A 55927-nucleotide genomic window follows, 5' to 3' on the forward strand; every position below is an offset into this window, starting at 1 on the left:
GGCCGCTCGCGGCCCGATAGATGAAGGGCGACGTGGGTGATCCAGCGCTGCGTCGGAACGCGCACGTCATGCAGGGCCACGGCCAGCATCAACAGACTGACCGCGACGGGAACGACCGATAGTTTGCCCGGCCGCGCATTCCACGCGTACCTGGCGAACAGCACGGCGACGAGGGCCCCTACGCCGCAGCCCGCCACGGCCTCGGACGGCGAGTGCGCGTCCAATACCACGCGTGACAGGCCGACCGCGACCCCAGCGGCGAGCCCGATCGCGATACCGGCTATACGCACCCGCGCGCGCGCCGGCAACAGGATGAGAAAGATGCCGACGGGATAGACAGCGGTCGAGAGCATGGCATGCCCGCTCACGCCGGTGAAGTCCCAGGCTCGGACACCGACACCCCATCCGAGAAAGGCGATTTTCGTGAGCGCGACGATACCGACGGCGCCCGCGAGCAGCCCGAGCCACGCAAGCGCCAGCCGCCATGTATAGCCGAGCGCGAGCCACAACGCGATGGTCAACGCGAGCGGCAACGTGAGACCCGCGCCGCCGAGGCGCGTGATCGAATACCAGAGGTGAAGCGGCAGGTCGTACATAACGGGGAATGCCGTTCGCGTGCTGCGTCCGGCTTGATCATACGTTCACAACGCGCGAGCCGGCCGCAAGGACGACAAAAACCGTGCGCGAACGAACAGAGTATAGCGGCAGCGTCGGCGGACGAGCGCGGCGCATCGACAGGGGGTAGTATTGTGCATTGCGTCATGAAAGATGGCTGCCAGCACGGTCATACCTTTGGGAGATCCCGTAGATGACGAAAGGGCTTAGTAAAATCTGGCTTCGCAGCATTAAACGGCTCGTATCCGCGCAGGCCCAATATTTGCGCGCCGCAACAAAAAAGCAACGTCGCTCGCGCACGGGCAGCGCCGCCAAGGCCGCAACTCCAACCAAGGCGGTTGCCGCGAAGCGGCGCGAAGCGCCGGAATCGCGTGTGCGACCGCGTGCCGCGGCATGGGCCAAAGGAAGCTGGACCCGCTCTTTTCATTCGGCGCCCCCGTTGCCCGGCCGGCTGGTCAATCATTTGTCGTACGGTCTGTACCGGCCGCCAGTCAAATCCACGCTAAAGATGCCGCTGGTCGTCATGCTCCACGGCTGCAAACAGACCATCGACGAATTCGCCGCCGGCACGCGCATGAATTTGCTCGCGGATGCGCAGGGCTTTGCCGTCGTCTACCCCGAGCAGTCTTCTCACGCGCATGCGCATCGATGTTGGCATTGGTACGACGATCGCGATACGGCAGGCCGCGGCGAAGCGCGCGCGGTCGTTTCGCTGGTCGACGCGCTGATCGATCGGTACGGCTTCGACGCCGAGCGGATCTACGCGGTCGGTCTTTCGGCTGGGGGCGGACTGGCCTCCTTGCTGGCACTGCACTGGCCGGATCGCTTTGCCGCTGTCGCCTTGCACTCGGCCCCGGCCTTGGGCGAGGCCCATTCGGGCATGACGGCAATGGACGTCATGCGTCGGGGCGCGCGGCACGATCCGTTGGCGCTCGCGGCGGCCGCTATCGATCCGGCCACTTATCCGGGCATGCCGGCCATCATCGTTCAGGGCGAAGGGGACGCGGTGGTGGCGCCTCGAAATGCCGAGCAGTTGACGGCGCAGTTTCTGTATCTGAACGGCCTCGTCGACGCGCAGGGCACACCAAAGATCGGGACTTCGCGCGAGACATCGAGCGCCGACGCTCTCATTCGCGATTTCACGGCGCGTGGGCGACGCGTCGTTCGCTCATGTCTTATTCCCGGTCTGGGGCACGCCTGGGCCGGTGGAGACGAGGCTATTCCGTTCCACTCCCGCAAGGGGCCCAATGCGAGCGCGCTGATCTGGGAATTCCTTCGATACCAGCAGCGCCAGCGCGACCGCACGCCGGTTCGCCGCCGCGAGGCTGCGGCCGGTCGCTGAACCCCACGGGCGCGCGTTGCCCGCTATCCGCAGGATCTGTGCATCTTCCCGAGTTGATGCGTAAACACCACACCGCGATTCCTGGGCCGAAAAAAGTCCTGGCGCTGAGATTGGGGTTTTCCCTATAATACGGGTAAATACCTAGGTGTCAGCACCTAACTCAACGAGGTCCACCATGTTTCTGCTCAGCCGCTTGTTCCTTTTCCTGACGAAGACCGCCGACGAGCGTAAGCAAGCCCGTGACGATGCCTATCTCTCGGAAGCCACGGATCTGTACGATCTGGAATACCGCATGCGCAAGCTCGATCGCGAAGCCGCGATTCCTACCACTGCATGGTTGAGCCATCGTTGAGCTAGGGCGTCGGCTCTCCGGGGTTCGTCTCCGGGTTTGGGACGAAACACCCCCTATAGGTTGCATAAAACGAGCAGTAAAGCATCGTTGTCAGCGTGATCGTGGCGGGAAAGAGCGCGACGATCACGAATGCGCCCGCGCCCAGCGCATCCATCAATAGCGAGACTGCGATCGACGTCAACGTCATCGTGGCGAACCAAAGCGCCGCGTAGACGATGAATGCGCCGCGATTGCGCCAGCAACTGACGACGCTGAAGAACATCGCCTTGACGGGCGGCACGTCGTGCCAGGCGGCCAATACCGGCGCGAACCAGAACAACATGGCCACCGGCACATAGCAGGCCAGCGCCACGAGCCCCCCGAGCGGCATGTCGGCGCCTGGAGCCGGCGGCGTTTTGTCGGCGGTGCCCAACATCAAGGTAAAGAGCGTCCCGCCATCCACGAGCGACGAAGCCGCGAAAACGAGCACGATCGCCACGACATATAGCGCGCCGAGCTTCAACAGCCGTTTTGCAGCCACCCCTCCGTATGAACGGAAGCCATCGATCAGAACGATCGGCAACACCGCTTTGCCCTCGACCGTATCGCGGCAGGCGGCCATGAAACCCACTGCGACGCCGGGAATGAAGGCGAGCGGCAGAACGCCGCCGACGAGCGGGACCTTCGAGACCAGCCACATGGCCAACAGATAGGTCGCGAAAATCGTCAGGAAAGCCAGCGGGTTTCTGCGAAAGAGCCAGATGCCTTGGCGATACCACGCGTAGCCGCTCTTCGCGGGAACTTCGATCAATTGCATAGGGAAGAAGCGTGGGGGGTGGACGCGGCCGTCAGGCGCGCGAGCAGGACGCGCTCGAAATGGGCCGGGTCATGGGGCTGCAACATCGCCGCCGCCCGCGGCAAGTAGAAGTCGTAGAGGCGAGACACCCAGAACCGATAGGCACCCGCGCGCAGCATGTCGTTCCAATGGAGGCATTCCTCGCGTGTGAACGGACGCACCGTCTGGTACGCGCGCAGCATCGCCTCCAGTCGCGCCGGGTCCAGTTCTCGGGTCGCCAACTCGATGCACCAGTTGTTGACCGTTACGGCGACATCGAAAAGCCACTTGTCGCAACCTGCGAAATAGAAGTCGAAAAACCCGCCCAGACGGACGCGGTGGCCGGTGCCGGGCTGCGCCGGAGCGAACAGTACGTTGTCGCGAAACAGGTCGCAGTGGCACGGTCCGCCCGGCAGCGCGGCATAGTCGTGCGACCCGAAAAACCGCGTTTGATGGGCGAGCTCGCTCACGAGCAGGTCGCGCTGCGCTCCGGAGACGAAAGGCACGATGGCGGGAACCGTTTCGGTCCACCACCCCAGGCTGCGCAGATTGGGTTGATGCGGGGCGAAATCGCGGCCGGCCAGGTGCATGCGCGCCAGCATCCGGCCGACCTCCTCGCAGTGCTCGACGCCCGGGCTGAGTTCGGCCGCGCCTTCGAGCTTCGTGACGATCGCGGCCGGTTTGCCGTGGAGCATGCCGAAAAGCATGCCGTCATCGCGCGGGACCGGATCCGGAACCGGCACGCTGTGGGACGCGAGGTGGCGCATCAAATCCAGATAGAACGGCAACTGTTCGGCGGTGAGCTTTTCGAAGACAGTCAGCACGTAATCGCCGCGCGTCGTCGTCAGAAAAAAGTTGCTGTTCTCGATGCCCGAACTGATGCCGCGGAAATCGACGACATCGCCCAGATCGTAGTGCCGCATCCATGCGGACAGGTCGGCTTCGGTGACGACGGTAAAGACAGCCATGCGGAAAGAGACTTCGGATTCGGTGTGAAGGGGCGGCCCGGGAAAGCGCGGGGTGGGGCGGCGGCGGTACGCCTCGGAGCGGTTGCGACCGACGCCGCGTCGCGGGCCGTTTCAGCCCGGGGCGAGCGTCATGGCCCGCCGGCGCGGCGGGCGCGATCAGTAGCGCAGGTTGATCGACGGCAAACGGGTACTGGGTTGGCCATTGTCGCGCACCCTGGGCGACGTGTCGGGCGATGCGCTCATCTGATAGTGCGTGCCCAAATTCGAGCGGACGTCGATTTCGACCGGTTTGCCCTTGTCGCGATATTCGGTGATGACGGTGCCGCTCGGACTCTTTTCGTAATAGCTCGGGGTGCGCGGTACGTTGATATCCACTTTCGACGAGACTTGCGCTGCCGGACGATTGATGGCTTCCAGATCGGGCAGGCCCGCGGCCTCATTGGCGGCATGACGCTGCGCGCGCGTCTGGGCATCGTTGGCGGATTGCGCCGCCGCGGCCGGATTCGCCGCGGCAAACCACGCGGCGATCGCTACGGCGACGGGAAGATACGGCTTCATGATTTTTCTCCGAGGGAATCCCCCAATTCTAGCAAATGCGCCCTCCTTTCCGGGCGCTTGGCTCGTATGTTTTTGCGCACGCCCAGGCCCGGGCGGCTCACCGCCGGGGCCGCGGAGACGGTGCGGTTCGTGGTAATGTCGTCGCATCGAGCGAGGCAAACGAAAATGAAAAACGACATGAACGTGAAACCGCATGCCGGGCCGTTGCGTCCGAGCGATTTTCCGACACAGTCTTTCACCGATGCGGCCGACGCCGTCACGCGGCTTTCCGCCGTGTACGAAGCGAACACCGCGTTTTTGCGCGACGCGTTCGCACGCTACCGGCGCAACGAGCCGTTCGCGGAGCGCGTGCGCGCTTGCTATCCCTTCGTGCGGTTGCAGACCGAGGTCAACACGCGCGTGGACTCGCGCCGCTCGTACGGGTTCGTCGCAGGCCCCGGCGTCTACGAGACAACCGTCACGCGGCCCGATCTCTTTGGCAACTACTATCGCGAGCAGCTGCGGCTGCTTGCCCGAAATCACAATGTGACGATCGAAGTGGGCGTTTCGCAGCAGCCCATTCCGATTCACTTCGCCTTTGCCGAAGGCATTCATCTCGAAGGCGACCTCGGGCGGGACCGGCTCATGGCGATGCGCGACGTGTTCGATACGCCCGATCTCGCGCAGCTCGACGACCGCATCGTCAACGGTACCTACGAGCCGGCTCCCGGCGAACCGTACCCGCTTGCGCTTTTCACCGCGCCGCGAGTCGATTTCTCGCTGCATCGGCTCAGACACTACACGGCGACTTCGCCCACGCATTTCCAGAACTACGTCCTCTATACGAACTATCAGTTCTATATCGACGAGTTCACGAAGCTCGGCCGTTCGTTGATGGCGCGCACCGACGATGAGGAGCTGCGTGCCTATCGCAGCGAGTACACGTCGTTCGTCGAGCCCGGCGATGTCGTGACCTACAATGCCAACCTCGGCGAGCAGCCCGACGAGGGCACCTTGCCGGCCCGGTTGCCGCAGATGCCGGCCTATCACCTCAAGCGCGCCGACGGCAGCGGCATCACGATGATCAACATCGGGGTGGGGCCGTCGAATGCGAAGACGATCACCGATCACATCGCGGTTTTGCGGCCGCACGCCTGGATCATGCTGGGCCACTGCGCGGGGCTGCGCAACACGCAGCGCCTTGGCGACTACGTGCTCGCCCACGGGTACGTGCGCGAGGATCACGTGCTCGATGCCGACTTGCCGCTATGGGTGCCGATTCCCGCACTGGCCGAAGTGCAGGTCGCGCTCGAGCGCGCGGTCGCGCATGTGACGCGGCTCGAGGGCGCGGAACTGAAGCGCGTGATGCGCACGGGTACCGTCGCAAGTGTCGACAATCGCAACTGGGAGCTGCGCGATCATCGCGAGCCGGTGCAGCGGCTATCGCAAAGCCGGGCTGTCGCGCTCGATATGGAGAGCGCGACGATCGCCGCCAACGGTTTTCGTTTCCGCGTTCCCTACGGGACTTTGCTGTGCGTATCGGATAAACCGTTGCATGGCGAGCTCAAGCTTCCCGGCATGGCCGATCAGTTCTATCGTGCCCAGGTGGATCAGCACCTGCAGATCGGCGTCAAGGCGATGGAGCTGTTGCGGATGAACGGGCTCGACCGGCTGCATAGTCGCAAGCTGCGCAGCTTTGCCGAGGTGGCGTTCCAATAGCGCTACCGGAGCTGGAGCCGGAGCGCCCCGAGCGGTACATCCCGCGTCAGAAATAGAACATCCGGTCCTCGTCGGCCTTGGCGGGCGCCTGGCGTTCCGCCTCTTCGCGATCCTCGTAGAACGCGAGCACGGCCTCGAGCACCTGGTCGGGTTCGTCGATGACCTGCATCAGATTCATGTCCTCGGGGTTGATGAGGCCCATCGGCACGAGGGCGCTCTCGAACCAGCCGAGCAAGCCTTTCCAGAACTCGCCGCCCACCAGAATGATCGGAACGTGGCGCGACTTCTTGGTCTGGATCAGCGTGAGCACTTCGGCGAGTTCGTCGAGCGTACCGAAGCCGCCGGGCATGACGATCACGGCATCCGAGTTCTTGACGAACGTGACTTTACGCGTAAAGAAGTGGCGAAAGCGCAGCGAGATATCCTGCCACTGGTTGCCGGATTGCTCGTGCGGCAACTCGATATTGAGGCCGACCGATGGCGCCTTGCCGGCATGCGCGCCCTTGTTCGCGGCGGCCATGATGCCCGGCCCGCCGCCCGAAATGACGGCGAAGCCCGCGTCCGAGAGCTTGCGCGCGATTTGCGTGGCGAGCTTGTAGTAGGGCGAGTTCGGCTTGAGCCGCGCCGAACCGTAGATGCTCACGGCCGGGCGGATCTCCGAGAGGTACTCGGTGGCCTCGATGAACTCTGCCATAATCGTGAACATCTGCCACGATGCGCGGGCCTTTTTGGCTGTCGCGCGCTCTTGGTCTGCGAGCGATCGCAGACTCGGAATCACTTTTCTTCTCTTGTTCATAATGCCTGTAGAACGGAACCTGGAAGGTAAGACTCTGGTATTGGTCGATGGATCGAGCTATCTCTACCGGGCTTACCATGCAATGCCTGACTTGCGGGGTCCTGACGGCGAACCGACCGGCGCGCTCTATGGAATAGTCAACATGTTGCGGCGCATGCGCAAGGACGTCACGGCAGAGTATAGCGCGTGCGTGTTCGACGCCAAGGGCAAGACGTTCCGCGACGATTGGTATCCCCAGTACAAGGCTCATCGTCCGCCCATGCCCGACGATCTCGCGAAACAGATCGAGCCGATTCACTTCGCCGTACGCGCGCTGGGCTGGCCGCTTCTGATGGTGGACGGCGTCGAGGCCGACGACGTCATCGGGACGTTGGCGGCCGAGGCCGAACGGCGCGGCATGAACGTGCTGATTTCCACCGGCGACAAGGATCTGGCGCAACTCGTGGGCGAGCGGGTGACGCTCGTCAATACGATGACGAACGAAACGCTCGATCGCGGCGGCGTCATTGCCAAGTTCGGTGTCCCGCCCGAGCGGATCGTCGATTACCTCGCGCTGATCGGCGATTCCGTGGATAACGTTCCCGGCGTCGAGAAATGCGGACCGAAGACGGCCGTCAAGTGGCTGACGCAGTACGAAACGCTCGATGGCGTCGTCGCTCACGCCGGCGAAATCAAGGGCGCGGTGGGCGATAACCTCCGGCGCGCGCTCGAGTTCCTGCCGCTCGGCAAGAAGCTCGTGACGGTCGAGCGGGCGTGCGATCTGAAAAATCATGTCGAGTCGATCGAAACATCGCTCGTAGCGCGCCCGGAGTCGCCGCTCGAATTGCGCGATCTGTTCATGCGGCACGGCTTGAAGACATGGCTGCGCGAAGTCGAGGCTTTGATCGAGCGGGCCGAGGAGGTGCAAAGCATAGAGCCCGGCCCGGCGGATGTGCTGTTGACCGAAGCGGCGCCGACCATCGATGCGCCACGGTGCTACGAGACCGTTCAGACGTGGGAGCACTTCGAAGCGTGGCTCGACAAGATCGAGACGGCGCCGCTCACCTCGTTCGACACGGAGACGACATCGCTCGATCCGATGGTGGCGCAGATCGTGGGGATCTCACTGTCGGTCGGCGCCGGCTGCGCCGCTTATATACCGTTGGCGCATCGCGGTCCGGACGCGCCCGAGCAACTGCCGCGCGACGAGGTACTCGCGAGGCTCAAGCCCTGGCTCGAGAATCCGGAACGGAAAAAACTCGGGCAGCACCTGAAGTACGACGAGCAAGTGCTCGCCAATTACGGTATCGCATTGGATGGCGTCGAGCACGACACGCTGCTTCAATCGTATGTGCTCGAATCGCATCGAACCCACGATATGGACAGTCTTGCGATGCGCCACCTCGGCGTGAAAACGATCAAGTACGAGGACGTGGCGGGCAAAGGCGCGCAGCAAATCGGCTTCGATGAAGTGCCGCTCAGCGCCGCGGCCGAATATGCCGCGGAAGACGCGGACATCACGTACCAGCTGCATACGGCGCTCTATCCGCAAGTCGAAGTGGAGCCGGGGCTGCTGCACATCTATCGCAACATCGAAATTCCCACTTCGCGCGTGCTGCGCAAGATCGAGCGCAATGGTGTGCTGATCGACAGCGAGCGACTGCGGCGACAGAGCAGCGAGATCGCAGGGCGGCTCATCGAGCTCGAAGGCGAAGCCTATGCGCTTGCTGGCGGCGAATTCAATCTCGGCTCGCCCAAGCAGATCGGCCAGATTTTTTTCGAACGCTTGCAATTGCCGGTGATCAAGAAGACGCCCAGCGGGGCGCCGTCGACTGACGAAGAGGTGTTGCAAAAGCTCGCTGAAGACTATCCGTTGCCGAAGCTGCTGCTTGAACACCGCGCACTATCGAAGCTGAAGTCCACTTACACCGACAAGCTGCCGCGTATGGTCAACGCCAAGACGGGCCGCGTTCATACGAATTACGCGCAGGCCGTGGCGGTCACCGGACGTCTCGCCTCGAACGAGCCGAATCTCCAGAACATCCCCGTGCGCACCGGCGAGGGGCGCCGCATTCGCGAGGCGTTTGTCGCGCCGCCCGGCAGCAAGCTCGTATCGGCCGACTACTCGCAGATCGAATTGCGAATCATGGCGCATATCTCGGGCGACGAATCGCTGCTGCGCGCGTTCGCCGAAGGCGAAGACATCCATCGCGCAACGGCCGCGGAGGTTTTCGGCGTCACGCCGCTCGAGGTGACGAACGACCAGCGCCGCATCGCGAAAGTCATCAACTTCGGTCTGATCTACGGGATGAGCTCATTCGGCCTCGCTTCGAATCTCGGCATCACGCGCGATGCCGCGAAGCTCTACATCGACCGCTACTTCGCCCGTTACCCAGGCGTTGCGCGCTATATGGACGACACGCGGGCGAGCGCCAAGCAAAAAGGCTATGTCGAAACGGTGTTCGGCCGGCGTCTGTGGCTGCCCGAAATCAACGGCGGCAACGGACCGCGCAGGCAGGCGGCCGAGCGTGCGGCGATCAACGCTCCGATGCAGGGCACCGCCGCCGATCTGATCAAGATGTCGATGATCGCGGTTCAGGCATGGCTCGAACGCGAACGGGCCGCGAGCCGCATGATCATGCAAGTGCACGACGAACTCGTGCTCGAAGTCCCCGACGATGAATTGCCGACCGTGCGAGAAAAACTGCCGCAATTGATGTGCGGCGTGGCGGAACTCAAGGTGCCGCTCGTGGCGGAAGTTGGCGCGGGCGCGAATTGGGAGGAAGCGCATTGATGCGCTGAGCGGCCTCGCGCGGGCGCGCCGCCCGCCAATCCCTTTTCGACGCGTGGCCCCGCTCGCATACGGGCGCCGGCAAGCAGAATCAGCAACGGCAAATACGGAGAATCAGCATGCATCGTTTCGTTGTCGTGGGAGGAGGTGCGGGCGGGCTCGAGCTGGCAACGCGGCTTGGCGACCGCTATGTCCGCCGAAAGGGCAATGGCGCCCCCCGCGCGCAGGTGACGCTCGTCGATCGGAATCCGACCCATATCTGGAAGCCGCTGCTTCACGAAGTGGCCGCGGGCAGCATGGATCCCTTCACGCAAGAGCTCGAGTACGCGGCGCAGGCGCGCTGGCATGGCTTCGAGTTTCAGCAAGGCGAACTCATCGGGCTCGATCGCGCGGCCAAACGCATCGTCCTCGGGCCGCTTCGCGACGACGACGGCGAGGAGCTGTTGCCGCAACGCGAACTCGAATACGACACGCTCGTCATTGCCATCGGTAGCACCACGCATTTTTTCGGCGTCAAGGGCGCCGAAGAGCACTCCATCGCGCTCGATACCGTCGGCCAGGCCGAGCGCTTTCGCAAGCGGCTCATCGCGGCGTGCATGCGGGCCGAGCATCGCGCGCACGAAACGGTCGAATGCGGTCCGGGCAGGTCTGCCACGACGGAGCCGCGCATCCAGGTGGCGATCGTGGGCGGCGGCGCGACCGGCGTCGAGTTATCGGCGGAATTGCGCAACACGGCGCAAGTATTGTCGGCCTACGGTCTGCACAAGCTCGATCCGCGGCACGACATCGGCATCGTGCTGATCGAGGCGGGGCCGCGCATTCTCCCCGCGCTGCAAGAGCGCGTCTCGAGCGCGACGGCGCAGTTGTTGACTCAGCTCGGTGTGAAACTGATGATCGGCGAGACAGTGGCCGAAGTGGCGCCGGGCCTCGTGCGCACGGCGAGCGGCAACACCGTGCGTGCCGATCTCACAGTCTGGGCGGCCGGGATCAAAGCGCCCGCTGTGCTCTCGAACCTGGAGGGACTACCCGTCACGCGGCTCGGTCAACTCTCGGTGCGGCGCACGCTCCAAACGGAAGTCGACGACAACATCTTCGCGATGGGCGATTGTGCCGCGTGCCCATGGCCCGGCAACGAGCGCAACGTACCCCCACGGGCGCAGGCCGCGCATCAGCAGGCGAGTTTTCTGTTGCGAGCGCTGCGCTGCCGGCTCGAGGGCCGGCCGTTGCCGGAATTCACCTACCGCGATTTCGGTTCGCTCGTCTCGCTCGGCCATTTCAGTGCCGTCGGCAATCTGATGGGCGGACTGATCGGCGGCAGCATGCTGGTCGAGGGGCTCTTCGCGCGCTTCATGTATATGTCGCTTTACCGGCTTCATATCGCGGCGCTGCACGGCTATCCGCGCATGATGCTCGATACGTTCGCGCATTGGTTGCGGCGGACGACGCTGCCGCGCGTGAAGCTGCATTGATGCGAGCGATCGGCTGCGCGCAGCTTGCGATTGCGGCGCAGCCGATTTACGAAGCGGGCGAGGTCGTGGCGACCCTGGATCAAGGATTCGGCCCGGTCGCGACCGGGCGCGACGGGTCGGCACACCACTCGCTCCACGAGCCTGGATAGAGCGCGGCGCCATGCAGGCCCGCTATCTCCATCGCAAGCGCGTTATGACACGCCGTGGCCCCCGAGCCGCATTGCAGTACGACATGCTCGGGCTGCGTCGAGCCGACGACCGCCTTGAATTCGTCGCGCAGCGTATGAGCGGGTTTGAAACGGCCATCGGAGCCCAGGTTGTCCTTGAAGAAGCGATTGACCGCGCCAGGGATGTGTCCCGCGACGGGATCGATCGTCTCGTTCTCGCCGCGATAACGGTCCGGCGATCGTGCGTCGACGACGAGTCGCTCATGTGTCGTGAGGTTTTGCTCGAGTGCGTGGGCATCGACGGTAACGGCGAGCGGCGCGCCCGCCTTGAAGTTGCCTTGCTTGCGCCCGGCCGGGTCGGTCTCGAGGGCGTAGCCGGCGCCCTGCCATGCCTGCAGGCCGCCGTCGAGCAGGGCCACCGAGTCGTGACCGAGCCAGCGCAACAACCACCACAGGCGGGCAGCGAACATTCCGCCTTGCGCATCGTAGGCGACGACTTGCTGGCCCTGCATGAGCCCGTGCGAAGCCAGCGTGTCGACCAGTGCCGCGCGATCAGGCAGTGGATGTCTGCCGTTCTTGCCCGTCTTCGCCCCGGACAGGTCGCGCTCTAGATGCAGATAGTGCGCGCCGGGGATGTGGCCGCCCGCATAGGCCTTTTGGCCGGCGTCGGGGTTTGCCAGATCGAAGCTGCAGTCAAAAACGAGCACGCTTTCGGGGGCGCTTGCCAGCCGTTCGGCAAGGTTGACGGCCAGAATCAGCGTCGTGTAATGGGTGTGCGGCATGATGATCCTCGTTGGACGACGAACTTCGTTGAGACACCGGTTGTTTTGCTTTCAGTCTAGACAAAAAGGCGGGCAAGGAGGGAAAGCCTCCTTGCCCGCCTTTCTTGCCGCGCTGCAGCGTGTTAGATGTCGCCGAGCTCGCGCCGCAGGAACTCGTGGAAGTGCTGCATGCCGTCCTCCATCGGACTTTGGTATGGTCCGACCTGAGATTCGCCTCGCCGCATGAGCGCGAGGCGTCCGGCATCCATGCGCTCGGCGATTTCATCGTCCTCGCGCGCCGTTTCCATATAGGCGGCGCGCTCCGCTTCGACGAATTCGCGTTCGAAGAGTGCGAACTCCTCGGGATAGTAGAACTCGACGATGTTCGTAGTCTTGCGCGGGCCGTGCGGAATCAGCCACGAGACGACGAGCACGTGCGGATACCACTCGATCATGAGGCCCGGGTAGTAGACCATCCAGATCGCGCCATACTCGGGCGCCCGACCGTCCCGTACGCGCAGCACCTGGTCATGCCACTTCCGATAGACGGGGCTGCCCGCTTTCGCGAGCCCGGCATTGACGCCGACCGTCTGCACGCTGTACCAGTTGCCGAATTCCCAGGTCAGGTCGTCGCAGTTGACGAAGCTGCCGAGCCCGGGATGGAACGGCGCGACATGGTAGTCCTCGAGGTAGACCTCGATGAACGTCTTCCAGTTGTAGTTGCACTCGTGCACTTCGACGTGATCGAACATATAGTTCGAAAAGTCGAAGTGACGGCGCGCGCCGAGATTCGCCAGATCTTTGGCGACATCGCGGCCCTCGGCCTCGAAGAGGAGCCCATGCCAGTTCCGGAGCGGGGTCGCACCGAGGTTCAGGCAGGGGTTGTCCGCAAAATGCGGAGCACCGAGCAGCTCGCCGTCGAGGTTGTACGTCCAGCGGTGCAGCGGGCAGACGATGTTTTCGGTCTGACCGCGGCCGTTGAGCATGATGGCCTGGCGGTGCCGGCATACGTTGGACAGCAGCTCGATCTCCGAGCGCTGGTTGCGTACGAGCACGCGGCCTTCGCTCTCGCTCGGCAGCGCAAAATAATTCCCTGCTTCGGGCACCATCAACTCGTGCCCGACGTAGCGGGGACCCTTGCGGAAGAGTACTTCCAATTCGCGCGCAAAAAGCGCTTCGTCAAAGTAAGCCGTGACCGGCAGCTGGCACGAAATGGCCTTGAGCTGCAAAGCATTGCTCAGATTGGACATTCCCACTCCCAATGAAGACGTGAAAGTAGTGAACAACCCAACCATCGAAGATTCGATTTGGGGAGCCGGAGATTATACCCGTTCCCCTTCCCAAGGGGCAGATAAGTCCATGATTTACGTAAAAAACAGCGTCGATTGCCGCCAAAAGGGCGCGCGTCACGCCAAATACGCCGCGATTGGGTCGGTCCGGCAACCGCCCGTGCGGCATTTGACGAGGTTGCGGATTGGCCGTGGCCGATGGGTGTCCGCGTGGTAAAAAAGAGGACGGCGATGGTGCTACGGCTGGCGATGGGTCGGACTTGGCGCTTTTGCCGTAGAATGTCCGACTTGTTTTTAAATTCACCCTCTTTCGATGGCGAAACCCGCACCCCAGGACCCCGCCGCGCCCGTCGGCGGCCACGATGGCGACGCCCCGCTGCCCGGGAACTACGAAGCAGCGGTCGCGGAATTGGAGCAACTGGTGGCGCGCATGGAGGGTGGCACGTTGAGCCTCGAGGAATCGCTTGCCGCCTATCGGCGCGGCGCGGCGCTCGTGGCGTACTGTCAGCAACAACTGGAGAAGGTGGAGCAGCAGGTGCGCGTACTCGACGGCGAGACGCTCAAGCCGCTGCCCGCCGGCAACCCTGCCGCCGAGGGCGGAGACGATCTATGACTTTTGACGAATGGATGCGCGCGGTCCTGGCGCGCGTCGAGGCCGCACTCGAACGTTATCTGCCGGGCCCCGACGTGGCGCCGGCGCGGCTGCATGAGGCGATGCGCTATGCGGCGCTCGGCGGCGGCAAGCGCGTGCGTCCGCTTCTGGCCCATGCGGCGGGGGAGTTGACGCTCGCGCGGCCCGCGGCTCTCGAGGCGGCCTCTGCGGCCCTCGAGATGATCCACGTCTATTCGCTCGTCCATGACGACATGCCTTGCATGGACGACGATGCGCTGCGCCGCGGCAAACCGACCGTGCACGTCCAGTACGACGAGGCCACCGCGCTGCTCGTGGGCGATGCGCTGCAGTCCCAGGCGTTCGTCGCATTGACCGACGCCTCGGCGCTCGACGCGCCGACGCAGGCCGCGCTCGTGCGCGAACTCGCGCTCGCCAGCGGCTCGGTGGGCATGGCGGGTGGCCAGGCCATCGATCTCGACAGCGTCGGTGTGACGCTGTCGCGGCCGCAGCTCGAAACGATGCATCGGATGAAAACGGGCGCGTTGCTGCGTGCGTCGGTGCGCATGGGCGCGCTCGCCGGCACGGCGCCCGATGCGGACGCGATGCGCGCGCTAGATGCCTACGCGGCTGCCGTGGGTCTGGCGTTTCAGGTCGTGGACGATATTCTGGACGTGACGACGGATTCGGCGACCCTGGGCAAGACTGCCGGCAAGGACGCCAAGGACGGCAAGCCGACCTACGTATCGATTATCGGGCTCGACGCTTCGCGCGCGCTCGCGGCGCAGTTGCGTCGCGATGCGCACGAAGCGCTTGCGCATTTCAGCGGGCGCGCCGTGCGCCTCGCCGAACTTGCCGACCTGGTGGTAAACCGGGTGAGTTGAACGCGAAGCCCGCTGCCGCGCGCGAATGCTACGGGGTGCGCAAGAGAAAAATGCGGGCGCGTAAGTTTTCCTACAATGGAACGACGATGTACGACTTGCTGAAAACCATCGACGACCCGGCGGACTTGCGCCGCCTGGACCGTCGTCAACTGAAACCGCTCGCCGACGAGTTGCGCGCGTTCGTGCTCGACAGCGTGTCGCAGACGGGCGGGCACTTGTCGTCGAACCTGGGCACGGTGGAGCTGACGATCGCGCTTCACTACGTCTTCGACACGCCGCACGACCGCATCGTGTGGGACGTCGGCCATCAGACCTATCCGCACAAAATCCTGACCGGCCGCCGCGACCGCATGCATACGCTGCGCCAGCGCGGCGGCATCTCCGGCTTTCCGCGCCGCGTGGAGTCGGAGTACGACACGTTCGGTACGGCTCATTCGAGCACGTCCATTTCGGCCGCGCTCGGTATGGCGATCGGGAGCAAGCTCGAGGGCGAGGATCGCTTTTCGATCGCCGTGATCGGCGATGGGGCGATGACGGCCGGCATGGCGTTCGAAGCCATGAACAACGCGGGCGTGTGCGACGATCTCCCGTTCCTCGTCATCCTCAACGACAACGACATGTCGATCTCGCCGCCCGTTGGCGCGTTGAACCGGCATCTCGCGAGGCTGATGTCCGGGCGCTTTTATGCGGCCGCGCGCGCCGGGGTCGAGCGCGTGCTGCGCGTGGCGCCGCCGATGCTCGAGCTCGCACGCAAGCTCGAGGAGCATGCGAAGGGCATGGTCGTGCCGGCCACGCTTTTCGAGGAGTTCGGCTTCAATTACATCGGGCCGATCGACGGTCACGACCTCGATTCGCTGATCCCGACGCTGCAAAACATCCGCGAGTTGCGCGGACCGCAGTTTCTGCACGTGGTCACGAAAAAAGGTCAGGGCTACAAGCTCGCGGAAGCCGATCCGGTGCTCTACCACGGTCCGGGCAAGTTCAATCCGGCCGAGGGCATCAAGCCGTCCACCGCGCCGAGCAAGAAGACCTATACGCAGGTGTTCGGGGAGTGGCTGTGCGATGCGGCGGAACTCGATTCGCGCGTGGTCGGCATTACGCCCGCGATGCGCGAGGGCTCGGGTCTCGTCGAGTTCGAAAAGCGGTTTCCGGACCGCTATTTCGATGTCGGCATTGCCGAGCAGCATGCAGTGACGTTTGCAGGGGGGATGGCTGTCGAGGGTATGAAGCCCGTGGTCGCCATCTATTCGACGTTCCTTCAGCGCGGCTACGATCAACTGATCCATGACGTTGCATTGCAGAACCTGCCGGTGGTGTTCGCGATCGACCGTGCCGGCCTCGTCGGTGCCGATGGCGCGACGCACGCGGGCGCTTACGACCTGGCATTCCTGCGTTGCATCCCGAACATGACGGTGATGGCGCCCGCCGACGAGAACGAGTGCCGGCAGATGCTCTACACGGCGCTGCAGCAGCCGAATCCGACGGCCGTGCGATATCCGCGCGGCGCAGGTGCGGGCGTGGCCACGGTCAAGCAGATGACGGCGCTGCCCGTTGGACGCGGCGAGATTCGCCGCCAGTCGACGGCAGGCAAAGGCAGCCGCATCGCGATCCTCGCATTCGGCACGATGGTCGCGCCGTCGCTCGTGGCGGCCGAGGCACTCGATGCGACCGTCGCCAATATGCGCTTCGTCAAGCCGATCGATGCCAAACTGCTCGTCGAGCTTGCGCAGACGCATGACGTGCTCGTGACCGTGGAGGAAGGCTGTGTCATGGGCGGTGCCGGCTCGGCCTGCGTCGAATCCCTGCTCGCCAATGGGGTTGTTCGTCCCGTACTACAATTGGGCCTTCCCGACGGATTCATCGATCACGGCGATCCGGCGAAGCTGTTGTCGGAGTGCGGTCTCGATGGCGCGGGGATCGAGAAATCGATCCGCGCGAGGTTCCTCGAACCTGCCGCCAAGCTGGCGCAGCGCGTCGCCTGACGCAGCGCGGGTCAGCCCGCGTTGCACCCGTACACAGACATGGGCCTCGACGGCCCATGTTTCGTTATTGGCATGACCAGCGCTGTGCCGAGGGGCGGCATGACTGGCGCCGCCTCAAGAGGACAGGACAAAACACAAGATGAACGACATGAATGCAGCCTTCGTGATGCCCGACGTACAGAGCTCGGTCGATACACGGCAAATCCCGATCCAGCGAGTCGGCGTCAAGGGGGTTCGGCACCCGCTTGCGGTCCGCATGTCGAACGGCGAAGTTCAGGCGACGGTGGGCACATGGAACCTCGATGTCCATTTGCCGGCGGAACAGAAGGGCACACATATGTCGCGCTTCGTCGCGCTGCTCGAGGACAGCAAGACGCCGCTCGATTCCTCCGCGTTCGGTGCGATGCTCTCGGCGATGCTGACGAAGCTCGAGGCGCCGGCCGGCCGCATCGAAGTGACCTTTCCGTATTTCGTCAGCAAGACAGCCCCGGTTTCGGGCGTATCGAGCCTGCTCGATTACGAGGTGACGATGATCGGCGAGATGCGCGAGGGTACGCTCCGTACGTTCTTGCAAGTGCTCGTGCCCGTGACGAGTCTTTGCCCCTGCTCGAAGGAGATCTCGCAGTACGGCGCGCATAACCAGCGCTCGCATGTGACGGTCCGGGCGGAGTGCGTCGGGGAGTTATCGGCCGAAGCGTTGATCCGCATTGCGGAGGAAGAGGCTTCTTGCGAGCTCTGGGGTTTGCTCAAGCGTCCCGACGAAAAGTTCGTGACCGAACGGGCCTACGAGAACCCGAAGTTCGTGGAAGACCTCGTGCGCGACGTGGCCCGGCGGTTGAACGCCGACGAGCGGGTCGTTGCCTATACGCTCGAAGCGGAGAACTTCGAGTCGATTCACAATCACAGCGCCTACGCGATCATCGAGCACGACAAGCGTCGCGCGAATTGATGATGCGCGCTGCCGCAATTCAACGCGGCAGCGAGGACAAATCCCAACGAGGCTTGACGGTGAACGCGTAATCGCGGCTGGCCTGTTGCGGCCAGCGCGCGAGGCGCATCGCGCCCGCGAGCGCGATCATGGCGCCGTTGTCGGTGCACAGGGCGAGGTCCGGGTAGTGCACTTCGTAGCCGCGCTTTCGTGCGGCCTCGGAGAGTGCTTCCCGCAGTTGACGATTCGCGCCGACGCCGCCTGCCACCACGAGCCGCTTCAAGCCCGTCCGCTTGAGCGCGGCAATCGATTTGGCGACGAGCACTTCGACGGCGGCGTCGACGAAGCCGCGCGCCACGTCGGCCTTTTCCTGCTCGCAGACATTCGCGCCGAGCTTTTTCGTCTGCGTCAGCACGGCGGTTTTCAGACCGCTGAAGCTGAAGTCGAGATCGCCCGAATGGAGCATCGGGCGGGGCAGGACCACGGCACCGGGCACGCCATATTCCGCGAGCCGCGATACTTCAGGGCCGCCCGGATAGCCGAGCCCGAGCAGCTTGGCCGTCTTGTCGAACGCTTCGCCGGCTGCATCGTCGAGTGTTTCGCCGAGCGTTTCGTATAGGCCGACATCGGTGACGCGCATCAATTGCGTGTGCCCGCCTGAAACCAGCAGTGCGACGAACGGGAACGGTGGCGGCGCGTCGACGAGCAGGGGCGAGAGCAGGTGCCCTTCGAGGTGATGGATGCCGATCGTCGGCTTGTCCCAGGCCATGGCCACCGCGTTGGCGATGCCGGCGCCGACGAGCAGCGCGCCCGCCAGTCCCGGCCCTTGCGTGAATGCGATCGCATCGATGTCGGCGGTTCTTGCGCCCGAACGCGCGAGCACCTCTTCCAGAAGCGGCAGTGCACGGCGGATATGGTCTCGCGACGCAAGCTCCGGCACCACGCCGCCGTACTCCCTGTGCATGGCGATTTGCGAATGCAGTGCGTGAGCGAGCAGGCCGCGATCGCTGTCATAGAGCGCGAGGCCTGTTTCGTCGCAGGAGCTTTCAATGCCGAGAACGAGCATGATGCGAGGAGAGATGCGGGCCGGCCGTGCGATGAAGCGCACCGAGGTGGCGCAATGCGCCGGCGCCAGAGGGAACGAGGAACGCGAAAGTATAACAGGACGCCCCGGAAACCCGGCCTGGCGCGGTTAAAATGCGCGCCATGGAATCCTATGATATTGCCGTGATCGGCGCCGGGGCGGCCGGCATGATGTGCGCGGCCGTCGCCGGACAGCGTGGGCGCCGTGTCGTGCTCATCGATCACGCCGCGCGGCTGGCCGAAAAGATCCGCATCTCCGGTGGGGGCCGCTGCAACTTTACGAACCTTCACGCGGGGCCGGCGAACTACCTCTCGGCGAACCCCCATTTTTGCCGCTCGGCGCTCGCACGCTATACGCCGCGCGATTTTCTGGCGCTGCTGAAATCGCACCGCATCAGCTGGCATGAAAAGCACCGCGGGCAACTCTTTTGCGACCATTCGAGCGAAGCCGTCATCGACATGCTCAAAGCCGAATGCGACGCCGGTGCCGTCGCGTGGCGCCGGCCTGTCACCGTCGAATCGGTGCAGCATGCCGATGCGCGCGGCTTTACGCTTCAGACGAGTGCGGGCTCGATCGGGGCGCGCGCACTCGTGATCGCGACCGGCGGCCTTTCGATCCCGAAGATCGGCGCCACGGACTTCGCCTATCGGCTCGCGAAGCAGTTCGGCCACAAGCTCGTCGAGACGCGGCCCGCTCTCGTGCCGCTCACGTTTTCGTCGGATGTTTGGGCGCCGTTCGCAGCTTTGTCGGGGGTGTCCCTCGAAGTCGAGATTGCTGCGGGGGCGAGCAAGGGGCAGGGTCGGTTCGCCGAGGATCTTCTGTTCACGCACCGGGGGTTGTCGGGGCCGGGCGTGCTGCAGGTCTCGAGCTATTGGAATCCGGGCGAGCCGATCCGTATCGATCTGCTGCCAGGGCGCGAGCCTGCCGCGGAACTGCTCGAGGCCAAGACGGCCAGCAAGCGGCAAATCGGCAATGCGCTGGCGGAATGGATGCCCGGGCGGCTTGCGCATGCGTGGCTCGCGACTCACGGCGTGGCGCCCGAGGCGCGGCTCGCCGATCTCTCCGACAAGTCGCTGCGGCGACTGGGCGAAGCCTTTGCGCAATGGAGCCTCGTGCCGAGCGGGACGGAGGGCTACCGGAAGGCCGAAGTGACGCGCGGCGGCGTGGACACGCGCGAGCTGTCCTCGTCGACGATGATGAGCGAGCGGGTGCCGGACCTTTATTTCATCGGAGAAGCCGTCGACGTGACGGGCTGGCTCGGCGGGTACAACTTTCAGTGGGCGTGGGCGTCGGCGGTCGCGGCGGGCGAGGCTGCGGCCGATCATGCCCGTGGCGCTTGACACGTCGCTGCATTTATGCAGAACGTCTGCTATACTCCCGAACCTTTGTGATATTTCCGCTTTGGAAACATGACGATTATCCGCGTTAAAGAAAACGAGCCCTTCGAAGTTGCGATGCGGCGCTTTAAGCGCACCATCGAGAAGACCGGCCTTTTGACCGAACTTCGCGCGCGCGAGTTTTACGAAAAACCGACGGCGGAACGCAAGCGCAAGAAGGCCGCGGCGGTCAAACGCCACTTCAAGCGTCTGCGCAGCCAGATGCTGCCGAAGAAGCTGTACTGATCGAATTTCGTCGCAGCGCCTTTCTTCCCGCTGCCCCTGGGCGGCGGCGGACAAGCGCCCGAATAACCCGCTTGAGGAAGGATCCCAAGCGGGTTTTTGCGCTAGGCGGTACGCGCGGCGCTTCCCTATTTTCCATGCATCGGGTGAAAAATGAGCTTGAAAGATCGGATCAATGAGGACATGAAGGCGGCGATGCGCGCGCGCGAAACCGGACGGCTCGCGACGATACGCCTTCTGCTTGCCGCCATCAAACAGCGGGAAGTCGACGAGCGCACGACGCTCGACGATGCGGCGGTCACCGCCGTCATCGACAAGATGATCAAGCAGCGCAAGGACTCGATCAGCCAGTTCGAAGCGGCCGGCCGGACCGATCTCGTCGATCAGGAAAACGCCGAGCTCGCGGTGCTGGCGGCCTATATGCCGGCGCAACTGTCGGACACGGAGGTTTCGGCCGAGGTCCAGGCCGCCGTCGCGCAAGTGGGCGCCACCGGCCCGCAGGACATGGGCAAGGTGATGGGTGTGCTCAAGGGCAAGCTCGCGGGCCGCGCCGACATGACGGCCGTCTCGGCGCTCGTCAAGGCGGCGCTCGCCAAATAAGGCCGCCGGCCGGCCGGCGCCCGGGCTCCGGGTGTCGTGCCGCGCCGGCTTCTTGCCGCCCAACGTGATACCGCATTCGTTCCTGCAGGATCTGCTGAACCGCGTCGACATCGTCGACGTGGTGGGCAAGTACGTCCAGTTGAAAAAGGGCGGGGCAAACTTCATGGGGCTCTGCCCCTTTCATAACGAGAAGAGTCCGTCGTTTACGGTCAGCCCGACCAAGCAGTTCTATCACTGCTTCGGTTGCGGCGCTCACGGCACGGCAATCGGGTTCCTGATGGAACATGCCGGATTGACGTTCCCCGAAGCGGTCAACGACCTGGCTCAGTCGGTCGGGCTGAGCGTCCCTCAGGAGCCATCGCCGATGCGCGGCGGCCCGGGCGCCCCCGGCGAGCGCCCGGCGTTTGCGGACCACAAAACCGCGGCGGCGCTCTCCGACGTCATGCAAACGGCGTGCGATTACTACCGCAAGGCGTTGCGCGGGGCGCCCGAGGCCATTCGTTATTTGAAAATGCGTGGCTTGACGGGCGAGGTCGCGGCCCGGTTCGGTCTCGGCTATGCCCCGGACGGCTGGCAGAACCTCGAAGACGCGTTTGCCGATTACCGCAGCGATGCGCTGGTGGAGGCGGGGCTCGTGATCGTCAGCGAAAAGCTCGACGCCGAGGGGCAGCCGCGCCGCTACGACCGCTTTCGCGAGCGGATCATGTTCCCGATCCGGAATGTGAAGGGACAGGTGATCGGCTTTGGGGGCCGGGTGCTCGAATCGGGCGAACCGAAGTATTTGAATTCCCCCGAAACGCCACTATTTAGCAAGGGCAGCGAACTTTACGGTCTTTTCGAGGCGCGGCTGGCGATTCGCGAGGCGCGTTCGGTGCTGGTGGTGGAAGGGTATATGGATGTCGTCGCGCTCGCGCAATTGGGCTTTCCGAACGCCGTCGCGACACTGGGTACGGCCTGCACGCCGGTGCACGTGCAAAAGCTGCTGAGGCAGACCGATACCGTCATCTTCAGCTTCGATGGCGATGCCGCGGGGCGTCGCGCCGCGCGTCGGGCACTCGACGCCTGCCTGCCGCATGCGGCCGACAACCGGACGATCCGCTTCCTTTTTCTGCCGCCGGAACACGACCCCGACAGCTTCGTGCGCGAGTTCGGCAAAGAGGCGTTTGCCGAGCAGATCGAGCATGCCACGCCGATGTCGCAGTTCATGTTGAGCGAAGTGTTGGCCGGCAAGGAGCTCGACACGCCCGAGGGCCGCGCCCGGGCGCTGTTCGATGCGAAGCCGCTCTTGCAGGCGCTGCCGCCGAATGCATTGCGCGCCCAGATCATGCATATGTTCGCCGATCGGCTCGGCGTGCCTTTCGACGAGGTCGCGGCGCTTTGCGACGTCGATTCGCGGATCGTTGCGGCCGCGCGGCCGGCGCCGCCGCGCAAGGACCGGCGGCGCGTCACGGATATCGAGGAGCGTGCGTTGCGCAATCTCGTCATGTATCCGCGCATCGCCTTGCTTCTCGACGAATCGAGCGAGGAGGCGCTCACGGCGCAAGCGCACGGGGAGCTGTTCGCCGAAGTGGCGACGCATGCGCGGGCGCTGGGCGATGCGGCCGAATTCCGGCTGTTGTCCGACCTGTTGCGCACGGGTGCGAACGCGGCAACTTTCGAAGAAATTTTCCGCGAAATTCTGGACTATGATGAAAACGTGCGTGATTTGCTGCTGCAGAGCCCGGAAGACGACGCCGCTATCGAACAACAGACGGAGCGCGAGCGTATCGCGGCCGAAGAGCTCCAGGCGGCAATCCTGAAAATGCGCTACGACGCCTGTTGTCAACGGCTTGAGCGCTTGTCGCGACAATCGCGGCTCACTTCGGACGAGATTGCGGAATATGCGGAGCTCGACCGCCAGCGGGCGGATATGAAGCGCCGACTCGGTGCCTGAGGGCTGCGGGCTGGCATGCCCGTGCTATAATAAAAGGTTCTCAGTGGTTTGATTTTTCAGGAATTTTCGGCGACAGCGGGCAGAGGTGCTCAAGCACAGGCGAGGCGAGACAAGCGATGGCAAAGACGACAGGCGCGAAAACGACGGTGGCGGGCATGGCTGGAGTGGGCAAAGGCAAGAGCCCGGGCTCCGGCAAGGGCTCGGCGCAGCCGGTGCGCAAGGCGTCCGCGGCCGCGACCGCCGGGGCCACCGCAGCCGGAAAACCCACGAGCAGAACGGCTGCGCGGACTTCGGCCGCGGCGGCTGGTGTAACCAAGGCGGCCAAAGCGTCCGCCAAAGCGCAGACGGGAGCTGCCGCCGCGAAACGGGCGGGGGCGGGTTCGAAAAGCGTAAGGGGTGCGGCTGCCACGCCGGACGATTTGGCAGTGCGCGAGACCCAGGTATCCACGGTGCAACCGGCTGAAGTCCAACAGCCGCGAGTCGAGATTAAAGCCGCTACGGCCAACTCCATGACGAAAAAGCTGAACGAAGTACCCGTCGATGACGACGCAACTCAGGGCGAAGAGCAGCAACCTGCCCCGGGCAAGGCTGAGAAGGCCAGGGCGCGCGACCGTCGCGCGAAGGAGAAAGCGCTCCTGAAGGACGCATTCGCGTCGACCCAGCCGGGCACTGCCGAGGAGCTCGAAGAGCGGCGCTCGAAGCTGCGCGCGCTGATCAAGCTCGGCAAGGAGCGCGGCTTTCTGACCTATGCCGAAATCAACGATCACCTTCCGGACAACTTCACGGAGACGGAGGCGATCGAGGGCATCATCAGCACGTTCAACGACATGGGTGTTGCCGTCTACGAGCAGGCGCCCGATGCCGAGACGCTGCTGTTGAACGACAACGCTCCGGCTGTCGCGTCCGATGACGAAGTCGAGGAGGAAGCGGAAGTCGCGCTGTCCACCGTCGATTCGGAATTCGGGCGTACGACCGATCCGGTGCGGATGTACATGCGCGAGATGGGGACGGTCGAGCTTCTCACGCGCGAGGGCGAGATCGAAATCGCGAAGCGCATCGAGGATGGCCTCAAGCACATGGTGATGGCAATCTCGGCGTGCCCGACGACGATCGCCGACATCCTCGCGATGGCAGAGCGTGTGGCGAACGAAGAGATCCGCATCGACGAGCTCGTCGATGGTCTCATCGATCCGAACGCCGAAGACACGGACGGTTTCTCGGCGCAGGAAGCCGAGACGATCGAGAGCGAGTCGGAGGACGTCGAAGAGGAAGACGAGGAAGAAGAGGAAGAGGACGACGGCACCGCTCAGGCGACGGCCAATGCCGCGCAGCTCGAAGCGCTCAAGCGTTCGTCGCTCGAGAAGTTCGCGCTCATCAGCGAGTGGTTCGACAAGATGCGCCGCGCGTTCGAGAAGGAAGGCTACAAGTCGAAGTCGTATCTGAAGGCGCAAGAGGCGATCCAGAACGAGCTGATGTCGATCCGCTTCACGGCGCGTACGGTCGAGCGGCTCTGCGACACGCTGCGTGCACAGGTGGATGAAGTCCGTCAGGTCGAGCGTCAGATCCTGCATATCGTCGTCGACAAGTGCGGCATGCCTCGCGCGGAGTTCATCGCGCGTTTTCCGAGCCACGAGACGAATCTCGAGTGGGCCGACAAGATCGTCGAGGAGAGCCATCCGTACAGCGCGATTTTGTCGCGTAACATCCCTGCCATTCGTGAGCAGCAGCAGCGGCTCATCGATCTGCAGGCGCGTGTGGTGCTGCCGCTGAAGGATCTGAAGGAAACGAACCGTCAAATGGCGGCCGGCGAACTGAAGGCGCGTCAGGCCAAGCGCGAGATGACCGAGGCGAACCTGCGTCTCGTGATTTCGATCGCGAAGAAGTACACGAATCGCGGGTTGCAGTTTCTCGATCTGATTCAGGAAGGCAACATCGGCCTCATGAAGGCGGTGGACAAGTTCGAATATCGCCGTGGCTACAAGTTCTCGACGTATGCCACGTGGTGGATTCGCCAGGCCATCACGCGTTCCATCGCGGACCAGGCGCGTACGATCCGGATTCCGGTTCACATGATCGAGACGATCAACAAGATGAACCGTATTTCGCGGCAGATTCTGCAGGAGACGGGTCTCGAGCCCGATCCGGCGACGCTTGCCGAGAAGATGGAGATGCCGGAGGACAAGATCCGCAAGATCATGAAGATCGCGAAGGAGCCGATCTCCATGGAAACGCCGATCGGTGACGACGACGATTCGCATCTGGGTGACTTCATCGAAGATACGAATACGGTTGCGCCTGCCGATGCGGCGCTGCACGCGAGCATGCGCGATGTCGTGAAGGATGTGCTCGATTCGTTGACGCCGCGCGAAGCGAAGGTGCTGCGGATGCGTTTCGGAATCGAGATGAGCACGGATCACACGCTCGAGGAAGTTGGCAAGCAGTTCGACGTGACGCGTGAGCGGATTCGCCAGATCGAGGCCAAGGCGCTGCGCAAGCTGCGCCATCCGAGCCGTTCGGATAAGCTCAAGTCCTTCCTCGAAGGCAACTGATCGAGGTATCATTCAGTGCCAGGCCCGGCGTGAAAACACCGGGTCTTTTTTTGCGGCCTGAGTTAGTGCTTTAGCACTTCCACAGGCCCCCATGCCGGGTCGACCTGCGTTAGCGCTTCAGCGCTTACGCCGGTCCCTCCAGCGGCTAGCGTGTTCGTTGTCTTGGGCCCGTAGCTCAGGGGTTAGAGCAGTCGACTCATAATCGATTGGTCGTTGGTTCGAAACCAACCGGGCCCACCAAGCATTTGGCCGCGTCGTATGAAGATCACTGAAACCCGCATCGCGTGAGGCGCTGCGGGTTTCTTTTTGTCGACAGCCCGCTATTTCCACTTGGCTCCGAGCGTCTCTAACCCGGCTTTCTGAAGGTCTTCCGGTACCATTACCACGCGAAACTCGCAGTCAGCGTTGAACATGAGAAACCAAGGCTCGGCAAATGCGGGAATCTGCGACGGCTCCTCGAGATTAATGACGAGGATGGCTCCACGGCGCCCGCTTTGCTCAGTGAAATAGGCGGCTTCAGGTTTCATCTCGTCGAGTATCTTCGATATCACTTCTCCGATGGTGCCGTCGCGCACAAATGCATTGAAGGGCTCATGTGGAATATGTACGTTCAGAAGCATGCGCATGGTTCTTCTCCTTGCCGAGGATTCACAGGCCGCTTCAAGCGTAAAAGATACTTAGTGTCGCGTTAGTGGGCTCGGCAACACTTACTGCGCATCGGCTCGCAGCCCTACTGCCTGAAGGCGGTCTCGCTAAAACGGCAAAAACCCCTCATAAGTAATCTTATATTCATATTTGAAAGAGCTGACGAACAAAAAACGCCAGACAAATTAAAAAATGCGGGAAGGATTTGCAATTCAATGTTGTCAGGTTATGATGGCGTCTCGTAAGGATTTCCTGAGCATTCGCAAGCAAAAGCGCAGGAAAAGTTGCTGCTATATATCCGCTGAATGGGTAACTAGTACCCGACACGCAGACGGACTGGATCGAGGAGACGACATGCTGAGCCCCCATGAGTTCGCCACCCTGATGCTGATCAAGCATGCGCCCGACCAGATCGAACTGGACCGCGCCGAACTCGACACGCTGTTGCAACAGCGCCTGATATCAATTGAAAGTCTTCCGTCGGGCCATCCTCGTCCTCATGTGACGAATGAAGGGGCATCTTTCCTCATGGCCGTCGCGCGTAGGCGCTAAAGATCGCGGCCGACGCCGAGCACCCTGCCTGCGGCGGCGGCCACCCGATGAACACGTAATCGAAGCAGCTTTTGTTCGATTTGAACGCGTAGTGCCTCTATGTAGCAAGCCTCCGAAGTACTGATGACGCATGCCGCCTGGCAGGCGCCGTTGCGCTCCGGACAATCCATTTCCGCCGATCAACGAACTATTCGATCCATATAGCTTCGCGAGGCGGGTTGAGCCCAAAGGAATTTCAATAATGGTTTTATCGAGTCCCGAGCAAATTGCCGCATCTCAGAGTGCCGGCCTCGACGCATTCTTCGGTTTAACCGGCAGAGTCTTTGAGTGTGTCGGAAAACTGGTCGCACTGAACATGCAGGTCGCCAGGTCCACGATGACTGAGTCGCAGGAGAACCTGACGAAGGCGCCCGGCACGACAGACTTGCAGCAATGGTTCGCACTGCAAGCTGGTTTCACAACGCCTTTCGCCGAGAAATCGTTGTCGTATGGCCGTCAGTTGTTCGACATTGCTTCAACCGCGCAGGCTGAGGTCGCTCAACTCGCGCAGTTGCAATACGAACGCTATAACGCACGCGTGCAGGAACTCATCGACGAAGCGGCGAAGAGCGCTCCCGCCGGCTCCGAAGCGGCGATCGTCGCGTGGAAAACCGCGCTGAGCGCCGGCGCCACGTTGCATGAATCGTTGCATAAGACGAGCCAGCAGGCCGTGGAAATGGCAGGGAGCAATCTGGAAGCCGTGACGGCTTCAGCATCCAAGGTCGCCAAACGAAGTGCCGCGGACTGGGCTGCCGTGGCCGCGAGCGGCAAGCGCTGAGCGCTAAGCACCAGGCATCACGCGGGCAGCAAGGCCCGCGTGATTCGGTACCCATCTGAATGCGGGATTTCGTTTATCCGTTCTGGGTAAGGCGTTCCGCATTTCAACGCATTCCATTTTTGACTGAAGTAGTGCTGCGCCGCATGTCGGCGCGGCTGGTATTTGTGAGGACGATTCGATGGCGAAGCAAATCGCGGTAGTAACGGGTGGCATGGGTGGGTTGGGCGAGGCGATCAGCATCAAGCTGCATGACGCCGGTTATGCGGTCGTTGTCACCCATTCGCCCGGTAATACGGGGACGAACGAGTGGCTCGCTCGCATGGAAGCCGAGGGGCGACAGTTCCGCGCGTATTCGGTCGACGTCGCGGACTACGACTCGTGCGAGAAATGCGTGGCACAGATCAAAACCGAGGTCGGACCGGTCGACATTCTGATCAATAACGCAGGCATCACGCGCGACGCCAGCTTCAAAAAACTCGATAAGGTCAATTGGGATGCGGTAATGCGTACCAACCTCGATTCGGTTTTCAATATGACCAAGCCTCTCTGCGATGACATGGTCGCGCGCGGCTGGGGCCGCATCGTCAACATTTCGTCGGTCAACGGTTCGAAGGGTGCGGTCGGTCAGACCAACTATGCGGCGGCCAAGGCGGGCATGCACGGTTTCACCAAATCGCTCGCGTTGGAAGTGGCTCGCAAGGGGGTAACCGTCAATACAATCTCGCCGGGCTATCTGGCCACCAAAATGGTCACCGCCATTCCGCAGGAGATTCTGGATACGAAAATCCTGCCGCAGATTCCGGCTGGCCGTCTCGGCAAGCCGGAAGAGGTGGCTGCGCTGGTCTGCTACCTGTGCTCAACCGATGCCGGTTTCGTGACCGGAGCCAACATCGCCATCAATGGCGGGCAGCATATGTGTTGAGCCAAACGCGTCGTGGATCGACCGCGCCATCAATGCGGTACTTGCACCGTGCCGTGGTGTTCCTCGATCGCATTGCTACCTGGCTTGTCCACGATGGCCGGTAGATTGGCGACGCCGAGCGCCGGCGCGGCACCCGGTGTACCGCCGCGCGGCACGGTCCTGACCACTTGCGAAGGCGGCAGCGGGACACCGTTCTTCAGGTGGGCCCACATGAGATTCAGCGCTTGCAGGTAGTAGTAGTGCACGGGCACGAACCGCGTATCGAAGCCAGGCACGCCGAGAAATGCGTCGAAGTGCTGACCGTTCGTCACCTCGTACAACGCAAGCTGGCTATGTGGTTCGCGAACGCTATTGGCGGCAAGATAGGCGCGCGATGCGTGATTAATCGGCACGAGCGCATCGCTGCGGCCCTGTACGATGACAGCCGGCTTTCCATGCAACTGGGCATTGACGCGTATCGCGTCGACGCTTGCCATCATGCGCGGGTCTTGCCCGGTCCATAACGCGCGCAAGCACGCCGCGCCGGCGAAGCTCGCATCCGCTGTTGCAAGGCGATGGTCGGCCCCTCCCGGCGGCACCGGGTTATAGACGAGATTGATGCCATTGGTAGGCGGAACCCCATTCCCCAGGCCGAACACCGTTGGCATCGGCGAAGCAGCCGGCGGAAAACCGGCGGCACCCGTCGCCGGATTCGTCGTGCCGAAACTGAATCCGCACAGATTGTCCGTCACGCTCGAACGCGTGTAGGCGTCGGCATAGGTGACGGCAACGGCCGGTACGGCCTGCGAGTCCCACATCGGCGCGTGCAGCACGTCCGAATCGGCCTCGTAGCCGGCCGCATGAAGCCGGGCGAGCGCATCGGTTGCCTGTGTCTGTGCGTCACTGCCATTGACCATTCCCGCTGCCGCCAGCGACGCGCAGCGCGCTGTCCGAATCGCGGTTGTCGTCGCAACGGGCAAAGCGGTCAGATAAGGCGCGCCGGCCGCCGCGGGCGCCAGTGCGGCACAGGGTTCGAGCAGATTCGCGAGCGTCATATAGTCCGCGAGCGGCTTGCCTGCGGCGGCGATAAGCTGGCCGCCTTCCATCACGCGCGCGCGCCCCGGCATGCGAACGTTGATTTGCGGCTCGCCGACGACAACAGCCGTAATCCATCCACGCCTGTCTTGCTCGGCCGCCGCCAACGCGGCCCCACCACCGTTGCTCACCGACGCGGCGATCGTCGTGATACTGCCCGGCTCGTAGCGCACCCGGTGATCGGTTGCATCGGCGACCGGTGCGAACTGCCGATTCAAAACCCAATAAGCGAATTGGACTGCCGCAAGCGTATCTCTGCCCCAGTCCGCTTCCGGATTTTGCTGCGAATGCGCGTGCTTGAACGCATATCGATTCGGAAATGCCTGATTGAATGCGGCACGGTCTTTCGACGAGACATTCGCGGTGAACAGGCTTTGGGTGCCGGCCGCCGTTGCGTCGGCCAGCAGGCCGTCGATCAGTGTCACACGATTCGTCATGAGTTCGTGCGCGCCATTGCCCGTGCCTTTGTCCGTATAAGCGACCGCGCAGGCGCGCTTGAGGCCCCACTCGCCGGCAGCGGAGATGGCACCGTAGACACCGCGCGAGCCCGATGACGTCGCCGTGACAATGCAAGGATTCGCGGGATCGAAGCTGCTTGGCACTTGAACGAGGAGCGTCACATTGCGCCGGCCACTGCCGTCGTCGGCGTAGGCTAGGTATTCGGTGCCCGCGATTTTGCCTTCGCCGAGCGTGTCGTTCCCGTTCAGATCGACGTTAGGCCCCCAAAAACGCCCATATCCGCCGTTTGCCGTCATGTCGACGAGCGCCCGATAGTTCGACCAGATGGCAAGCCGCCGCAGCTCCGCCGCGCTTGGGTGGGCCGGATCCGCAATCGCCGGCGCGGGACCCGCCAGCCCTGTCTTGCCGAGGCCTGCGGTCAGCAAATCGTCGGTGACGCCGTCGTATGAGGTCACGCGAAGGCTGTCCGGCACGATGAACGCGGGCAGACGGTTGTGTACACGTTGGCTGGTATCGGACTCGTCGGCCGTTGCAGGTGGAGCCAAGGCGGCACCGGCTAATGCGGTACCGAGAATTACTGCTGCACTCCAAATCGAAATCGGAACATTTCGCATCTGAGTCTCCAATGCAGAGCAGTCGTTTTTAGTCATTTTGGCGGCGGGGCGCCAGCCGAGAATGTAGTCGTTCCGGGCGCAAATTGGCAGTCAAATTTTCGTGGTGTTCGACCGGCCTGCCTTTACGCTATAAGCGCGTGCGTATTTCGCGCCAATTCCGTGAAGCATTCGGCTGGGCACAGGCCCTTTTTCGCGCGGAGCGAACCGCGATGTCGATTTCGACCGCCGCCGTTCGTCGTAGCATCAAAGGCGTAACGAGCGGCCGATGTCATGAGAAGGCGAAGGCTGCTACGCCTCTCGATCATCCACCAGAGGAGATAGGACAATGCGAGTCATGGTAATCATCAAGGCGTCGAACGAATCTGAAGCGGGGAAGATGCCGAGCACCGAGTTGTTGACGGCGATGGGCGAATTCAACGAACAGCTCGTCAAAGCCGGCATCATGCTGGCCGGCGAAGGCCTGCATCCGAGTTCGAAGGGCAAGCGCGTTCATTTTTCCGGGCGCGAGCGAACCGTAGTCGATGGACCGTTCGCCGAGACCAAAGAGCTGATTGCCGGCTTTTGGCTCTGGGAGGTGAAGTCGATGGATGAGGCGCTCGAATGGGTCAAGCGCTGCCCGAAGCCGATGGAAAGCGACTCGGACATCGAAATCCGCCCACTTTTCGAAGCGTCCGATTTCGGTGAGGAGTTCACGCCGGAGCTGCGGGAGCAGGAGGACCGCGTACGCGCGCAGGCCGACGAACTCGCCAAGCGATCGCGTTGAGGCTTGGGGGCAACGCCGGACTCTCTCCGGCGTTGCGCGGGTTGCTAGGCCAGGCCAGGCCAGGCCAGGCCAGGCCCTGGATCAGCCTCGCCGGCGACGGACGGCCTCGGCCAAAGCATCGAGCACAGGTTCGGTTTGCGCCCAACTCAAGCACGCATCTGTAATCGAGACGCCATGTCGCAACGCAATGCCGGGCTTGAGATCTTGACGTCCTTCCTCGATGTTGCTTTCGATCATGACGCCGACAATGCGCTTTTCGCCACGCGTGAGCTGCTGCGCGAGATCGTCTGCCACGTCGCGTTGGCGCAAGTGCGATTTGCCGGAATTGGCGTGCGAGCAATCGACCATGACCTGTTCACGGAGCCCCGCATTGCGCAAGACCGTGCAGGTTTCCTCGATTGCGGCGCTATCGTAATTGGGCCCTTTCTTGCCGCCGCGCAAGATGATGTGCGCTGTATCGTTGCCGCGCGTTTCAAAAATCGCGGCCATGCCCATTTTCGTCATCCCCATGAACGCATGGCTCGCGCGCGCGGCGACGATGGCATCCGCGGCGACCTGAACGCCACCGTCCGTGCCGTTTTTAAAACCGATGGGGCAGCTCAGTCCTGACGCGAGCTGGCGATGGCTTTGGCTTTCGGTCGTACGCGCGCCGATCGCCCCCCAGGCGATCAGGTCCGCGATGTACTGCGGGCTCAGCAAGTCGAGGAACTCGGTGCCGGCCGGCAGCCCGAGCGCGTTGACGTCGAGCAGCAACTCGCGGGCACGCCGCAGTCCTTCGTTGATCCGGAAACTGCCGTCGAGGCGCGGATCGTTGATATAGCCTTTCCAGCCGACTGTCGTGCGCGGTTTTTCGAAATAGACGCGCATGACGACGAACAGCTCGTTTTGCAGCGCGTCGGCCGCGCGCTTGAGCATGTGCGCATATTCGAGCGCCTGATCGTGATCGTGGATGGAACAGGGACCCACTACCGCCAGCAGGCGATCGTCGCGCCCATGCAGAATGTCGCCGATGGCCGTGCGGCTTTTCTCGACGAGCGCCTGGATATCGGGCGCGACCGGCAGCTCGTCCTGGAGCAGCGCCGGCGAGATGAGCGGGCGCACCGCGCCGATGCGCACGTCGTCGATGCGAGTCGTGTCCTGCGTCGTGTCCGCCACTCCGACTTCCAGGTCGTGCAGCGGGTTGTCGATATGTTTCAAGTTGGCCTCTCTCAAGCTTCAATGGCAGTCCGGGATTATGGCACTGCCGAGTTCGCGTCCGAAACAAGATCGCCAAACACGCGCGCGCAAAAGTGTTTTGAAAGGCATTCGTAACATTTCTGTGCGAGTCGCCGGCGTCCTCGGACCAGCACCTGAACCGCCGTTTATTTACATTTTTGTGTCGATTTCGCGGTGATACGTTCGGCATGCCTCCGCGGGGGGAGGCCCGAAAAAAACGCCCAATCCACCGAGGAATGTGGGTCAATCGGACAATCCAGGAGAGCGATCGGAATGATCGGAATGAACGGTTTCGATACGGCCATACAAACATACATGACGCAGCATGCGGTGCATTGGGTATTGTTCAACCATGCGGTGAGAGTGGTTGCGGGGCTCTATACGTTCAAAGGCTTCGTTTTGATACCGATGTTGTGGTGGATCTGGTTCCATCCGAACGAACGCAAAGAGTGGGATCGCGAAATGGTGATCGCGACGATCGCGAGCGGCCTGTTGGCGCTCGCCATCGGTAGGTTTCTCGCCCACTATCTGCCTTACAGGGTGCGGCCGGTTCACAATCCCGCGTTGCACCTGACGTTCCCGCCCGCGGGTTTGAAAGATCCGGCGTTTAGAACCTGGGGTTCATTTCCGAGCGATCACGCGATGCTCTGGGTCTCGGTGGCGACCGGCATTTTTCTCATGCGCTGGCGGCTCGGTCTCTGTGCGCTTTTCTACGCGGTGTTTTTTATTTGCTTGCCGCGCGTTTATCTCGGTCTTCATTATCCGACGGACATCATTGCCGGTGCTGCGCTTGGGGCAGTCATCACCTGGCTGATGACGAGAGAGTCGCTCAGGGCGCGTTTTGCGCGGCCGTTGCTCGACGCGATGCAGCGCTTTCCAGCGCTGGGTTACACCATGGCATTTCTTTTATGCTTTGAGCTCATTACGCAGTTCGATGAGCTACTGATGTTGGGGCAGTCGCTTTCCAAGGCGATATGACGTGCATGCGACGCGCTCGCGTTCTTGCTAGCGGGCGTGTCGCCGACGATTGCGCTCGTGCATGAGCTGCGGCATCAATTCCTCGATGTACTGCCTCGCATGTGCGCGTGTGTGCACTTGTTCAAAGCGCCGGTGCGCCGCCTCGCGCCCAACGAGCGCGATATGGCCTTTCCTGAGCACATGCAGGAATCCCATCAGGCTGCTGCCGTCGGGGACGTGTTCGTCGTCGCGCGGATGGGTGGAGGCGGTCGGGGTCATGAGCCAATCCTTTGTGGGCAGTCGTTACGGCACGTCGTCGTGACGAGCGTCAGCAGGTCTTTGGCGTGGCGATCCCGATCGGTCAGCGGCGCGAGGCCGAACAGGCGCTCCAGCGTCGCAGGAATCGAACTGTGGTCGTAGACCGTCTGATCGACATGTCCTCGAGCGACCCACGGCGATACGACGATCGCTGGAACGCGTACCCCGTAGATGTCGAAGCCGAAGCCGCTCGCGTTCAGCGTTGCAGATGCGCCGTCGTTCGGCGGGACGGCGGTGCCCGGTTTGACGGAATCGTAAAAGCCGCCATGTTCGTCATAGAGGATGACAAAGAGGCTGCTGGTCCATAGCGGCGAGTTGCGGATGGCGTTATAGATGCGCGCGGCGAGCCGGTCGCCACCGGCAAGGCCGTCCATCGGATGCTGCGAGCTGCCTCCTTCATAGGTGTCGTGCACGATGTCGCCATAGCACGGTTCGATGAACGTGTAGCGCGCGGTATAGCCCGCCGCGAGGTCGGCTTCGAAGTGGGCGAGATCCTCGACATCGAAAAATTCGATGCCCTTTAACGAAGCCACTTGCGGCACGTGGCCCAGGGGCGGTCCCGACTGATCCTGATAGAGCCGGTAGTTGCCTTTGCCCAGCGCATCGAAGATCGAACCCTTGGGATAGGGGAAACCGTTAGTCGTTTCCCATTCCGCCATTTCCTGCCTGGTTGGAGAATGCTCGAGCCCGGCGGACGAGGCGCCATGCAGAAAAAAGCGGTTCGGCCATGTCGGCCCGGGCATCGATGCGTGCCAGCCGTCGCATAGCACGAATTCGCTCGCCAATTCGAACAGCGTCGGCGCCTGTGTGCGGATATCGACGCCCTGCATCACTTTGCCGACATCGGCCCCGGATAGTCGCGCGCCTTCGGCACCCGTCGTTGCGTAGTTTGCAACGAAGCCGGAGTTGTCGATGGCCGGATACGGTTCGCCGGCGCGATACTGGACTCCGGCGCCACATAGTTGCTCGACGACATCCGCGAACTCGTGCGCTGGATCCGTCGGCATCTGAGCGGGCGCGCCGCCGCCAAACGAATATTGCATACGCTCGTAGGTATTGGTGTCCTCGGAGTTGGCCGCGACGATGCCGGGAATGCCCGACAGCGCGAACAGATGATCGAACGACCGGTTCTCGAGCATCAGCACGAATACGTGCCGGATGGGGGACGGCGCCTGCGGCGATGCGGTGATTGCGGCTGCGTTCATAGCGCCTCTTTTACGGTTCGTCGAAGATGGGGCGGAACGGGGCGGGCACTGCGTGGCACTCGATTGTAGTGCAGACGTTGCAGACTTAGCCGAATGTTTCGGTAATGAAATCGACGAAGCTGCGTAGCTTGGGAGTGGGGCGGCGGTCCGGCGAGAAAAGCAGGTGCATCGGGCGCGCCGGTGTTTCGTATTCGGGCAGCAACCGCACGAGCCGTCCGGACTCGACATCGTCGCGCAGCAGCTCCCATGGTTGAAGAATGATGCCGAGGCCCTCGAGTGCGGCCATCCGCAATGCTTGCCCATTATTGATGGCAAGCCGGCTTTTGACCTGCACCATGTGGCGTCCATCGGGTCCGGTGAATTCCCATTCGGCAATCGGCGGACGGGCCCAGTAGCTGAAGCCGAGGCACTCGTGATCGGCAAGGTCGCGGGGGTGCCGGGGCGAGCCGCGCTCGGCGAGATAGGCGGGCGCCGCGCACGGCAAAAGCCGATACGGCGCGAGCGCTCGTGCAATCAGCCCGGAGTCCGGCAACTGCGCCACACGGATCACCGCATCGTAGCCTTCATCGACGAAATCGACGATCCGGTCGCTCAACGTGAGATCGATCTGCACGTCCGGATATCGACGCAGGTACCGCGCGAGCATGGGCGTGAGGCTGTATGCGCCAAAGCTGACCGGCGCGTTGACGCGCAGCTTGCCGCGCGGCGTGGCTTGCAAATTGGCGGCGAGCGCGTCCACGGCATCCATCTCGGCCAGCACCGATTTGCTGCGTTCGTAGAAGGCCTGCCCGGCCTCCGTGAGGCTCTGGCGGCGCGTCGTCCGATTGATGAGGCGCATGCCGTAGCGTTGTTCAAGCAGACGCACGTGTTTGCCAACCATCTGAGAGGACAGCCCGAGCGCCGCTCCCGCGGCCGCGAACGAGCCGGTTTCCGCGGCCTTGACGAAGACGGACATGCTCGTGAGTCGATCCATGATTCGAAACCACCTGTTTCGATAGATGCGTTGAACGCGCGATTTATCGCGCCGATGCGTCGAATTATATTGAGTCCTCCTAAATTGAACAGGAGATCGATCATGTCGCGTGTCGTGCGCTTTCATCAGAATGGCGGTCCCGAAGTTTTGAAGATCGAAGAAGTCGCTGTGCCTGCGCCGGGCCCAGACGAGGTGACGCTGCAGGTCAAGGCCATTGGGCTCAACCGGGCGGAGTCGATGTTCAGAACAGGACGCTATGTCGAAACGGCCGTCTTTCCTGCGCGGCTGGGCTATGAGGCATCCGGCGTCGTGACCGCGCTCGGTGCGCGCGTCGAGAATGTGGCGATTGGCGATGCTGTCGGAGTCGTGCCGCCGTCTTCCATTACGCGCTGGGGCACCTATGGCGAAACGATCAACGTACCGGCCGATTTCGTCGTGAAGCACCCGGCAGGGCTCGACTGGGTGCAGGCGACCGCGATCTGGATGCCGTATGTGACGGTCTGGGGCGCGCTCGTCGACATCGCCAAACTTGGGCCGAAGGATGCCGTGATCGTGACGGCCGCATCGAGCAGTGTCGGCATTGCAGCGATTCAGGTCGCCAAGCTGGTTGGCGCGACCGTGATTGCGACGACGCGCACGCATGCGAAGCGCGATGCGCTGCTCGGATGCGGCGCTGACTTCGTGATCGCGACGCAGGAAGAGAGTCTGGCGGAACGGGTGAAAGAGATCACGAAAGGGGCGGGGGTACGCGTCGCGTTCGATCCCATCGCCGGTCCGATGCTGACCGAGCTGGCGGACGTGGTATGCAACGATGGAATCGTGCTCGAATATGGCGCGCTGAGCCCGGAGCCTACCGCCATGCCGCTTTTCGCCATGCTGAGCAAGCGGATCGCGGTTCATGGCTATACCTATAAGCGCGTCATACTCGACGCTCAACGCTTTGCCGAGGCGAAACGCTTCATCCTGGCAGGGCTTTCATCGGGGAAACTGAAACCGGTCGTCGATCGGACGTTCGCATTCGACGATATCGTCGAGGCGCATCGATACCTCGAATCGAACGAACAGTTCGGGAAAATTGTCGTCACGGTTTGAGGGTTCGCCGCGTTCACTGCGTTCGCTGCGTTTGGGGAAGCATTTCCCGAACGCGGCAAACGCTCGAAGCCTGCACCGATGCGTCGCAGCGGTTACAGCATGGGATCGACCTAAACCGAACCCGCAATGTACTCACGCAGCCAGCGATGCGCTGGATCCCGATGCGAGCGCTCGTGCCAAAGCATCATCATCTCGTAGCCAGGTACTTCCAGCGGGGCTTCGACGATACGCAACACGTCCGTGTTTTGCACGAGGCGCGCCGGCAGCATTGCAACGAGATCGGTATTGGTCAGCACCGACATCACGAACGTGAAATGCGGCACGGAAAGCGCGACGCGGCGCGCCATGCCTTTCGCGGCCAGCGCTTTATCGGTGGCCGCGTGAAAACCACCGCCATCCGGCGACACGATCACATGCTCGAGCGCGCAGAACTGGGCGAGCGTGAGCCGTCTTTTGAGGCGCGGATGTCCCTGCCGGCCGACGAGCACGTATCGCTCCGCAAAGAGCAGGCGGCTGCGTAAGCCGGACGGTGCATTGTCACGCGTATGGAACGCGAGATCGATCAGCCCCTCGGCCGCCTGCCGCGCGAAGTCCGCGGGCACCATCTCCACTACCGCGAGCCGGGTGCCCGGTGCTGCCGCGCGCAGACCGCTCAGCACCGGTAGCAAAACGGTCATTTCGCTGTAGTCGGTGGCGGCCACGCGCCACGTATGGTCGGCCAGAGCCGGGTCGAAAGGTGCCGCCGGCGAGATGGCATGTTCGAGCGCTTCCAGAGCACGCCGCAGCGGCTCGCGCAACGCCAGCGCGCGAGCGGTCGGGCGCATGCCGCGAGCGCCCGGCAGCAGTAGCGGATCTCCGAATATCTCCCTGAGTTTGGCCAGATGGACGCTGACCGATGGCTGCGAAAGATGGAGCCGCTTAGCAGTTCGTGTGACGTTGCACTCCGAAAGAAGCACGTCCAGCGTCATCAGCAGATTCAAATCGAGCTTGCGGAGATTAACCACGCCAATACCTGAAATCAATGGAATTCATTTCCATTATGCCTCGGGTGACCACTATCCTGCCGACATTCCGCCAATCGAAAAAGGTGCCGTCGTGAATGTCCTGATCGTCTATGCCCATCCGGAGCCCCAGTCGCTGAATGGCTCGCTCAATCGTTTCGCTGTCCGTCACCTGCGCAACACAGGGCATGAGGTGCAAGTCTCCGATTTATATGCGATGAAGTGGAAGGCGACCCTGGATACCGATGATTTCGTCGATCTCGAGCCAGGCGCTCGCTTCACCCCCTCGCTCGCTTCAAAGCATGCGTTCGAAAGCGGTACCCAACCGGACGACGTCGTGCGCGAGCAAGAGAAACTGCGTTGGGCGGATGCGGTCATTTTCCAATTCCCGCTCTGGTGGTACTCGATGCCCGCGATCATGAAGGGCTGGGTCGAACGCGTCTATGCGTACGGGTTTGGCTATGGCGTGGGCGAGCACTCGGATCGACGTTGGGGCGACCGCTTCGGCGAAGGTGTCATGGTGGGCAAGCGCGCGATGCTGCTCGTGACGGCAGGCGGCTGGGAGTCGCACTACAGCGCTCGCGGCGTCAACGGGCCGATAAACGACCTGCTGTTCCCGATTCATCACGGCATCCTGTACTACCCCGGCTTCGATGTTTTGCCGCCGTTTACAGTCTTTCGGACCGGCAAGATCGACGAGGCAAAGTATGCGTCGATATGCGACGCGCTGCGTGGCCGCCTCGACGAACTGTGGACCACCAAGCCGATTGCGTTTCGCCCGCAAAATGGAGGCGATTACGCTATACCCGAATTGACGCTGCGTGACGAGGTCGCGCCGGGCCAGTCGGGTTTTGCGGCGCATATCGCATAGAGCGGAGAGTTCAGGCGCAGCGCACTCTCGGCAAGAACTCGAGGCGAACGGAGATCAGGACGCGGCGTTCGATGCGGGAGCCGCGAACGCATAGCGGCTCTTTCCTGTGCGCTTGACCTGATACATGGCTTCGTCGGCCGCGGCAATGAGACGGTCGTGATCCCTGATCGGATCGGGACAACTGGCGATGCCGATGCTCGCGGTCACGAAGCCGACGCCCAGGCGGTCCGCCGTCTCGCTCACCGCTTTCATGAGTCGTTGCGCGATCGCGGCCAATTGCGTTTCGTTCACGAACTCCTGCACGAGCACGGCGAATTCGTCTCCGCCGATGCGCGCGACTACATCGGTCACGCGCAGCACGTGCTGAAATTGTTTGGCCACGGCGACGAGAAGCTCGTCGCCGGCACGATGTCCACGCGTATCGTTGATGGCTTTGAATCCATCGAGATCGATGTAGAGGACGGCAAACTTTCGGGGCCGGCCGTTCTCGGCCGCCTGCACCGACTTCGCCGCGGCGACTTCGATCGCATCGAGCAGTCTGCGCCGATTCGGCAAGCCGGTCAGGGCATCGTGCAATGCGGCTTGCTTGAATTCCCGCGATTCATGGGCCAATTGCCGATTGCGCGCGGAATACATGACGAGCGCAGTCATCAGCGCGCCGAAGAGGACCGCGGACAGCACGATCAGTGCATCCGCCACGCGCGAGAGCCGTGTGCGCATATCCGCTGTGGTGCGATCGCGCTGGGCGCGCCAGTACGCAGCCGTGAAATCGAGCAGTGTGCGCGTATCGTCGAGCGTGGCGCTGGGCGAAATCGCGGACTCGGGAATGCGCGACGTCTCGAACGGGCTTGCATTCACGAGTGCGGCAAGCGTTTTCAGACGGTTGTCGAGACTGGCGCGGGCAGCTTGATAGGCAGCAGCGGAAATATCGTCGATGTCTCGCGTTTGCGTGGCTTCGCTGACGGTGGTGCGGGCCGCTTCCGCGCGTTCGATCGCTTCGAACACGAGCCCCACGTATTCCTGTTTCAACTGATCCGAAAAGATTGCCTTTATTTGCAGTGCCAAAAAGAAAAAGCCGATCAGAAGAAAACTCAGCGAGGCAATCGCCATGACGCGAGGGCCGGCCCGCAACCGCGGGGCGGGGGCGTGCCCATCCCAGGGGCGCCATGGTGGCGGTGCGCTATGGGCGACCGAAGGCGTCTGGCTGACGTCGTGTGCCATGGTGGCGATAGTTGGACGGACGGAAAAACGCAGCGATCTTCCTAAAGGGATTGTGGCTCGTCTTGGCGCGGGCCGGCGCCTCGGCGCGCGTGGATACCGTCGTGCGTTTGGCCGGGGCCGGAGCGGGGTGGGGCGGCTCGGGCTGCGCCGCTGCGACCGCGGGCGGAGCGGGTGCCGGCGCAGCAGCTTGCGCTGGCGCGGCACGCTCGGTCAACTGCGGCGTGAGTGTCGGCTGAGGCAGCACGATGCCAGCGGTTGCCTGGATCGGGGGCGGTCGATCGTTGAGCCGCAACGCGCGTCGCGCGCTTTCCATCGCATTCGCGTAAATGCGCTGATCGTGATTGAACCAGACGCCGTACGCCACGGTTCCCGCCACGCCCAGCGCAAGCGAGGCGGCCGAAACCGCCAATAGGGCCGGCCGCACGAATCCTGCGCGCGGCGCGCTCATCTGTTCATCGAATTCCGCGGCGGCGTGCGCATTCGGCGCGGCCCAATCGGGCGCCGCGCCGAGACTGCGGGATTCTTCTTGCGTCGTCTTGTACATCGCTTACTCCGACCCCGATAGTTGAGCCTCATGTTCAAAGTCGACGGGACAATTTAATCCGGCCGCGTATCGGTGGCAACCCGATGGCTGGGCGATACGAACGATATGTCATATGTGTGGTGCAAAACACACAAGGAGCAGGGTGCGAAGCGTCCGTTCGGCGGCATGGGGACGATCGTCTCGCGTCTGTTTCCTTGGGCGTGCGAAGAGGCGCAAGGAGTGTGCCCGCGCGCGCGGCCTCGCGCGCGCGATATCGCTGAGCGAGTGCCGCGCATGCGGCCGTGATCGTCAAGAGGACTTTCGCTGCCGGTAGCGCGCGCGCATCGCCGACCGGCGCAAGTTTGGTTTGATCGGATCAACCGCCTCGTCCGACTGAACGGACTGCTTCAGTTGCCTCCGCCATAGAAGGCATTCATGCGATCGATGGTGCCGTCTTGCTGGGCACGCAGTAATTCTTGGTACACCTGCTCGCGAGTTTTACCAACGAGCGCGCCGCTGCCGCTCATGCCGCCCGTCGTACCGCCGACGGATTCGGTGGTCATCGCCGCGGTGTTGTCCGAGACCGACGCGTTCGCACCCGCATCGTCGCCCGCCCAAGCCTCGGCGGCGCATAGCGCCAAAACAGCAACGGGAATTGCAATCAGTATCTTCATGGCGTTCTCCTACCGGTATTCATGACGGACCGACACTGCACCGTGCGGTGCACCGCGTGTCGGGAATTCGTGCCGCTCTGATCCAGGCACGTCTGAAATACCGGCAGGCCCGTCGTTCTATTCCCTCGGGCGTGCGTCTGTGGCGATGAATTTTTGACCGCGTCGAGACGGGTCGAGATTGCGTCGTGCCGCTACGCCGCGGCCGAGCCTGCCACCCGAACCGATTCGATCGTGAGTCCGACCATGCCCGCAAATGCTCGTGTCCCCGCATGCGAGGCATCGGCATCGGTTATCAGCGTCCAGGGTCCTTCGATCGGTGCCCAGTGCTGCTGACTGTCGCGATTGAGTTTGTCGGACGTGGCCAGCACGTAAATGTTTGCCGCTTGCCGCATCAGACATTCCTTGAGCCACGCTTGGTCCGCAGTGGCCTCGCACAGCCCGCGCCCGGGTACCACGCCGTCGGCACCCATGAACGCTTTGTCGACACTGATACGGCTCAGCGTCAGTTGGGCAAGCGGCCCAAGCGTACTCATGCTGGGCTCGCGGACCTCGCCACCCACCAGTGTCAGCGGCACGCCACTCGTCGCCAATGTCTGCACGACGAGCAGATTGTTGGTCACGACATGGATGTCCTTGCGGTTCGCGAGTGCGCGGGCCAGTGCCGCCGTCGTCGTGCCGCTGTCGAGAAAGATGGTGTCGCCTTCAGCGACATGCGCGGCGGCGGCCCGGCCGATCGCTTCTTTTTCCGCCGGAAAGCTATGGCGGCGCTCGTCGAGAGATTCTTCCGGTGCGTGGGTGCTGACGGACGCTGCGCCGCCGTAGGTGCGCAGGATGAGCCGGTTATCGGCCAGCGCGCGCAAATCGCGCCGTACGGTGACTTCGGAAATGCCGAAGTGCTCGCACAGGGCCGAGACTTCGGTCATGCCGTTCAATACGGCTTGCAACATGGCTTCGCGACGACGCGCAACTTTCATGGGGTGCTCAGAGCCGAGACAGGATGCGACCTCGGCATCATACCTGCTCCGTCTTTGCCGCGACCCACTCCTCGGTCACGCAGACATATTTGATGCGCTGGCGGAAGTAGGTGAAGGCGATGTTCAGTCGCCCGTCTCGCGACTGAACGATCGAGGGATACGAGAACTCGCGATTGAGCCGATCCGACGAATTGTTGGTCATGCAATAACCGTCGCCCGTTTCCAGGTTGCGCATCGCAGGCCATGAGCGCCCGCCATCGATTGAAAGGGCGAGCGTCATCGGTGCGCGCGGCGCGCCCCAGAATGCCGTTCCGCGAGTGGACGCCGACTGCGTGCGCAGCGTTCCGCTGTCTTCCGCATCGTCGATATCGTCGTAAAGCGATGCGCGCCGGGCCGTGCTGTTCGCTGCACTGCTGTTGTTGAACACGAGCGCGAGATGACCGTTCGCAAGCGCTGTGAACTGGATCGAAGAATTGTTGTTCGGCAAGGCGAGCGCGCGCGGTTCGCTCCAGTCGGTACCGTTCGACGAACGGCTCAGGTGGATATGATCGGCCCAGCGGCTCCGAAAAAGCGCAATCATCGTGCCGTCGTTCAGCGACTGAATATTCATATGCACGCACCCGACACTGCCGGGCACTTCATGCTCGGACCAACTGCGGCCGTTGTCCACGGAGCGCATCACGACACTGATATCGTCGTTGCCGGACCATCGTTCGCCCGGCGCCACGCGGCACATGAAGACAGGGCACAGCCATGCGCCATCGCGCGCGACGACGATCGGCTGACGCACGAACGTGCCGGGCCGCTCGAAGAGCGTATCGATGGGTCCCCACGTGTGGCCGTTGTCGTCGGAGACGCGGCGCCGAACGATCGACGTATTCTGATGGCCCGACAACTGCGCCGTGTAGAGCAACCAGAGCTTGCCGTCGGGCGCGGCGAACAGGACGGGGTTTTGCTCGGAGCGTGTCGGGTCGTCAGACAGTTTGACCGGATGGGTCCATCTCGAACTTCCCGCAACGAGCCTCGACAAATAGATCGAGATATCGGGTACGCCTTCCTGCGTGCCACCGAACCAGACGCATAGCAAATCGCCATTCGTCAGCGCGAGTAGATTGGCCGCGTGGCTTTGCACGGTCGCAGCGGGAAGATAGGCATCGATGCGCCCTGTGTCGCCCGGTGCGGGATGCAGCCGGCCCGGCATGGACGACGCCTCGATGGGCAACGTCGATTGATTCGTCATCGCAGGTCCTGTAAGCGGTGAAGCGGTATCGGTATATCGGTGTAACGGTGTAATGAGCCGCGCGTCAGCGCAGTGCGGTTTGCCGCTGCGACGACGATGGGATGAGCCGTTCCGCCACCATGACGAGCGCGGGTACGACCAGCGCGATATACATGTTGTCGAGACCGAACGGATTGCCGAGCAGATACCAGACCGTCGTCGCGACGGTGGCCAGCACCATCCCGACGATGGCACCGCGGGTGCTGCTGAAGAACGGCAGATAGATGCCGATCAGGGCAACAACGGTGACCGATAGCCTGAGCGCGCGCGTGAAGAACGAAAGCGCCAGAATTTGCGGGACGAACAGCACGAAGATGAGCGGCACGAAACCGACGACGAACGAGATATTCCGTGTCATCTGCAACTCGCGCTCAGGCGTGGGCCGATAACGCGGCACATAGAAATCCTTGACGATCAGCGATGCGATCGCGAGCGCGACGGTACTGACGCTGACGAAGATCGATGCCACGAGCGAAATCGTCACGAGGCCGGCAAGCAGCGGGTGCATATGCTGTAGAAAAATCGGCAGCGCGTAAAGGCTCTTCATGCTCGGGAACAGGAACTTCGCCGAGACGCCGATGAATCCCAACGCAAGCGCGATCGGCACGCAAAGCGCCGCGGCGATCAAGGTCGAATTCCGGGCTTCGTCCGCGGAGCGTGCGCCGGAGATCGCCTGAATGATGAATTGCGTCGAGAAGATCGCGCCCGCGGTACCGATGACCCACGCACCGATTTTGCTGCCGCTCAGCGTGCCGTTCCAGCTGAAGTAATGGGCCGGCATCGAATGACTCATCGCGCTGATCCCGCCCGTCATCGACCATGCGACCCAGACGAGAACGGCGATGCCCAGCAGCTTGACCGCGCTGTGCAGAATGGTCACATAGGCGACGCTCTTCAATCCGCCATAGGCGTAGTAAAGCGTACTGACGACCGCCGTGATCAGCGCGGCGGTAGGCAGATTCACACGCATCACCGTTGCAATGGCGGCCGCGCCGCTGACGTAATTGCCCACGTTCACGATGAACAGCGCATAGATCATGATCGCGGAGACGACGAGCTTGGCCGCATTGCCGTATTTCTGCGCGATGAAACCCGAAATGGTGAACTCGCCCGAGCGATAAAGCCGCTTCGCCATGAACAGTCCAAAAAGCAGGAAGCCGATGGACGCGGCGATGACGGACCACGACGCCGCGAGGCCCACGCTGAACGCCGCTTGCGAGGTACCGACCGTCGATTTCGCACCGATGAACTCGGACATCAGAAGAATGGCGACGACGATCGTCGGCATCGAGCGACCGGCCACCATGAATTGCTCGTTTGTCTTGCTGCGCAGCCGCAGGCTGATCCAGGTCGTCACGACGATATAAACGGCAACCATCGCGACGATGACGGCCGTATCCCACACGGTGAATCGGTTCATGAATGTCTCCTGCCGGTTGACTTTATTCGGCGCCAGGTTGGACGCGGCGAGCTGCGTCCAACCTTTGCGTTGCGTTCAAGCCGCCTGAACGGCGCGTCGCGTTGCCAGGTCTTGTGCCTGTTTCAGCGCTTCCAGCATGCTGCGTTCGTCCGCGATACCCTTACCCGCGATGTCGAAGGCGGTGCCATGATCGACGGAGGTGCGAATGACGGGCAGCCCGACCGTCACGTTGACGCCCGCCTCGAGCCCCATCACCTTGACGGGGCCATGGCCCTGATCGTGGTACATCGCGACGACGACATCGAAATCGCCTCGTCCCGCCCGGAAGAAAAGCGTATCGGCCGGCAGCGGACCTTCCACATTCCATCCGCGTTCGCGCAGCACCTCGATCGCGGGCATGATCTTTTCCTCTTCTTCGCCGTAGCCGAACAGGCCATTCTCGCCCGCGTGCGGATTGATTCCGCACACGCCGATGCGCGGCTCGTCGATCCCCGCACGTACCAGCGTGTCGTGAGCCCGCTCGATGGTGCGCTGAACGAGGCCCGGCTCGATGCGCGCGATGGCGTCGAGAAGCCCGATATGCGTCGTGACGTGAATGACGCGCAGGCGTGGCGCGACGAGCATCATCGACACTTCGGGAATGCCGGTCAGATGCGCGAGCATTTCGGTATGGCCCGGGAAAATATGGCCGCCGGCGTGCAGGGCTTCCTTGTTCAGCGGTGCCGTGCAAATGGCATCGAGCGCACCCGACGAAGTCAGCGCTACCGTGCGCGCGATGTAGCGGTAGGCCGCGTCGCCCGCGATGGCCGAGAGCTTGCCGTAGGGCAGATCGGGTGGAATCAGGCCGAGATCGATGCAATCGACCTCGCCGAAAGCGAAGCGCGCTTCGCTCGGTTCGGCGATGGCGCGAACGCGCAATTCGACGCCGACGCGTTGTCCCGCATCGACGAGGCGCCTGGCATCGCCGATGACGAGCGGCCGGCAGCCGTCGTACACGGAACGATGCGCGAGGCTCTTCATGATGATCTCGGGTCCCACGCCGGCAGCATCGCCCATCGTGATGCCGATTACCGGACGATATGTCATGGTTTCCTCTTCGGTGAATGATGGCGATGCCAAGGCACCCTCCTCTCGAAAGGCGACGAGCCGGCGCCAGGCTCGGTAAAGTGTGTCGGGCTCGCCGAAGCCGCCGGCCTTCGTGACGACGGCCAGACCGCGGCACTCGCCCTCGTCCGCCACGAGCAGCGCGACGCCCGATTCGAGTTCCTCGGCGACGGCGAGCGAGCGCACGCCCATTGCCGAAAGCAGGGCGCGCGCGGTCTCGCCGCCGGTGACGAGGAGCGCTGCCGCGTGAACTGCGGCGGGCACGAGATGGGCAGCCAGATGGTTGACGAAGCGCGCACCGTCGGCCGCATCGAGCCGCTGATCCTGCCCGAGCGAGACGACGACATGGCGTCCTGCCGCCAATGCCTGCCCGACACGATCGGCCAGTGCGAGGGCGTCGGGATGGGCCGGCTCGGTCAGTGCCGTAGCGTCGATGTCGATGCGTTCGATCGAGCCGGCTGCATTGGCCTGCAGCATGGCGACTTGACGATGGGACACACTGGACATGCTGCCTACGACGACGAGTACCCCGCGCGGCGATCGATGCAGTCCCGATCGCAGCGCAGCCGAACCCGGCAGGGTTTCGGCGGAAGGTGCGGGAGATGCGGAAGGTGCCGTGCTGGCAGCCGCTTCGCAAAGCGCTTCGAAAAGCGGCGCGGCCAACCCCGCGGAACCGGCCCAGAACACTTGATCGAGCGCTATCGAAGCTTGTGCGATACAACGCAGATCGTCATCCGTCTCCGCATCGCAGACGACGGCCTGCACGCCGCTCGTTCGATGCGAAGCCAGCGTCGCAGCGAGCGCGGTCGGCCCGTTGCGAATGCCGGACAGGCCGACGGTCCCCACGCGCAGGCCCGCAACGGAGAGCATCGCTTGCAAATCGCCTTTGCCGACGATGCCTTCGTTGCGCCAGAGCTCCGACTCTTCGACCGGCACACCGAACACCATTTGTCGTGCGTTACGCGTGGTGCGTCCGGCGTGCGGGAACGCAGGTGCGACGATGGCCATGCCTGCACGATCGGTCAGCGCACAGATCTCGGCGGCAATATTGCCGCGCAGCGTCGAGTCGATCTTTTTGAAAAGACGCCGGCCGGCGCCGAGTACCCGCCATGCCTCGGCGGTGACGGCCATTGCTTCCGATGCGACCAATCGACGCGAATCGGTATCGACCGCCAACACATCGACGTGTTCGTTCGCGGCGCACGGAGACGCCGATGACGCTGAATTCGTTGCGCCATGGGTGTCGAGCACGACGCGCGCACGCATCGCGCAGCGGACGCAGGCAACGGCGCTGTCGGCGGTGCCGGACAGATCGTCGCCGACGACGAGAAGTTTCGGCGCCTGCCGTTGCGCGGACGAAGTCATGGGAGCAGCCGCTTGTAAATCCCCTTGATGTCTTCGAGATCGAGGGGTTTCGGGTTGTTGCCGAGCAGCCGCTTCACTTTGAGTGCCGCTTCGGCCAGCGGCTGCACATCGGCTTCCGATACACCGAACGCGCGCAAATCCTGCGGGATGGCCATGACCTCGGTCCAGGTGCCGATCGATGCGAGCAGGCTGTCGGCTGCTGCCGCGTCGTCATCGCCATGAGCGGACAGTCCAAGCGCGCGCGCCACGTTGGCAAGGCGCCCGACGATCGCATCGCGATTGAATCGCATGACGTGCGGCAACAGCATCGAATTCGCGACACCGTGCGTGATATTGAACATCCCGCCGAGCGGGTAGGCGAGCGCATGCACGGCCGCGGTCCCTGCGGCCGTGAGGGCGAGACCGCCGTACATCGATCCGAGCAGCATCGCCTCGCGCGCTACAAGCGAGCTGCCGTTCCGATATGCGTCGACGATGTTCGCGCCGATCAGGCGCATCGATTCCATCGCATACATATCGCTGATCGGATTGGCCTTCGTCGAGATATAGGATTCGAGCGCGTGAATGAATGCGTCCATCCCGGTTGCCGCGGTAATCGGCTGCGGCAGACCGAGCGTGAGCGTCGCATCGAGGATCACCAGTTGCGGCAGCAGATGACGGCTCACGATGCCCACCTTGAGCGCCTCGTCCGGTAGCGTGACGATGGCATTGGGCGTGACTTCGGAGCCGGTGCCGGCGGTTGTCGGCACGAGAATCAGCGGGATGCCGGGCGAGCCGATGCGATCGATGCCAAGCCAGTCGCGCAACGGCTCGCGATTCGTCATGCGCGCCGCGAAGAGCTTCGCCGCATCGAGCACGCTGCCGCCGCCGATCGACAAGACCGCGTCGGGCGCGAACGGCGCGATCTGCTCGCCGAATACGGTCTCGACGTTTTCGATAGTCGGCTCGGGCTCGACATCGCGTACCGTCAGGACCTGGATATCCTTCGATTCGAGCGCCGCGACGACGCGCGCAGCGACACCGTTGCGTTCCATGGCCGGCTGCGTGATGAAGGCGATGCGGCGGATGGGACGCTCGAGCAGGGCGAGCTTCTCGGGCAACTGCTCCAGACTGCCGGATCCGTGCACGATGTGCCTGACTGTTTGGAAGTGGTAAGCCGGATTCATAGGGGGGACAAGGATTTTCGGATCGAATGAAGGCGTGAAGACTGTCTGTCAATCCATGCGCGGATAGTGCTCGATCGCTTTCGCGAGCCGCTCGCGGGCCGCGGCATCGAGCGGTTGCGCGGGCGCGCGCGCCGGTCCTGCAGGCATCCCGAGCATCTGCGCGGCGGCCTTCAACACGACGGGCAACGTCCCCAGCGCGAACGCTTCGCGCAATGGGCGCAGCGATTCCTGCGCCCGCCGCGCGGCCGCGATGTCGCCACGTTGAAAGTCGTTCCAAATCGACATGACGACGCCGGGCACGGCGTTCGTGGTGGCGGCAACCGCGCCGTCGCCGCCTGCGATCAATGTCCACAGGATCATCGAGTCGGTGCCCGTGAACACGGCAAAGTCGTCGCGGCGCAACGCGATCAATTGCAAGAGCCGATCGAAATCTCCGCCGCTGTCCTTGATGCCGCGAATGTTGGGGATGTCGGCCAGACGCCGAACGGTATCCACATTCAACGTAACGCCCGCTTTGGCCGGAATCGTATAGAGCATGACGGGCAGCGCAGTGGCGCGCGCGATGCGCTCGTAATGCGTGAACAGTTCCGCCTGCGTGGCACCGTTGAAATAGGGCGTAATGACCGAAACGGCGTCCACGCCGACGTCTTCCATTTTGCGATTGAGCGCGATCACATCACGCGTGGCGTAGGCGCCGGTGCCGGCAATGACGGGCACGCGCGAACGTGCCTGATCCACGGCAATGCGCGCGATCCGAAGCTTCTCCGGTTCCGAGAGCGAAATGAACTCGCCATTGGTACCCAGCACGAAAAGACCGTGTACGCCCGCCTCGATGAGCTTGTCGACGAGCGTCCGGAGTCCTTGCTCGTCGATTTCTTCGTCCGGCGTCATCGGTGTGATCAGCGCGGGCACGATTCCTTTGAATGCCACTGATATATCTCCTGCTCGATGGTGCGCCCGATCGCGGGTGCATTGTTTTGATCGGTTCGGTCAATCCGATGCGGTGCGTGGGAGGAGCGTCGCACTAGCGTGCGCTAATGAAGCCCTCGCCGGTGATCGATGGGAGCATGTTAGACGACCGGATCGGTCGTTTCAACTATGTGTAAACCCTTATTTTGATCGAATCGATCAAATCGATGTGCGTTTCTCCGGAGGAACGGCGCGGCCTCCCGCGAGGCGTTACGGAGCCGGAGACTTGTGTCGCGCCCGCTCGTTGACCTATTCTCGACTGTTGGCTATTCGGAGGGCGAGCATGGACCGGCTACAGGCGATGGAAGTCTTTACCCGCGTGGTGGAGGCGAACAGCTTCACGCGGGCGGCGGAAACGCTGCGCATACCGCGCGCGACCGTCACGACCGTCATTCAGAATCTCGAAGCGGTGCTGGGCGTGCGTTTGATGAATCGCACGACACGGCGGCTGGCGCTCACCTCCGATGGCGCGGCGTACTACGAGCACTGCATCAAGATTCTTGCGGAGATCGCGGAGACCGACGCGAGCTTTCAGGTAGGCAATCGCAAACCGGGCGGCATGCTGCGCGTCCATATGCCGGGCGCGCTCGGGCGGCGGCTCGTGATTCCGGCGTTGCCGCTTTTTCACCAGCGCTATCCGGACATCACGCTCGATCTCGGGTTGTCGGACCGTGCCGTCGATCCGGTCGAAGAAGGCGTCGATTGCATGATTCGAATCGGCCCGCTCGAGGATTCTTCGATGGTGGCGCGTCGCATCGGGATGTTGCGGCGGGTCACATGCGCGTCGTCAGGTTATCTCGAGCGCTATGGCGCGCCGCAAAGCATCGCCGATCTCGTTTCGCATCGTGCCGTCAACTACCGCGCGAGCCATGACGGACGCGCCGTACCGTGGGTGTTTCTGATCGACGGCAAGCCGGTGGAAGTGAAGATGAATGGCGTTGTCACGGTCAACGATTCGGATGCCTATGTCACCTGCGGCTTGGAAGGATTCGGCCTGATTCAGCCGACGCTTTTCATGGTGTTGCCGCATTTGATCGACGGCTCGTTGAAAGAAGTCTTGCCCGATTGCAATCCGAAGCCAAAGCCCATTTCGATCGTTTATCCGCATAACCGGCATTTGTCCGCGAAAGTGCGCGTATTTGCGGAGTGGATCGCCGAGCTCTTCGAATCCACGCCCGCGTTGGAGGGCGGGGAGCCTTGGCGTTCTGCGGTGAACAATCGGACGGCCAAGCAGGACAGGGGGCAGCTGGTGGCGTGACGAGCGTGCATGGGCCCGGAACCGGAGCGAAGCGCCCCGGGTAATATGGTCGTCATGATCCGCCCCGAAAATCGGGGCGGGTTGGACCGTCCATATTCGCCGCCGCGCATTGCATTGGGAGAATCGCCATGAAGGAAGAGGATCCGAGATCCGACACGTTCGCGCTCGACGAGCGGCAGCGCCGTCTCCACGAGGACCTCATCGACGCCTACGACGAAGAAGTCGAAATGGAAGTGGACGACCGGCTTCTTGACGGTGCGGGCGTGCTTTCGCCCGAAGCACGCGAGGCGCGCAAGCACTATTTTCGCGAGCTGTTCCGGTTGCAGGGCGAACTGGTCAAGCTGCAGGACTGGATTGTGGCAACGGGCCATCGCCTGGTTGTCATCTTTGAAGGACGCGATGCGGCCGGCAAGGGCGGCGCGATCAAACGCATTACGCAGCGGCTCAATCCGCGCGTGTGCCGTGTGGCTGCCTTGCCTGCGCCGAGCGACCGCGAGCGCACGCAATGGTATTTTCAGCGTTACGTGGCCCATCTTCCGGCCGGCGGCGAAATAGTGCTGTTCGATCGGAGCTGGTACAACCGCGCGGGTGTCGAGCGCGTCATGGGATTTTGCGACGATGACGAGTGTGAAGAGTTTTATCGCTCCGTGCCGGAATTCGAAAAGATGCTCGTGAGAAGCGGTATCCAGATCCTCAAATACTGGTTCTCGATTACCGACGAAGAGCAGGAAATCCGCTTTCAGGCGCGCATCAAAGACCCGCTCAAGCAATGGAAGCTGAGCCCGATGGACCTCGAGAGCCGGCGCCGTTGGGAAGCGTATACGCAGGCGAAGGAAGTGATGCTGCAGCGCTCGCATATTCCGGAGGCGCGCTGGTGGGTCGTCCAAGCCGTCGACAAGAAACGCGCACGCCTGAACTGCATCCATCATCTACTGAGCCAGGTGCCGTACCAGGAGGTCGAGCACCCGGCCGTTACGCTGCCGGAGCGTGTCTACAACGAGGACTACATTCGAAATCCCGTCCCGGCTGAAATGATCGTGCCTGAGATCTATTGAACGACGCAGCGCGGCACGAGGCGCTGCGTCGAGCGACGAACGGCATACGGCGCTTGCTCAAGCTGCGCCGTAGGGTCGCGTAATGATCTCGAGGAAGTGGCCGTTCGGATCTTCGAAATACGCGCCGCGGCCGCCGTCGTTCGTGTTGATCTCGCCCTCGCGCCGCTGGGCAGGATCGGCCCAGTACCGCAGCTTGCGGGCCCGTATGCGTCCCATGATTTCGTCGAATTCGGTCTCGCTGACAAGGAACGCATAGTGCTGCGAGGCGGGCCGTTTGCCGGATGTCAGAAAGTCCATCGTCACGCCGTTGCTGAGCTGCACGGCGAGAAACGGGCCGAACGCAGTCGGCGCGGGGAGCCCTAGAATCTCCGTCAAAAACGCCGCCGACGCATCCCTGTCCTGCGCGTAGACGATAGTGTGATTGAGCGCCACGCTCATCGCCGCTACCTCCTTTCAGCATCGATATCGGTCAAAGGCTTCAACTCGCCAAGCACCGTCGGCAGCAGCTCCGATACCGTCGGATGAATATGCATCGCACGCTGCATGACGGTGTAGGGCGCTTTGGCATACATCGTATCGAGCACGCAATGAATGGCCTCGTCGCCACCGACGCCCAGAATCGCCGCCCCGAGGATTTCTTTCGTATCGGCATCGACGACGATTTTCATAAAACCCTGGGTTTCTCCCTTTTCGACGGCACGCCCCACGCGCTCCATAGGCCGCATGCCGATGAGCGCCTTGCGGCCCGCGCGGCGGATTTCCTCGAGCGTCATGCCGGCGCGGCCGAGAGGTGGGTCGATGAACAGGCCATAGGCCGTAATCCGGTCGCGCACGCTACGGTTGTCGCCATTGAGCAGATTATCGGCGACGATCTCGTAGTCGTTGTACGACGTATGCGTAAAAGCCCCGCGGCCATTGCAGTCGCCGAGGGCCCAGACGTGCGGAACAGCCGTCTGAAGCCGGTCGTCGACCGTGATGTAGCCGCGTTCGTCGACGGCGATACCGGCCCGATCGAGGCCGAGGTCGTCGGTATTCGGCTTGCGTCCGACCGCAACGAGCAAATGCGAGCCGACGATCTCACGCTTGCCGCCTTGGCAGTCGAGCTTGACTGCGATATGCGCGCCGCGCTTTTCCACTGCCATACACTCGGCATGCAGTTCGATCCCGACGCTTTCTTTGGCCAAAATATCGCGCACCGCTGAAGAGACGTCCTCGTCTTCGCGACCGATCAGGCGCGGGCCTTTTTCAACGACCGTGACGTTACTGCCGAAGCGCCGATACATTTGAGCGAATTCGAGGCCGATATAGCTGCCGCCGATAATGATCAGGTGTTCGGGCAGAAAGTCGACGTCCATCATCGTGGAATTGGTCAGAAAGTCGACTTGGTCGAGCCCCGGCATAGGGGGAATGAAGGGACGAGTGCCCACGTTGACGAAAATGCGCTCGGCACTGAGCACGCGGTCGCCGACGCGCACGCTATTGGCCGATTCGAAGCGGGCGTGCCCTTCGAGGACGGTGCAACCCTCGAGCCCTTTCAACCATTTCTCGACATTGGTCCTCGATTTGCCGGATATCTGGTCTTTGCGGGCCTTGACGCGACGCATATCGACATCGATCGCACCGCCGATATCGACGCCGAAATCCGCGGCGCAACGGGCCAGATGGGCGGCGTAGGCGCTGGCAACCAATGCCTTGGTCGGGATGCAGCCAGTGTTCACGCACGTGCCGCCGAAAAGATTGCGCTCGGCGATGGCAACGCGCATACCGGCCGACGAAAGCCGCGCCGCCAGCGCGGGCCCGGATTGACCTGTGCCGATGATGACGGCGTCGAATCGATCGGTCATGCTGGCCTCCGCGTATCGCATGGACGAAACATCGTCCCATCATAGGCGAAGCATCGGCGCTTTGCCGGCTTGCGCGCAGGCGTCGGCGCACTCAAAACGAAAACACGTCGGACACGATCTGCCTCAGCCATTGATTGGCGGGTTCGCGATGGTTTTTTGCGTGCCAGAGTACGTTGATCACGATATCGGGAATTTTCACGGGGCACGGTGCCGATTCGAGACCGAACGGCGCGAGCGTCCTGTCCGCATAGGCCTGCGGCACCACCGCGATGAGATCGGTGTTTTGCAGGATGTGCCCTACCGCGACGAAGTGCGGAACGCGCAAGCGGACGTCCCGCACGATGCCCGCGCGCTGAATGACCTCGTCCACCATCCCGTGCCCGGTACCTTGCGCGACGACAGCGACGTGATGCGCCGCACGGAACGCTTTCAGCGTCATACCGTCTTGCGCCAGCGGGTGCCGTTTGCGATACAGGCAGACATAACGCTGACGAAACAGTCGTCTTTGAAAGAAGCCGGTCTTCAGGCCCGGGACGAATCCGATCGCCAGATCGATCTGCCCGCTTTCCATCAGCTCGTGTAAATCGGGGCGGCTCGTCGGCGTAGTGGAGATGGTCACGCCCGGCGCCGTCAGCGCCAACCGCTTCATCAGTTCGGGCAGGAAATAGATCTCCCCGATGTCCGTCATGGCAATCGAGAAATCGCGGCGGCTCGTTCCGGGATCGAACGTCACCTTTTCGTTGAGCGACGTATGGATCGCGCCGAGCGCATAGCCCACTGGCTCCGCCAACCGTTCCGCGAACGGTGTCGGCGCCATTCCTTTGGCGGTGCGCAGGAAAAGCTCGTCGCCCAAAAGGCGCCTGAGCCGATTCAACGCATTGCTGACAGCCGGCTGCGACACGTCGAGACTCTCGGCGACGGCGGACACGCGCCGCAGCCGCAATAGCTCGTTGAATACGACGAGCAGGTTCAAATCGATGTCCCGCAGCTCCATGCCATCCCCACGCGTTATCACTGAAATTGATACAGGATATTCACCCGTTTCTATTTATCAATACTAACGGCGCGCGCACTATCTCGCCATACCGAACGATATCTGGAGACGAGCACTGCCATGGAAGTCGCCGTTTTGCCGCTGCAGCGCACCATCGCCGCCGAGCCCGGAGCCAACCTGCTGGACACGCTGCGCGAGCACGGCATCCCCGTTTCGTACAGCTGCATGGCGGGCCGGTGCGGCACCTGTCGATGCAAGGTGGTCGGCGGAAAAGTGATCGAGGCGGGCCCCGAGCAAGCGCGCGCGCCGATGGGCGCCGGGGACTCCGTGCTCGCCTGTCAGGCGACGCTCGTCGAAAGCTGTGCCATCGAAATCCCTGAACCGGACGAGATCGTCGTGCATCCCGCGCGTATCGTCAAATCGACGGTCGTGGGCCTGGAACGCGTCACGCACGATATCGTGCGTCTGCGGCTGGCGCTGGCGAAGCCGCTTCAATTCTCGCCGGGGCAATACGCGACCCTGCAGTTCGCGCCGGATCTGAGTCGGCCCTATTCGATGGCCTGTACCGATTCGGCGAACGAACTCGAGTTTCATATCCGCGTGGTGCCCGACGGCCGCGTGACGTCCTATGTCGCATCGACGCTGAAACTCGGCGATACGGTCCGCGTCAGCGGCCCGATGGGCACCGCGTATCTGCGTCGCAAGCACGAGGGGCCGATGATCTGCATCGCGGGCGGAACCGGGCTCGCCCCGGTGCTCTCGATCGTCCGCGGCGCGATCTCCGCCGGAATGACGAACCCCATTCATTTGTACTT

Annotated in this window: 51 protein-coding genes and 1 tRNA gene (2 of these 52 cut by a window edge); 25 read left to right on the forward strand and 27 right to left on the reverse strand. The window is 62.8% G+C overall.

Annotation, left to right across the window (positions count from 1 at the left end; genetic code table 11):
• Positions 1 to 596: the 5' portion of a phosphatase PAP2 family protein gene (locus ACR9ZC_RS00975; protein ID WP_481578750.1), read on the reverse strand. The gene continues 100 nt to the left of window position 1, outside the view; 596 of the gene's 696 nt are visible here — the first part of the coding sequence; its start codon is at positions 594 to 596; its stop codon lies beyond the left edge, outside the window.
• A gap of 212 nt (positions 597 to 808) precedes the next feature.
• Here ACR9ZC_RS00975 and ACR9ZC_RS00980 point away from each other — a divergent pair, with 212 nt between their 5' ends.
• Together ACR9ZC_RS00980 and ACR9ZC_RS00985 are read left to right on the forward strand one after the other, a co-directional pair.
• The gene (locus ACR9ZC_RS00980) at positions 809 to 1957 is read left to right on the forward strand and encodes an extracellular catalytic domain type 1 short-chain-length polyhydroxyalkanoate depolymerase (RefSeq protein ID WP_481578751.1); all 1149 of its coding nucleotides are present in this window, start codon (positions 809 to 811) and stop codon (positions 1955 to 1957) included.
• 175 nt (positions 1958 to 2132) lie between these two features.
• Positions 2133 to 2309, forward strand: a complete 177-nt coding sequence (locus tag ACR9ZC_RS00985) for a DUF3563 family protein (protein WP_331574266.1) — start codon at positions 2133 to 2135, stop codon at positions 2307 to 2309.
• A 1-nt stretch (position 2310) separates the two neighbouring features.
• On the opposite strand, the gene ACR9ZC_RS00990 is transcribed toward ACR9ZC_RS00985, so the two are convergent.
• The 3 genes from ACR9ZC_RS00990 to ACR9ZC_RS01000 form a co-directional block, all read right to left on the reverse strand.
• Positions 2311 to 3105, reverse strand: coding sequence for a BPSS1780 family membrane protein (locus tag ACR9ZC_RS00990; RefSeq protein ID WP_481578752.1), 795 nt, complete (start codon positions 3103 to 3105; stop codon positions 2311 to 2313).
• Positions 3096 to 4091: a homoserine kinase gene (locus tag ACR9ZC_RS00995; protein WP_481578753.1), complete on the reverse strand. Its 996-nt coding sequence runs from the start codon at positions 4089 to 4091 to the stop codon at positions 3096 to 3098. The genes ACR9ZC_RS00990 and ACR9ZC_RS00995 overlap by 10 nt, the downstream gene beginning before the upstream one ends.
• 156 nt (positions 4092 to 4247) lie before the next feature.
• On the reverse strand, positions 4248 to 4649 hold the full coding sequence (locus tag ACR9ZC_RS01000; protein ID WP_481578754.1) for a hypothetical protein: 402 nt from the start codon (positions 4647 to 4649) through the stop codon (positions 4248 to 4250).
• A gap of 165 nt (positions 4650 to 4814) precedes the next feature.
• On the opposite strand from ACR9ZC_RS01000, the gene ACR9ZC_RS01005 reads away from it, so the two are divergent.
• On the forward strand, positions 4815 to 6347 hold the full coding sequence (locus ACR9ZC_RS01005; protein ID WP_440560495.1) for an AMP nucleosidase: 1533 nt from the start codon (positions 4815 to 4817) through the stop codon (positions 6345 to 6347).
• A gap of 46 nt (positions 6348 to 6393) precedes the next feature.
• Here the strand turns inward: ACR9ZC_RS01005 and ACR9ZC_RS01010 are convergent, their stop codons facing one another.
• Positions 6394 to 7143, reverse strand: coding sequence for an LOG family protein (locus ACR9ZC_RS01010; protein WP_481578755.1), 750 nt, complete (start codon positions 7141 to 7143; stop codon positions 6394 to 6396).
• A 1-nt stretch (position 7144) separates the two neighbouring features.
• Between ACR9ZC_RS01010 and polA the strand changes: the two genes are divergently transcribed.
• Entirely contained in the window at positions 7145 to 9916 is a 2772-nt protein-coding gene (gene polA, locus ACR9ZC_RS01015) for a DNA polymerase I (protein ID WP_481578756.1), read from the forward strand.
• Between the two features lie 116 nt (positions 9917 to 10032).
• Positions 10033 to 11382, forward strand: coding sequence for an NAD(P)/FAD-dependent oxidoreductase (locus ACR9ZC_RS01020; protein WP_481578757.1), 1350 nt, complete (start codon positions 10033 to 10035; stop codon positions 11380 to 11382).
• A 79-nt stretch (positions 11383 to 11461) separates the two neighbouring features.
• On the opposite strand, the gene ACR9ZC_RS01025 is transcribed toward ACR9ZC_RS01020, so the two are convergent.
• Both ACR9ZC_RS01025 and ACR9ZC_RS01030 read right to left on the reverse strand, forming a co-directional pair.
• A complete protein-coding gene (locus tag ACR9ZC_RS01025; RefSeq protein WP_481578758.1) occupies positions 11462 to 12331 on the reverse strand; it encodes a sulfurtransferase in 870 nt (289 codons plus the stop codon).
• A gap of 122 nt (positions 12332 to 12453) precedes the next feature.
• Positions 12454 to 13560, reverse strand: coding sequence for an aromatic ring-hydroxylating oxygenase subunit alpha (locus ACR9ZC_RS01030; RefSeq protein WP_481578759.1), 1107 nt, complete (start codon positions 13558 to 13560; stop codon positions 12454 to 12456).
• Positions 13561 to 13912: 352 nt separating this feature from the next.
• On the opposite strand from ACR9ZC_RS01030, the gene ACR9ZC_RS01035 reads away from it, so the two are divergent.
• The 4 genes from ACR9ZC_RS01035 (at position 13913) to folE2 (ending at position 18024) form a co-directional block, all read left to right on the forward strand.
• Complete coding sequence (locus ACR9ZC_RS01035) at positions 13913 to 14212, forward strand: exodeoxyribonuclease VII small subunit (RefSeq protein WP_173256686.1); 300 nt, start codon at positions 13913 to 13915, stop codon at positions 14210 to 14212.
• On the forward strand, positions 14209 to 15093 hold the full coding sequence (locus ACR9ZC_RS01040) for a polyprenyl synthetase family protein (RefSeq protein ID WP_331566555.1): 885 nt from the start codon (positions 14209 to 14211) through the stop codon (positions 15091 to 15093). The genes ACR9ZC_RS01035 and ACR9ZC_RS01040 overlap by 4 nt, the downstream gene beginning before the upstream one ends.
• A gap of 86 nt (positions 15094 to 15179) precedes the next feature.
• Positions 15180 to 17075, forward strand: coding sequence for a 1-deoxy-D-xylulose-5-phosphate synthase (gene dxs, locus ACR9ZC_RS01045; protein ID WP_440560499.1), 1896 nt, complete (start codon positions 15180 to 15182; stop codon positions 17073 to 17075).
• 139 nt (positions 17076 to 17214) lie between these two features.
• Positions 17215 to 18024 carry a GTP cyclohydrolase FolE2 gene (gene folE2 / locus ACR9ZC_RS01050; protein WP_440560500.1) on the forward strand — a complete coding sequence of 270 codons (810 nt, stop codon included), beginning with the start codon at positions 17215 to 17217 and terminating at the stop codon, positions 18022 to 18024.
• A gap of 19 nt (positions 18025 to 18043) precedes the next feature.
• On the opposite strand, the gene tsaD is transcribed toward folE2, so the two are convergent.
• Positions 18044 to 19069, reverse strand: coding sequence for a tRNA (adenosine(37)-N6)-threonylcarbamoyltransferase complex transferase subunit TsaD (tsaD, locus tag ACR9ZC_RS01055; RefSeq protein ID WP_481579678.1), 1026 nt, complete (start codon positions 19067 to 19069; stop codon positions 18044 to 18046).
• 140 nt (positions 19070 to 19209) lie between these two features.
• Between tsaD and ACR9ZC_RS01060 the strand changes: the two genes are divergently transcribed.
• The 6 genes from ACR9ZC_RS01060 (at position 19210) to ACR9ZC_RS01085 (ending at position 26028) form a co-directional block, all read left to right on the forward strand.
• Positions 19210 to 20427: a BaiN/RdsA family NAD(P)/FAD-dependent oxidoreductase gene (locus ACR9ZC_RS01060; protein ID WP_481578760.1), complete on the forward strand. Its 1218-nt coding sequence runs from the start codon at positions 19210 to 19212 to the stop codon at positions 20425 to 20427.
• Between the two features lie 69 nt (positions 20428 to 20496).
• Positions 20497 to 20709 carry a 30S ribosomal protein S21 gene (gene rpsU / locus ACR9ZC_RS01065; protein WP_331566547.1) on the forward strand — a complete coding sequence of 71 codons (213 nt, stop codon included), beginning with the start codon at positions 20497 to 20499 and terminating at the stop codon, positions 20707 to 20709.
• Between the two features lie 150 nt (positions 20710 to 20859).
• Positions 20860 to 21306 carry a GatB/YqeY domain-containing protein gene (locus ACR9ZC_RS01070; RefSeq protein WP_481578761.1) on the forward strand — a complete coding sequence of 149 codons (447 nt, stop codon included), beginning with the start codon at positions 20860 to 20862 and terminating at the stop codon, positions 21304 to 21306.
• A gap of 64 nt (positions 21307 to 21370) precedes the next feature.
• Entirely contained in the window at positions 21371 to 23239 is a 1869-nt protein-coding gene (gene dnaG, locus ACR9ZC_RS01075; protein WP_481579679.1) for a DNA primase, read from the forward strand.
• A 116-nt stretch (positions 23240 to 23355) separates the two neighbouring features.
• Entirely contained in the window at positions 23356 to 25788 is a 2433-nt protein-coding gene (gene rpoD, locus ACR9ZC_RS01080) for an RNA polymerase sigma factor RpoD (protein WP_481578762.1), read from the forward strand.
• Between the two features lie 164 nt (positions 25789 to 25952).
• Positions 25953 to 26028 (forward strand) — tRNA-Ile (locus tag ACR9ZC_RS01085).
• 80 nt (positions 26029 to 26108) lie between these two features.
• Here ACR9ZC_RS01085 and ACR9ZC_RS01090 read toward each other — a convergent pair.
• Positions 26109 to 26414 (reverse strand): panthothenate synthetase, encoded by a 306-nt coding sequence (locus tag ACR9ZC_RS01090; protein WP_481578763.1) that lies wholly within the window; start codon positions 26412 to 26414, stop codon positions 26109 to 26111.
• A 373-nt stretch (positions 26415 to 26787) separates the two neighbouring features.
• Here ACR9ZC_RS01090 and ACR9ZC_RS01095 point away from each other — a divergent pair, with 373 nt between their 5' ends.
• From ACR9ZC_RS01095 to phbB, 3 genes are all read left to right on the forward strand, one after another.
• Positions 26788 to 26985, forward strand: coding sequence for a hypothetical protein (locus ACR9ZC_RS01095; RefSeq protein WP_331566537.1), 198 nt, complete (start codon positions 26788 to 26790; stop codon positions 26983 to 26985).
• Positions 26986 to 27226: 241 nt separating this feature from the next.
• Entirely contained in the window at positions 27227 to 27802 is a 576-nt protein-coding gene (phaP, locus tag ACR9ZC_RS01100) for a TIGR01841 family phasin (RefSeq protein WP_481578764.1), read from the forward strand.
• A gap of 178 nt (positions 27803 to 27980) precedes the next feature.
• Positions 27981 to 28724 carry an acetoacetyl-CoA reductase gene (gene phbB / locus ACR9ZC_RS01105; protein WP_481578765.1) on the forward strand — a complete coding sequence of 248 codons (744 nt, stop codon included), beginning with the start codon at positions 27981 to 27983 and terminating at the stop codon, positions 28722 to 28724.
• 29 nt (positions 28725 to 28753) lie between these two features.
• Here the strand turns inward: phbB and ACR9ZC_RS01110 are convergent, their stop codons facing one another.
• The gene (locus tag ACR9ZC_RS01110) at positions 28754 to 30871 is read right to left on the reverse strand and encodes a D-(-)-3-hydroxybutyrate oligomer hydrolase (RefSeq protein WP_481578766.1); all 2118 of its coding nucleotides are present in this window, start codon (positions 30869 to 30871) and stop codon (positions 28754 to 28756) included.
• A gap of 325 nt (positions 30872 to 31196) precedes the next feature.
• Here ACR9ZC_RS01110 and ACR9ZC_RS01115 point away from each other — a divergent pair, with 325 nt between their 5' ends.
• A complete protein-coding gene (locus ACR9ZC_RS01115) occupies positions 31197 to 31634 on the forward strand; it encodes a YciI family protein (RefSeq protein WP_440560566.1) in 438 nt (145 codons plus the stop codon).
• 81 nt (positions 31635 to 31715) lie between these two features.
• Here the strand turns inward: ACR9ZC_RS01115 and ACR9ZC_RS01120 are convergent, their stop codons facing one another.
• Complete coding sequence (locus ACR9ZC_RS01120; protein ID WP_481578767.1) at positions 31716 to 32831, reverse strand: 3-deoxy-7-phosphoheptulonate synthase; 1116 nt, start codon at positions 32829 to 32831, stop codon at positions 31716 to 31718.
• Positions 32832 to 33131: 300 nt separating this feature from the next.
• Here ACR9ZC_RS01120 and ACR9ZC_RS01125 point away from each other — a divergent pair, with 300 nt between their 5' ends.
• Positions 33132 to 33827 carry a phosphatase PAP2 family protein gene (locus tag ACR9ZC_RS01125; RefSeq protein ID WP_440560572.1) on the forward strand — a complete coding sequence of 232 codons (696 nt, stop codon included), beginning with the start codon at positions 33132 to 33134 and terminating at the stop codon, positions 33825 to 33827.
• A 27-nt stretch (positions 33828 to 33854) separates the two neighbouring features.
• Here the strand turns inward: ACR9ZC_RS01125 and ACR9ZC_RS01130 are convergent, their stop codons facing one another.
• The 3 genes from ACR9ZC_RS01130 to ACR9ZC_RS01140 form a co-directional block, all read right to left on the reverse strand.
• Complete coding sequence (locus tag ACR9ZC_RS01130; RefSeq protein WP_481578768.1) at positions 33855 to 34085, reverse strand: hypothetical protein; 231 nt, start codon at positions 34083 to 34085, stop codon at positions 33855 to 33857.
• Positions 34082 to 35329: an alkaline phosphatase family protein gene (locus tag ACR9ZC_RS01135; protein WP_481578769.1), complete on the reverse strand. Its 1248-nt coding sequence runs from the start codon at positions 35327 to 35329 to the stop codon at positions 34082 to 34084. The genes ACR9ZC_RS01130 and ACR9ZC_RS01135 overlap by 4 nt, the downstream gene beginning before the upstream one ends.
• 85 nt (positions 35330 to 35414) lie before the next feature.
• On the reverse strand, positions 35415 to 36302 hold the full coding sequence (locus ACR9ZC_RS01140) for a LysR substrate-binding domain-containing protein (RefSeq protein WP_481578770.1): 888 nt from the start codon (positions 36300 to 36302) through the stop codon (positions 35415 to 35417).
• 102 nt (positions 36303 to 36404) lie between these two features.
• Between ACR9ZC_RS01140 and ACR9ZC_RS01145 the strand changes: the two genes are divergently transcribed.
• On the forward strand, positions 36405 to 37394 hold the full coding sequence (locus tag ACR9ZC_RS01145) for a zinc-dependent alcohol dehydrogenase family protein (protein WP_440560561.1): 990 nt from the start codon (positions 36405 to 36407) through the stop codon (positions 37392 to 37394).
• 110 nt (positions 37395 to 37504) lie between these two features.
• Here ACR9ZC_RS01145 and ACR9ZC_RS01150 read toward each other — a convergent pair whose 3' ends face one another.
• On the reverse strand, positions 37505 to 38398 hold the full coding sequence (locus ACR9ZC_RS01150) for a LysR family transcriptional regulator (RefSeq protein WP_481578771.1): 894 nt from the start codon (positions 38396 to 38398) through the stop codon (positions 37505 to 37507).
• Between the two features lie 91 nt (positions 38399 to 38489).
• Here ACR9ZC_RS01150 and ACR9ZC_RS01155 point away from each other — a divergent pair, with 91 nt between their 5' ends.
• A complete protein-coding gene (locus tag ACR9ZC_RS01155) occupies positions 38490 to 39266 on the forward strand; it encodes an NAD(P)H-dependent oxidoreductase (protein ID WP_481578772.1) in 777 nt (258 codons plus the stop codon).
• A 54-nt stretch (positions 39267 to 39320) separates the two neighbouring features.
• Here the strand turns inward: ACR9ZC_RS01155 and ACR9ZC_RS01160 are convergent, their stop codons facing one another.
• From ACR9ZC_RS01160 to dapA, 9 genes are all read right to left on the reverse strand, one after another.
• Positions 39321 to 40376, reverse strand: coding sequence for a diguanylate cyclase domain-containing protein (locus ACR9ZC_RS01160; RefSeq protein WP_481578773.1), 1056 nt, complete (start codon positions 40374 to 40376; stop codon positions 39321 to 39323).
• Between the two features lie 70 nt (positions 40377 to 40446).
• Positions 40447 to 41031, reverse strand: a complete 585-nt coding sequence (locus ACR9ZC_RS01165; RefSeq protein WP_481578774.1) for a hypothetical protein — start codon at positions 41029 to 41031, stop codon at positions 40447 to 40449.
• 386 nt (positions 41032 to 41417) lie between these two features.
• Entirely contained in the window at positions 41418 to 41684 is a 267-nt protein-coding gene (locus ACR9ZC_RS01170) for a hypothetical protein (protein ID WP_331566501.1), read from the reverse strand.
• Between the two features lie 191 nt (positions 41685 to 41875).
• The gene (locus tag ACR9ZC_RS01175) at positions 41876 to 42658 is read right to left on the reverse strand and encodes a DeoR/GlpR family DNA-binding transcription regulator (RefSeq protein ID WP_481578775.1); all 783 of its coding nucleotides are present in this window, start codon (positions 42656 to 42658) and stop codon (positions 41876 to 41878) included.
• 37 nt (positions 42659 to 42695) lie between these two features.
• The gene (locus tag ACR9ZC_RS01180; RefSeq protein WP_481578776.1) at positions 42696 to 43898 is read right to left on the reverse strand and encodes a sialidase family protein; all 1203 of its coding nucleotides are present in this window, start codon (positions 43896 to 43898) and stop codon (positions 42696 to 42698) included.
• Between the two features lie 64 nt (positions 43899 to 43962).
• Positions 43963 to 45357, reverse strand: coding sequence for a sodium:solute symporter family protein (locus ACR9ZC_RS01185; RefSeq protein ID WP_481578777.1), 1395 nt, complete (start codon positions 45355 to 45357; stop codon positions 43963 to 43965).
• A gap of 75 nt (positions 45358 to 45432) precedes the next feature.
• The gene (gene pdxA, locus ACR9ZC_RS01190) at positions 45433 to 47826 is read right to left on the reverse strand and encodes a 4-hydroxythreonine-4-phosphate dehydrogenase PdxA (RefSeq protein WP_481578778.1); all 2394 of its coding nucleotides are present in this window, start codon (positions 47824 to 47826) and stop codon (positions 45433 to 45435) included.
• Positions 47823 to 48992 carry an iron-containing alcohol dehydrogenase gene (locus ACR9ZC_RS01195; RefSeq protein WP_481578779.1) on the reverse strand — a complete coding sequence of 390 codons (1170 nt, stop codon included), beginning with the start codon at positions 48990 to 48992 and terminating at the stop codon, positions 47823 to 47825. The genes pdxA and ACR9ZC_RS01195 overlap by 4 nt, the downstream gene beginning before the upstream one ends.
• 48 nt (positions 48993 to 49040) lie before the next feature.
• Positions 49041 to 49928, reverse strand: coding sequence for a 4-hydroxy-tetrahydrodipicolinate synthase (gene dapA, locus ACR9ZC_RS01200; RefSeq protein ID WP_481579680.1), 888 nt, complete (start codon positions 49926 to 49928; stop codon positions 49041 to 49043).
• Positions 49929 to 50244: 316 nt separating this feature from the next.
• On the opposite strand from dapA, the gene ACR9ZC_RS01205 reads away from it, so the two are divergent.
• Positions 50245 to 51219: a LysR family transcriptional regulator gene (locus ACR9ZC_RS01205; RefSeq protein WP_481578780.1), complete on the forward strand. Its 975-nt coding sequence runs from the start codon at positions 50245 to 50247 to the stop codon at positions 51217 to 51219.
• A gap of 128 nt (positions 51220 to 51347) precedes the next feature.
• Complete coding sequence (ppk2, locus tag ACR9ZC_RS01210) at positions 51348 to 52274, forward strand: polyphosphate kinase 2 (RefSeq protein WP_481578781.1); 927 nt, start codon at positions 51348 to 51350, stop codon at positions 52272 to 52274.
• A 57-nt stretch (positions 52275 to 52331) separates the two neighbouring features.
• On the opposite strand, the gene ACR9ZC_RS01215 is transcribed toward ppk2, so the two are convergent.
• From ACR9ZC_RS01215 to ACR9ZC_RS01225, 3 genes are all read right to left on the reverse strand, one after another.
• Positions 52332 to 52712 carry a VOC family protein gene (locus ACR9ZC_RS01215; protein WP_481578782.1) on the reverse strand — a complete coding sequence of 127 codons (381 nt, stop codon included), beginning with the start codon at positions 52710 to 52712 and terminating at the stop codon, positions 52332 to 52334.
• Between the two features lie 5 nt (positions 52713 to 52717).
• On the reverse strand, positions 52718 to 54118 hold the full coding sequence (locus ACR9ZC_RS01220) for an FAD-containing oxidoreductase (protein WP_481578783.1): 1401 nt from the start codon (positions 54116 to 54118) through the stop codon (positions 52718 to 52720).
• A gap of 91 nt (positions 54119 to 54209) precedes the next feature.
• Positions 54210 to 55112 (reverse strand): LysR family transcriptional regulator, encoded by a 903-nt coding sequence (locus ACR9ZC_RS01225; protein ID WP_481578784.1) that lies wholly within the window; start codon positions 55110 to 55112, stop codon positions 54210 to 54212.
• A 120-nt stretch (positions 55113 to 55232) separates the two neighbouring features.
• On the opposite strand from ACR9ZC_RS01225, the gene ACR9ZC_RS01230 reads away from it, so the two are divergent.
• Positions 55233 to 55927, forward strand: partial view of a 2Fe-2S iron-sulfur cluster-binding protein gene (locus ACR9ZC_RS01230; protein ID WP_481578785.1) — the 5' portion only. Its footprint extends 298 nt past the window's final position; only the first 695 of its 993 coding nucleotides appear in the window; it begins with the start codon at positions 55233 to 55235; its stop codon lies off the right edge, out of view.

The sequence above is a fragment of the Trinickia sp. HAY1-2D genome (assembly GCF_056754935.1).

What these genes read in the sequence shown, in the direction of transcription:
- ACR9ZC_RS00980 (WP_481578751.1), top strand. Translation starts at nt 809, where the DNA reads ATGACGAAAGGGCTTAGTAAAATCTGGCTTCGCAGCATTAAACGGCTC.
- ACR9ZC_RS00985 (WP_331574266.1), top strand. Translation starts at nt 2,133, where the DNA reads ATGTTTCTGCTCAGCCGCTTGTTCCTTTTCCTGACGAAGACCGCCGAC.
- ACR9ZC_RS00990 (WP_481578752.1), bottom strand. Translation starts at nt 3,105, where the DNA reads ATGCAATTGATCGAAGTTCCCGCGAAGAGCGGCTACGCGTGGTATCGC.
- ACR9ZC_RS00995 (WP_481578753.1), bottom strand. Translation starts at nt 4,091, where the DNA reads ATGGCTGTCTTTACCGTCGTCACCGAAGCCGACCTGTCCGCATGGATG.
- ACR9ZC_RS01000 (WP_481578754.1), bottom strand. Translation starts at nt 4,649, where the DNA reads ATGAAGCCGTATCTTCCCGTCGCCGTAGCGATCGCCGCGTGGTTTGCC.
- ACR9ZC_RS01005 (WP_440560495.1), top strand. Translation starts at nt 4,815, where the DNA reads ATGAAAAACGACATGAACGTGAAACCGCATGCCGGGCCGTTGCGTCCG.
- ACR9ZC_RS01010 (WP_481578755.1), bottom strand. Translation starts at nt 7,143, where the DNA reads ATGAACAAGAGAAGAAAAGTGATTCCGAGTCTGCGATCGCTCGCAGAC.
- polA (WP_481578756.1), top strand. Translation starts at nt 7,145, where the DNA reads ATGCCTGTAGAACGGAACCTGGAAGGTAAGACTCTGGTATTGGTCGAT.
- ACR9ZC_RS01020 (WP_481578757.1), top strand. Translation starts at nt 10,033, where the DNA reads ATGCATCGTTTCGTTGTCGTGGGAGGAGGTGCGGGCGGGCTCGAGCTG.
- ACR9ZC_RS01025 (WP_481578758.1), bottom strand. Translation starts at nt 12,331, where the DNA reads ATGCCGCACACCCATTACACGACGCTGATTCTGGCCGTCAACCTTGCC.
- ACR9ZC_RS01030 (WP_481578759.1), bottom strand. Translation starts at nt 13,560, where the DNA reads ATGTCCAATCTGAGCAATGCTTTGCAGCTCAAGGCCATTTCGTGCCAG.
- ACR9ZC_RS01035 (WP_173256686.1), top strand. Translation starts at nt 13,913, where the DNA reads ATGGCGAAACCCGCACCCCAGGACCCCGCCGCGCCCGTCGGCGGCCAC.
- ACR9ZC_RS01040 (WP_331566555.1), top strand. Translation starts at nt 14,209, where the DNA reads ATGACTTTTGACGAATGGATGCGCGCGGTCCTGGCGCGCGTCGAGGCC.
- dxs (WP_440560499.1), top strand. Translation starts at nt 15,180, where the DNA reads ATGTACGACTTGCTGAAAACCATCGACGACCCGGCGGACTTGCGCCGC.
- folE2 (WP_440560500.1), top strand. Translation starts at nt 17,215, where the DNA reads ATGAACGACATGAATGCAGCCTTCGTGATGCCCGACGTACAGAGCTCG.
- tsaD (WP_481579678.1), bottom strand. Translation starts at nt 19,069, where the DNA reads ATGCTCGTTCTCGGCATTGAAAGCTCCTGCGACGAAACAGGCCTCGCG.
- ACR9ZC_RS01060 (WP_481578760.1), top strand. Translation starts at nt 19,210, where the DNA reads ATGGAATCCTATGATATTGCCGTGATCGGCGCCGGGGCGGCCGGCATG.
- rpsU (WP_331566547.1), top strand. Translation starts at nt 20,497, where the DNA reads ATGACGATTATCCGCGTTAAAGAAAACGAGCCCTTCGAAGTTGCGATG.
- ACR9ZC_RS01070 (WP_481578761.1), top strand. Translation starts at nt 20,860, where the DNA reads ATGAGCTTGAAAGATCGGATCAATGAGGACATGAAGGCGGCGATGCGC.
- rpoD (WP_481578762.1), top strand. Translation starts at nt 23,356, where the DNA reads ATGGCAAAGACGACAGGCGCGAAAACGACGGTGGCGGGCATGGCTGGA.
- ACR9ZC_RS01090 (WP_481578763.1), bottom strand. Translation starts at nt 26,414, where the DNA reads ATGCGCATGCTTCTGAACGTACATATTCCACATGAGCCCTTCAATGCA.
- ACR9ZC_RS01095 (WP_331566537.1), top strand. Translation starts at nt 26,788, where the DNA reads ATGCTGAGCCCCCATGAGTTCGCCACCCTGATGCTGATCAAGCATGCG.
- phaP (WP_481578764.1), top strand. Translation starts at nt 27,227, where the DNA reads ATGGTTTTATCGAGTCCCGAGCAAATTGCCGCATCTCAGAGTGCCGGC.
- phbB (WP_481578765.1), top strand. Translation starts at nt 27,981, where the DNA reads ATGGCGAAGCAAATCGCGGTAGTAACGGGTGGCATGGGTGGGTTGGGC.
- ACR9ZC_RS01110 (WP_481578766.1), bottom strand. Translation starts at nt 30,871, where the DNA reads ATGCGAAATGTTCCGATTTCGATTTGGAGTGCAGCAGTAATTCTCGGT.
- ACR9ZC_RS01115 (WP_440560566.1), top strand. Translation starts at nt 31,197, where the DNA reads ATGCGAGTCATGGTAATCATCAAGGCGTCGAACGAATCTGAAGCGGGG.
- ACR9ZC_RS01125 (WP_440560572.1), top strand. Translation starts at nt 33,132, where the DNA reads ATGAACGGTTTCGATACGGCCATACAAACATACATGACGCAGCATGCG.
- ACR9ZC_RS01130 (WP_481578768.1), bottom strand. Translation starts at nt 34,085, where the DNA reads ATGACCCCGACCGCCTCCACCCATCCGCGCGACGACGAACACGTCCCC.
- ACR9ZC_RS01135 (WP_481578769.1), bottom strand. Translation starts at nt 35,329, where the DNA reads ATGAACGCAGCCGCAATCACCGCATCGCCGCAGGCGCCGTCCCCCATC.
- ACR9ZC_RS01140 (WP_481578770.1), bottom strand. Translation starts at nt 36,302, where the DNA reads ATGGATCGACTCACGAGCATGTCCGTCTTCGTCAAGGCCGCGGAAACC.
- ACR9ZC_RS01145 (WP_440560561.1), top strand. Translation starts at nt 36,405, where the DNA reads ATGTCGCGTGTCGTGCGCTTTCATCAGAATGGCGGTCCCGAAGTTTTG.
- ACR9ZC_RS01160 (WP_481578773.1), bottom strand. Translation starts at nt 40,376, where the DNA reads ATGGCGATTGCCTCGCTGAGTTTTCTTCTGATCGGCTTTTTCTTTTTG.
- ACR9ZC_RS01165 (WP_481578774.1), bottom strand. Translation starts at nt 41,031, where the DNA reads ATGTACAAGACGACGCAAGAAGAATCCCGCAGTCTCGGCGCGGCGCCC.
- ACR9ZC_RS01170 (WP_331566501.1), bottom strand. Translation starts at nt 41,684, where the DNA reads ATGAAGATACTGATTGCAATTCCCGTTGCTGTTTTGGCGCTATGCGCC.
- ACR9ZC_RS01175 (WP_481578775.1), bottom strand. Translation starts at nt 42,658, where the DNA reads ATGAAAGTTGCGCGTCGTCGCGAAGCCATGTTGCAAGCCGTATTGAAC.
- ACR9ZC_RS01180 (WP_481578776.1), bottom strand. Translation starts at nt 43,898, where the DNA reads ATGACGAATCAATCGACGTTGCCCATCGAGGCGTCGTCCATGCCGGGC.
- ACR9ZC_RS01185 (WP_481578777.1), bottom strand. Translation starts at nt 45,357, where the DNA reads ATGAACCGATTCACCGTGTGGGATACGGCCGTCATCGTCGCGATGGTT.
- pdxA (WP_481578778.1), bottom strand. Translation starts at nt 47,826, where the DNA reads ATGACTTCGTCCGCGCAACGGCAGGCGCCGAAACTTCTCGTCGTCGGC.
- ACR9ZC_RS01195 (WP_481578779.1), bottom strand. Translation starts at nt 48,992, where the DNA reads ATGAATCCGGCTTACCACTTCCAAACAGTCAGGCACATCGTGCACGGA.
- ACR9ZC_RS01205 (WP_481578780.1), top strand. Translation starts at nt 50,245, where the DNA reads ATGGACCGGCTACAGGCGATGGAAGTCTTTACCCGCGTGGTGGAGGCG.
- ppk2 (WP_481578781.1), top strand. Translation starts at nt 51,348, where the DNA reads ATGAAGGAAGAGGATCCGAGATCCGACACGTTCGCGCTCGACGAGCGG.
- ACR9ZC_RS01215 (WP_481578782.1), bottom strand. Translation starts at nt 52,712, where the DNA reads ATGAGCGTGGCGCTCAATCACACTATCGTCTACGCGCAGGACAGGGAT.
- ACR9ZC_RS01220 (WP_481578783.1), bottom strand. Translation starts at nt 54,118, where the DNA reads ATGACCGATCGATTCGACGCCGTCATCATCGGCACAGGTCAATCCGGG.
- ACR9ZC_RS01225 (WP_481578784.1), bottom strand. Translation starts at nt 55,112, where the DNA reads ATGGAGCTGCGGGACATCGATTTGAACCTGCTCGTCGTATTCAACGAG.